This is a genomic window from Microbacterium sp. NPDC056003, from assembly GCF_042274785.1.
Taxonomy (GTDB): domain Bacteria; phylum Actinomycetota; class Actinomycetes; order Actinomycetales; family Microbacteriaceae; genus Microbacterium.
The window spans coordinates 112,741-167,741 of sequence record NZ_JBHJXQ010000004.1 but is presented as its reverse complement, the minus strand read 5'-3'; the positions used below and the strand labels follow the sequence as shown (position 1 = coordinate 167,741).

55 protein-coding genes and 2 tRNA genes (2 of these 57 only partly in view) are annotated in these 55,001 nt (G+C 70.4%); 13 read left to right on the top strand and 44 right to left on the bottom strand.

Going from position 1 to position 55,001, the window contains the following annotated elements:
* On the bottom strand, positions 1-393 hold the start of the coding sequence (gene thiL / locus ACFC1W_RS15545; RefSeq protein WP_375994409.1) for a thiamine-phosphate kinase. It extends 597 nt beyond the left edge of the window; 393 of the gene's 990 nt are visible here — the first part of the coding sequence; it begins with the start codon at positions 391-393; its stop codon lies beyond the left edge, outside the window.
* A gap of 22 nt (positions 394-415) precedes the next feature.
* Between thiL and ACFC1W_RS15540 the strand changes: the two genes are divergently transcribed.
* Positions 416-895 (top strand): DUF3515 family protein, encoded by a 480-nt coding sequence (locus ACFC1W_RS15540; RefSeq protein ID WP_375994406.1) that lies wholly within the window; start codon positions 416-418, stop codon positions 893-895.
* A 12-nt stretch (positions 896-907) separates the two neighbouring features.
* Here ACFC1W_RS15540 and ACFC1W_RS15535 read toward each other — a convergent pair whose 3' ends face one another.
* The 7 genes from ACFC1W_RS15535 to ACFC1W_RS15505 all read right to left on the bottom strand — a co-directional run bounded on the left by ACFC1W_RS15535 (position 908) and on the right by ACFC1W_RS15505 (position 8,600).
* Positions 908-1,999 carry a D-alanine--D-alanine ligase family protein gene (locus tag ACFC1W_RS15535; protein WP_375994403.1) on the bottom strand — a complete coding sequence of 364 codons (1,092 nt, stop codon included), beginning with the start codon at positions 1,997-1,999 and terminating at the stop codon, positions 908-910.
* Positions 1,899-3,035, bottom strand: coding sequence for an NAD(P)H-dependent glycerol-3-phosphate dehydrogenase (locus ACFC1W_RS15530; protein WP_375994400.1), 1,137 nt, complete (start codon positions 3,033-3,035; stop codon positions 1,899-1,901). The genes ACFC1W_RS15535 and ACFC1W_RS15530 overlap by 101 nt, the downstream gene beginning before the upstream one ends.
* Positions 3,025-3,771: a lysophospholipid acyltransferase family protein gene (locus ACFC1W_RS15525; RefSeq protein ID WP_375994578.1), complete on the bottom strand. Its 747-nt coding sequence runs from the start codon at positions 3,769-3,771 to the stop codon at positions 3,025-3,027. Before ACFC1W_RS15525 ends, ACFC1W_RS15530 begins: the two co-directional genes overlap by 11 nt.
* Positions 3,772-3,793: 22 nt before the next feature.
* Positions 3,794-5,161 (bottom strand): UDP-N-acetylglucosamine 1-carboxyvinyltransferase, encoded by a 1,368-nt coding sequence (murA, locus tag ACFC1W_RS15520; RefSeq protein WP_375994397.1) that lies wholly within the window; start codon positions 5,159-5,161, stop codon positions 3,794-3,796.
* A gap of 71 nt (positions 5,162-5,232) precedes the next feature.
* Positions 5,233-5,829: a 3-isopropylmalate dehydratase small subunit gene (gene leuD, locus ACFC1W_RS15515; protein ID WP_375994394.1), complete on the bottom strand. Its 597-nt coding sequence runs from the start codon at positions 5,827-5,829 to the stop codon at positions 5,233-5,235.
* A 1-nt stretch (position 5,830) separates the two neighbouring features.
* Positions 5,831-7,321, bottom strand: coding sequence for a 3-isopropylmalate dehydratase large subunit (gene leuC, locus ACFC1W_RS15510; RefSeq protein WP_375994392.1), 1,491 nt, complete (start codon positions 7,319-7,321; stop codon positions 5,831-5,833).
* Between the two features lie 208 nt (positions 7,322-7,529).
* On the bottom strand, positions 7,530-8,600 hold the full coding sequence (locus ACFC1W_RS15505) for a TerC family protein (protein ID WP_375994389.1): 1,071 nt from the start codon (positions 8,598-8,600) through the stop codon (positions 7,530-7,532).
* Between the two features lie 286 nt (positions 8,601-8,886).
* On the opposite strand from ACFC1W_RS15505, the gene ACFC1W_RS15500 reads away from it, so the two are divergent.
* Genes ACFC1W_RS15500 through ACFC1W_RS15485 form a run of 4 tightly spaced genes read left to right on the top strand, consistent with a single transcriptional unit; the run spans position 8,887 to position 12,062 of the window.
* On the top strand, positions 8,887-9,444 hold the full coding sequence (locus tag ACFC1W_RS15500; protein WP_375994386.1) for an RNA polymerase sigma factor: 558 nt from the start codon (positions 8,887-8,889) through the stop codon (positions 9,442-9,444).
* Positions 9,441-10,598 (top strand): DUF4349 domain-containing protein, encoded by a 1,158-nt coding sequence (locus ACFC1W_RS15495; RefSeq protein WP_375994384.1) that lies wholly within the window; start codon positions 9,441-9,443, stop codon positions 10,596-10,598. Before ACFC1W_RS15500 ends, ACFC1W_RS15495 begins: the two co-directional genes overlap by 4 nt.
* Before the next feature lie 28 nt (positions 10,599-10,626).
* A complete protein-coding gene (locus tag ACFC1W_RS15490) occupies positions 10,627-11,469 on the top strand; it encodes an endonuclease/exonuclease/phosphatase family protein (protein ID WP_375994381.1) in 843 nt (280 codons plus the stop codon).
* On the top strand, positions 11,466-12,062 hold the full coding sequence (locus ACFC1W_RS15485) for a hypothetical protein (protein WP_375994378.1): 597 nt from the start codon (positions 11,466-11,468) through the stop codon (positions 12,060-12,062). The genes ACFC1W_RS15490 and ACFC1W_RS15485 overlap by 4 nt, the downstream gene beginning before the upstream one ends.
* 43 nt (positions 12,063-12,105) lie before the next feature.
* Here ACFC1W_RS15485 and ACFC1W_RS15480 read toward each other — a convergent pair.
* Positions 12,106-12,181, bottom strand: a tRNA-Glu gene (locus tag ACFC1W_RS15480).
* Between the two features lie 141 nt (positions 12,182-12,322).
* Here ACFC1W_RS15480 and ACFC1W_RS15475 point away from each other — a divergent pair.
* A complete protein-coding gene (locus ACFC1W_RS15475) occupies positions 12,323-12,961 on the top strand; it encodes an MBL fold metallo-hydrolase (protein ID WP_375994375.1) in 639 nt (212 codons plus the stop codon).
* A gap of 96 nt (positions 12,962-13,057) precedes the next feature.
* On the opposite strand, the gene ACFC1W_RS15470 is transcribed toward ACFC1W_RS15475, so the two are convergent.
* The 4 genes from ACFC1W_RS15470 to ACFC1W_RS15455 are packed head-to-tail and all read right to left on the bottom strand — an operon-like array spanning position 13,058 to position 17,190.
* Complete coding sequence (locus ACFC1W_RS15470) at positions 13,058-13,327, bottom strand: HPr family phosphocarrier protein (RefSeq protein ID WP_191766768.1); 270 nt, start codon at positions 13,325-13,327, stop codon at positions 13,058-13,060.
* A 35-nt stretch (positions 13,328-13,362) separates the two neighbouring features.
* On the bottom strand, positions 13,363-15,429 hold the full coding sequence (locus ACFC1W_RS15465; RefSeq protein ID WP_375994371.1) for a fructose-specific PTS transporter subunit EIIC: 2,067 nt from the start codon (positions 15,427-15,429) through the stop codon (positions 13,363-13,365).
* A gap of 31 nt (positions 15,430-15,460) precedes the next feature.
* A complete protein-coding gene (pfkB, locus tag ACFC1W_RS15460; protein WP_375994368.1) occupies positions 15,461-16,414 on the bottom strand; it encodes a 1-phosphofructokinase in 954 nt (317 codons plus the stop codon).
* Positions 16,411-17,190, bottom strand: a complete 780-nt coding sequence (locus ACFC1W_RS15455; RefSeq protein ID WP_375994365.1) for a DeoR/GlpR family DNA-binding transcription regulator — start codon at positions 17,188-17,190, stop codon at positions 16,411-16,413. Before ACFC1W_RS15455 ends, pfkB begins: the two co-directional genes overlap by 4 nt.
* 84 nt (positions 17,191-17,274) lie before the next feature.
* Here ACFC1W_RS15455 and ACFC1W_RS15450 point away from each other — a divergent pair, with 84 nt between their 5' ends.
* On the top strand, positions 17,275-18,195 hold the full coding sequence (locus tag ACFC1W_RS15450; RefSeq protein ID WP_375994362.1) for a phosphotransferase: 921 nt from the start codon (positions 17,275-17,277) through the stop codon (positions 18,193-18,195).
* Here the strand turns inward: ACFC1W_RS15450 and ACFC1W_RS15445 are convergent.
* Positions 18,135-18,980 (bottom strand): hypothetical protein, encoded by an 846-nt coding sequence (locus ACFC1W_RS15445; RefSeq protein WP_375994359.1) that lies wholly within the window; start codon positions 18,978-18,980, stop codon positions 18,135-18,137. The genes ACFC1W_RS15450 and ACFC1W_RS15445 overlap by 61 nt on opposite strands.
* Positions 18,981-19,229: 249 nt before the next feature.
* On the opposite strand from ACFC1W_RS15445, the gene ACFC1W_RS15440 reads away from it, so the two are divergent.
* Entirely contained in the window at positions 19,230-19,715 is a 486-nt protein-coding gene (locus tag ACFC1W_RS15440; RefSeq protein WP_375994357.1) for a GyrI-like domain-containing protein, read from the top strand.
* On the opposite strand, the gene ACFC1W_RS15435 is transcribed toward ACFC1W_RS15440, so the two are convergent.
* Positions 19,712-19,903: a DUF1918 domain-containing protein gene (locus ACFC1W_RS15435; protein ID WP_375994354.1), complete on the bottom strand. Its 192-nt coding sequence runs from the start codon at positions 19,901-19,903 to the stop codon at positions 19,712-19,714. The two genes, ACFC1W_RS15440 and ACFC1W_RS15435, sit on opposite strands and share 4 nt — an antisense overlap.
* Before the next feature lie 527 nt (positions 19,904-20,430).
* Here ACFC1W_RS15435 and ACFC1W_RS15430 point away from each other — a divergent pair.
* Complete coding sequence (locus tag ACFC1W_RS15430) at positions 20,431-22,197, top strand: hypothetical protein (protein WP_375994351.1); 1,767 nt, start codon at positions 20,431-20,433, stop codon at positions 22,195-22,197.
* 115 nt (positions 22,198-22,312) lie between these two features.
* Here the strand turns inward: ACFC1W_RS15430 and ACFC1W_RS15425 are convergent.
* The 3 genes from ACFC1W_RS15425 to ACFC1W_RS15415 form a co-directional block, all read right to left on the bottom strand.
* Positions 22,313-22,387 (bottom strand) — tRNA-Gln (locus ACFC1W_RS15425).
* Between the two features lie 76 nt (positions 22,388-22,463).
* Complete coding sequence (gene gltX / locus ACFC1W_RS15420) at positions 22,464-23,978, bottom strand: glutamate--tRNA ligase (protein WP_375994349.1); 1,515 nt, start codon at positions 23,976-23,978, stop codon at positions 22,464-22,466.
* A 15-nt stretch (positions 23,979-23,993) separates the two neighbouring features.
* Positions 23,994-24,974, bottom strand: coding sequence for a LysR family transcriptional regulator (locus ACFC1W_RS15415; protein WP_375994346.1), 981 nt, complete (start codon positions 24,972-24,974; stop codon positions 23,994-23,996).
* Positions 24,975-25,055: 81 nt separating this feature from the next.
* On the opposite strand from ACFC1W_RS15415, the gene ACFC1W_RS15410 reads away from it, so the two are divergent.
* Positions 25,056-26,126 carry an aminotransferase class V-fold PLP-dependent enzyme gene (locus ACFC1W_RS15410; protein ID WP_375994344.1) on the top strand — a complete coding sequence of 357 codons (1,071 nt, stop codon included), beginning with the start codon at positions 25,056-25,058 and terminating at the stop codon, positions 26,124-26,126.
* A 24-nt stretch (positions 26,127-26,150) separates the two neighbouring features.
* Here the strand turns inward: ACFC1W_RS15410 and ACFC1W_RS15405 are convergent, their stop codons facing one another.
* The 8 genes from ACFC1W_RS15405 to ACFC1W_RS15370 all read right to left on the bottom strand — a co-directional run bounded on the left by ACFC1W_RS15405 (position 26,151) and on the right by ACFC1W_RS15370 (position 34,818).
* Complete coding sequence (locus tag ACFC1W_RS15405) at positions 26,151-26,990, bottom strand: DUF6999 family protein (protein ID WP_375994576.1); 840 nt, start codon at positions 26,988-26,990, stop codon at positions 26,151-26,153.
* Between the two features lie 13 nt (positions 26,991-27,003).
* A complete protein-coding gene (locus ACFC1W_RS15400) occupies positions 27,004-27,681 on the bottom strand; it encodes an iron-containing redox enzyme family protein (RefSeq protein WP_375994341.1) in 678 nt (225 codons plus the stop codon).
* Positions 27,678-28,820 (bottom strand): 3-oxoacyl-[acyl-carrier-protein] synthase III C-terminal domain-containing protein, encoded by a 1,143-nt coding sequence (locus tag ACFC1W_RS15395; RefSeq protein WP_375994339.1) that lies wholly within the window; start codon positions 28,818-28,820, stop codon positions 27,678-27,680. The genes ACFC1W_RS15400 and ACFC1W_RS15395 overlap by 4 nt, the downstream gene beginning before the upstream one ends.
* Before the next feature lie 107 nt (positions 28,821-28,927).
* Positions 28,928-30,184: an MFS transporter gene (locus ACFC1W_RS15390; RefSeq protein ID WP_375994336.1), complete on the bottom strand. Its 1,257-nt coding sequence runs from the start codon at positions 30,182-30,184 to the stop codon at positions 28,928-28,930.
* A gap of 17 nt (positions 30,185-30,201) precedes the next feature.
* A complete protein-coding gene (locus ACFC1W_RS15385; RefSeq protein ID WP_375994333.1) occupies positions 30,202-30,969 on the bottom strand; it encodes a fumarylacetoacetate hydrolase family protein in 768 nt (255 codons plus the stop codon).
* Positions 30,970-30,998: 29 nt separating this feature from the next.
* Complete coding sequence (locus tag ACFC1W_RS15380) at positions 30,999-32,105, bottom strand: branched-chain amino acid aminotransferase (protein ID WP_375994331.1); 1,107 nt, start codon at positions 32,103-32,105, stop codon at positions 30,999-31,001.
* 63 nt (positions 32,106-32,168) lie between these two features.
* The gene (locus ACFC1W_RS15375; protein ID WP_375994328.1) at positions 32,169-33,236 is read right to left on the bottom strand and encodes a 3-isopropylmalate dehydrogenase; all 1,068 of its coding nucleotides are present in this window, start codon (positions 33,234-33,236) and stop codon (positions 32,169-32,171) included.
* Between the two features lie 37 nt (positions 33,237-33,273).
* Entirely contained in the window at positions 33,274-34,818 is a 1,545-nt protein-coding gene (locus ACFC1W_RS15370) for an MFS transporter (protein WP_375994325.1), read from the bottom strand.
* Positions 34,819-34,893: 75 nt separating this feature from the next.
* On the opposite strand from ACFC1W_RS15370, the gene ACFC1W_RS15365 reads away from it, so the two are divergent.
* Positions 34,894-35,439, top strand: a complete 546-nt coding sequence (locus ACFC1W_RS15365) for a TetR/AcrR family transcriptional regulator (protein WP_375994322.1) — start codon at positions 34,894-34,896, stop codon at positions 35,437-35,439.
* Between the two features lie 33 nt (positions 35,440-35,472).
* Here the strand turns inward: ACFC1W_RS15365 and serA are convergent, their stop codons facing one another.
* From serA to ACFC1W_RS15315, 10 genes are all read right to left on the bottom strand, one after another.
* Positions 35,473-37,077 carry a phosphoglycerate dehydrogenase gene (serA, locus tag ACFC1W_RS15360; RefSeq protein ID WP_375994319.1) on the bottom strand — a complete coding sequence of 535 codons (1,605 nt, stop codon included), beginning with the start codon at positions 37,075-37,077 and terminating at the stop codon, positions 35,473-35,475.
* Positions 37,078-37,226: 149 nt separating this feature from the next.
* Positions 37,227-37,616, bottom strand: coding sequence for a bacitracin resistance protein (locus ACFC1W_RS15355; protein ID WP_375994317.1), 390 nt, complete (start codon positions 37,614-37,616; stop codon positions 37,227-37,229).
* Complete coding sequence (locus ACFC1W_RS15350) at positions 37,613-38,176, bottom strand: DNA polymerase III subunit gamma/tau (RefSeq protein ID WP_375994315.1); 564 nt, start codon at positions 38,174-38,176, stop codon at positions 37,613-37,615. Before ACFC1W_RS15350 ends, ACFC1W_RS15355 begins: the two co-directional genes overlap by 4 nt.
* Positions 38,177-38,347: 171 nt before the next feature.
* Positions 38,348-38,872: a hypothetical protein gene (locus ACFC1W_RS15345; protein ID WP_375994313.1), complete on the bottom strand. Its 525-nt coding sequence runs from the start codon at positions 38,870-38,872 to the stop codon at positions 38,348-38,350.
* Positions 38,873-39,098: 226 nt separating this feature from the next.
* Positions 39,099-40,124: a ketol-acid reductoisomerase gene (gene ilvC / locus ACFC1W_RS15340; protein ID WP_241110330.1), complete on the bottom strand. Its 1,026-nt coding sequence runs from the start codon at positions 40,122-40,124 to the stop codon at positions 39,099-39,101.
* A gap of 57 nt (positions 40,125-40,181) precedes the next feature.
* Positions 40,182-40,691 (bottom strand): acetolactate synthase small subunit, encoded by a 510-nt coding sequence (gene ilvN / locus ACFC1W_RS15335; protein ID WP_241110329.1) that lies wholly within the window; start codon positions 40,689-40,691, stop codon positions 40,182-40,184.
* A 3-nt stretch (positions 40,692-40,694) separates the two neighbouring features.
* Positions 40,695-42,497, bottom strand: coding sequence for an acetolactate synthase large subunit (locus tag ACFC1W_RS15330; RefSeq protein WP_375994309.1), 1,803 nt, complete (start codon positions 42,495-42,497; stop codon positions 40,695-40,697).
* Positions 42,498-42,542: 45 nt separating this feature from the next.
* The gene (ilvD, locus tag ACFC1W_RS15325; RefSeq protein ID WP_191766736.1) at positions 42,543-44,249 is read right to left on the bottom strand and encodes a dihydroxy-acid dehydratase; all 1,707 of its coding nucleotides are present in this window, start codon (positions 44,247-44,249) and stop codon (positions 42,543-42,545) included.
* Positions 44,250-44,259: 10 nt separating this feature from the next.
* A complete protein-coding gene (gene otsB, locus ACFC1W_RS15320) occupies positions 44,260-45,102 on the bottom strand; it encodes a trehalose-phosphatase (RefSeq protein ID WP_375994306.1) in 843 nt (280 codons plus the stop codon).
* The gene (locus ACFC1W_RS15315) at positions 45,099-46,565 is read right to left on the bottom strand and encodes a trehalose-6-phosphate synthase (RefSeq protein ID WP_375994304.1); all 1,467 of its coding nucleotides are present in this window, start codon (positions 46,563-46,565) and stop codon (positions 45,099-45,101) included. Before ACFC1W_RS15315 ends, otsB begins: the two co-directional genes overlap by 4 nt.
* Positions 46,566-46,668: 103 nt before the next feature.
* On the opposite strand from ACFC1W_RS15315, the gene ACFC1W_RS15310 reads away from it, so the two are divergent.
* The gene (locus ACFC1W_RS15310) at positions 46,669-46,932 is read left to right on the top strand and encodes a hypothetical protein (protein WP_375994301.1); all 264 of its coding nucleotides are present in this window, start codon (positions 46,669-46,671) and stop codon (positions 46,930-46,932) included.
* A gap of 2 nt (positions 46,933-46,934) precedes the next feature.
* On the opposite strand, the gene ACFC1W_RS15305 is transcribed toward ACFC1W_RS15310, so the two are convergent.
* The 4 genes from ACFC1W_RS15305 to ACFC1W_RS15290 all read right to left on the bottom strand — a co-directional run bounded on the left by ACFC1W_RS15305 (position 46,935) and on the right by ACFC1W_RS15290 (position 50,106).
* Complete coding sequence (locus ACFC1W_RS15305) at positions 46,935-47,402, bottom strand: GNAT family N-acetyltransferase (RefSeq protein WP_375994299.1); 468 nt, start codon at positions 47,400-47,402, stop codon at positions 46,935-46,937.
* A gap of 67 nt (positions 47,403-47,469) precedes the next feature.
* Positions 47,470-48,654, bottom strand: a complete 1,185-nt coding sequence (locus ACFC1W_RS15300) for an acetyl-CoA C-acetyltransferase (RefSeq protein WP_375994297.1) — start codon at positions 48,652-48,654, stop codon at positions 47,470-47,472.
* Positions 48,651-49,304, bottom strand: coding sequence for a CoA transferase subunit B (locus ACFC1W_RS15295; RefSeq protein ID WP_375994294.1), 654 nt, complete (start codon positions 49,302-49,304; stop codon positions 48,651-48,653). The genes ACFC1W_RS15300 and ACFC1W_RS15295 overlap by 4 nt, the downstream gene beginning before the upstream one ends.
* Position 49,305: 1 nt before the next feature.
* A complete protein-coding gene (locus ACFC1W_RS15290; RefSeq protein ID WP_375994292.1) occupies positions 49,306-50,106 on the bottom strand; it encodes a CoA transferase subunit A in 801 nt (266 codons plus the stop codon).
* A gap of 104 nt (positions 50,107-50,210) precedes the next feature.
* Between ACFC1W_RS15290 and ACFC1W_RS15285 the strand changes: the two genes are divergently transcribed.
* Positions 50,211-51,005: an IclR family transcriptional regulator gene (locus tag ACFC1W_RS15285; protein WP_375994289.1), complete on the top strand. Its 795-nt coding sequence runs from the start codon at positions 50,211-50,213 to the stop codon at positions 51,003-51,005.
* Between the two features lie 412 nt (positions 51,006-51,417).
* Here the strand turns inward: ACFC1W_RS15285 and ACFC1W_RS15280 are convergent, their stop codons facing one another.
* The 4 genes in view from ACFC1W_RS15280 to ACFC1W_RS15265 are tightly spaced (each overlapping or abutting the next) and all read right to left on the bottom strand, a layout consistent with a single transcriptional unit that may run on beyond the window.
* Complete coding sequence (locus ACFC1W_RS15280; protein WP_375994286.1) at positions 51,418-52,323, bottom strand: alpha/beta hydrolase; 906 nt, start codon at positions 52,321-52,323, stop codon at positions 51,418-51,420.
* Positions 52,320-53,072 (bottom strand): 3-hydroxybutyrate dehydrogenase, encoded by a 753-nt coding sequence (locus tag ACFC1W_RS15275; protein ID WP_241110318.1) that lies wholly within the window; start codon positions 53,070-53,072, stop codon positions 52,320-52,322. The genes ACFC1W_RS15280 and ACFC1W_RS15275 overlap by 4 nt, the downstream gene beginning before the upstream one ends.
* A complete protein-coding gene (locus tag ACFC1W_RS15270; protein WP_375994283.1) occupies positions 53,072-53,758 on the bottom strand; it encodes a TetR/AcrR family transcriptional regulator in 687 nt (228 codons plus the stop codon). The genes ACFC1W_RS15275 and ACFC1W_RS15270 overlap by 1 nt, the downstream gene beginning before the upstream one ends.
* A protein-coding gene (locus ACFC1W_RS15265) for a class I adenylate-forming enzyme family protein (protein ID WP_375994281.1) crosses the window boundary here: on the bottom strand, positions 53,755-55,001 show its 3' portion. The gene runs 343 nt beyond the window's last position; 1,247 of the gene's 1,590 nt are visible here — the last part of the coding sequence; its start codon lies off the right edge, out of view — the gene reads right to left on this strand; the stop codon is at positions 53,755-53,757. Before ACFC1W_RS15265 ends, ACFC1W_RS15270 begins: the two co-directional genes overlap by 4 nt.

Below are 55,001 nucleotides of genomic sequence, written 5' to 3'. Positions count from 1 at the left end.
GTCGCCGCCTTCGACGGCGCATCCGGGCGCGAGCGCGTCGCACGCCGCGCGGAGGCCGTCGGCGAGCCCCTCGACGAAGGACAGCCGGGTATCGTCGGGCATCGCGAGGGCGACGAGCAGTGCGGTGGGTCGTGCCCCCATAGCGGCGATGTCTGCGAGGTTGACCGCCGCCGACTTCCAGCCGAGGTCGTACGCGCTCGACCACGCGAGACGGAAGTCGGGTCCGTGCACGAGCGTGTCGACGGTGGCGACCACGCGCGCGTCGGGGACTGCGAGGAGCGCGGCGTCATCGCCGGGGCCGACCAGCGCGCCCGATGCCGGGAGCCGTTCGAGGATGCCGCGGAGGACCGCGCCCTCGGTCAGGTCGCCGACGCGCGGATCGGAGGCAGTCATCCCTCCAAGGTAGCCTGGGAGGGTGACCCGAGTGCGCCGCCTTCTCGCCGCTGTGCCGGCCCTCGCCGTCGCCGCCACGCTCGCCGGATGCGCGAGCACGGTGTCGATGCAGCCCGCCGACGGATCGAACGACCCGGCGTGCGCCGACGTCTCGGTCGCCCTCCCCGGCACGCTCGACGGACAGGCTCGCAGGTGGACCGACGCGCAGGCTACCGCGGCCTGGGGAGACCCCGCCGCCGTCCTTTTCACCTGCGGTCTCGAGCCGCTGGGACCCACGACGCTGCCCTGCCAGACGGTGAACGGCGTCGACTGGGTCATCGACGAGACCGACGCACCGAAGTACCGCGTGACGTCGTACGGCCGTGTTCCGGCCGTCGAGGTCTACCTCGACAACGACGTCGTCGCCAGCGCCGAAGTGCTCGACGCGCTGTCGATCGTCGTGTCACGCCTCCCCGCGGACGGCTCGACGTGCGTCTCCCGCGGCGACACCGACGACGCGTAGCGCGGCGGAGGACTACGCCGCGCGCTCGAGTGCGGTGTCGATGAGCTCGGAGATCAGCTCCGGGTAGGTGACGCCCGAGGCGATCCAGCACTTCGGGAACATCGAGATCGGCGTGAAGCCGGGCATCGTGTTGAGCTCGTTGACGTACAGCCCGTCGGCGGTGAGGAAGAAGTCGACGCGGGCGAGCCCCTGGCCGCCCACGGCCTCGAACGCGCGCACGCCGAGCTCCTGGATCGCCGCGATCTCGTCGGCGGTCAGATCGGCCGGGCACACGACCTCTGCGCCGTCTCCGCCGAGGTACTTGCCCTCGAAGTCGTAGAACTCGCGGGTCGTCAGGACGATCTCACCGGGGAGGGATGCGCGCGCACGCGCACCGGCGCGACCTTCGAGGATCGCGACCTCGACCTCGCGGCCGACGATCGCCGTCTCGATGAGCACCTTGTCGTCCTCGGCGAACGCGAGCTCGAGCGCGGCCGCGAGCTCGGACGCGTCGTGCACCTTCGAGACGCCGACGCTCGACCCGGCGCGCGCAGGCTTGACGAACGTGGGCTCGCCGAGGGCTGCGGCATCCGCTCGCACCCTCCCGGGGTCGAGATCCCACTGGCGGCGCGTGACCGTGATCGACGGCGACACCGGCACACCGGCCGCAGCCAGGACGATCTTCATGAAGTGCTTGTCCATGCACAGCGCCGAGTCGAGCACGCCGCCTCCGGCATACGGGATGCCGAGCGTGTCGAAGAAGCCCTGCACGGTTCCGTCTTCGCCGTGGACGCCGTGGAGGATCGGCAGCACCGCATCCACCTCGCCCAGCTCGTCGATCGACCCGTCGCCGCGGCGCACCCGCAGCGTGCGATCGCCGCCGCCCTCGGGCCACAGCACGCGCGTGCCGTTGTCGACCACCTCGGGGAGGCGCTCGGCGTCCAGCGCGAACTTGCCGGGATCGTCGTCCTCGAGGACGAACACGCCGTCGCGGGTGATGCCGACCGGGATCACCCGGTAGCGATCACGATCGATCGCCCGCAGAACTCCGCCCGCCGTTGCGGAACTGATCGAGTGCTCGCTGGATCGACCGCCAAAGAGCACCGCCACCGCCGGCCTGTCCATTCTGAGTCCTCTCGCCCTTGGGGGTGTCGTCGTCCGTCGTGAGATGCGGCGCGATGTCGCGCGGGTTCATCGTGCCATCGAGGACCATCTTGACCTGCTCGACGATCGGCATGTCGACGCCGACCTCTCGTGCGAGCTGGAGGATGGGCGCCACGGAGGCGAGCCCCTCGGCCGTCTGGTTCATCTGCTTCACGACGTCGTCGAAGCGATAGCCCTGTCCGAGCAGGCGCCCGGCGGTGTTGTTGCGGCTGAGGGGCGACTGGCATGTCGCGATGAGGTCGCCGAGTCCGGCGAGACCCTGAAGCGTCTCGGGGTGCGCGCCGAAGGCCACCGCGAAGTCGGTCATCTCGACGAGGCCGCGCGTGATGATCGACGCCTTGGTGTTCTCGCCGTAGCCCACGCCGTCCACGATGCCGATCGCGACGGCGATGAGGTTCTTCAGCACACCGCCGAACTCGGTGCCGATCACGTCGGTGTTCACGAACGTGCGGAAGTAGCCGTTGCGGGCGCGGCGGGCGACCGCGTCGGCCGTCTCCTGGCTCGTCGACGAGATGACGGCGGCCGTCGGCTGCTCGCGTGCGATCTCCAGGGCGAGGTTCGGCCCGGACGCCACCGCGATGCGCGCGGGGTCGCAGTGCAGCTCCTGTTCGATGACCTGGCTCATGCGCAGCCCGGTGCGCCGCTCCACGCCCTTCATGAGCGAGACGATCGGCACTTCGGTGCGCGACACGAGGGGGCGCACCGCCTTGAGGTTCTGGCGCACCGCCTGGCTCGGGATCGAGAGGTACACCTGATCCGCGCCGTCCAGGGCCTCCGACAGATGGTGCGTCGCCGTCATGGTCCGCGGCAGATTGATACCCGGCAGGTACTCGCTGTTGCGCTTGGCTTCCTGGATCTCGCTGGCAAGCTCGGGGCGACGCGCCCACATCGTGACGTGGGCCCCTCCGTCGGCGAGGATCTTGCCGAACGTCGTACCCCAGCTCCCCGCTCCGATCACGGTGACGCGCGGGCGCGCAGCATCCTGTCTACGGCTCAAGGCGACCCGTCTCCTTCTGACCGTGATCTGCGGGGTTCCAGCGCTCCGCGGGGGCGGACTCGCCGCGCAGCTGCGCGAGGAGATCGGCGATGTCGGCCATCACCTTGTCGGTCGCGCCCGTGAGGTTCGCCGGGCCCTCGCCCTGATACGCGGTCAGGTCGACCGGGTCGCCGAAGAGCACCCGCACGCGCCGTCGGAGCGGCCACAGCTTCAGCTTGCCGTACCTCGGCATGACCTGCTGCACGCCCCAGTGCGCCATCGGGATCACCGGGATGTCGTCGGCCAGCGCCAGCCGCACAGCGCCCGTCTTCCCGCGCATCGGCCAGAGATCGGGCTCACGGGTCAGGGTGCCTTCGGGATACACGATCACGCCGCGCCCGAGACGGACGAGCGTCTCGGAGGTCTCGAGCGTCTGCCGAGCGGATGCCGCGGACGATGACCGGGCGACCGGGACCATGCCCGTCGCGCGGAGGACCGCGCCGAGCACGGGCACCCGGAAGAGGCTCTCCTTCGCCATGAAGCGCGGCGCGCGGCCTGCCTTCCAGACGGCCAGCGCCACGGCCAGCGGATCCGCTTCCGAATAGTGATTCGGCGCGAGCACGTACGCGCCCTCGCGAGGGAGCTTCTCAGCTCCCTGTATCTCGAGCTTGAACATCAGCGCGATGAGCGGAGCGGCGATCGCGGCGAGCGGCCAGAAGACGCTCGGACGGGTCTTCTCGCGGGATGCCGGCGGCATCGGTGACGAGGGCGACAAGGGACTATCCGATGACGTCGAAGTCGGCGCCGAGGGTTTCGAGCTTCGTCAGGAACTTCTCGTAACCCCGGCGGATGATCCCGACGTTGCGGACGACGGACTCGCCCTCGGCCGCGAGGGCGGCGATGACGTAGCTGTAGCCGCCGCGGAGGTCGGGCACGACGACGTCGGCGCCGTGCAGCGGGGTCGGTCCGCTGATCACGGCGGCCTGCTCCAGCTCGCGGCGCGGCACGCGGCGGTGGGGTGCGTCGATGCCGTGCGGGTGGACGACGATGTCGGCGCCCATCTGCACGAGGGCCTGCGTGAAGCCGAGCCGGTTCTCGTACACGGTCTCGTGGACCGTCGAGACGCCTTCCGCCTGCGTGAGGGCGACGATGAGCGGCTGCTGCCAGTCGGTCATGAATCCGGGGTGCACGTCGGTCTCGACGACCACGGGCTTGAGAGCCCCGCCACGACGGAACTGGATCCCGTCCTCGTGCACGTCGAACCAGCCGCCGGCCTTGCGGAACACGTTGAGGAAGGTCAGCATTTCCTGCTGCTTGGCGCCGCCGACGAAGATGTCGCCGTCGGTCGCGAGAGCCGCACACGCCCACGACGCCGCCTCGTTGCGATCGAAGATCGCCCGGTGGTCGTAGCCGCGCAGCTCGTCGACCCCCTCGATGAGGATCACGCGGTTGGGCTCGTACGAGATGATCGCGCCCATCTTCTGCAGGACCGCGATCAGGTCCATGATCTCGGGCTCGATGGCGGCGTTCCGCAGCTCGGTCGTGCCCTTGGCCTTCACCGCGGTGAGCAGGACCTGCTCGGTCGCACCGACGCTCGGGTACGGCAGCTCGATGTCCGCCCCGTGGAGGCCGTCCGGTGCCGTGATCCGGATGCCCTCGTAGCTCTTGTCGACGACCGCGCCGAACGCGCGGAGCGCGTCCATGTGGAAGTTGATCGGACGGTCGCCGATGCGGCAGCCGCCGAGGTCGGGGATGAGCGCCTCGCCCAGCAGGTGCAGGAGCGGGCCGCAGAACAGGATCGGGATGCGGGATGCCCCGGCGTGCGCGTCGATCGCCTCGAAGTGCGCCGACACGGCGCCGCTCGGGTCGAAGTGGAGGGTGCCCTCCTCCTCGCCGTCCCAGACATGGACGCCGTGGACCTCGAGCAGCGAGCGGACGACCTGGACGTCGCTGATGTCGGGGACGTCGCGCAGCACGCTGTTCGTGCCGCCCAGGAGCGCCGCCACCATCGCCTTGGTGACGAGGTTCTTCGCGCCCTTCACCTCGACGCGTCCGGTCAGCGGACGCCCACCGCGGATCGCAAGGACCTCACCGGCTGGTTCCTCGCCTGCGGGGGTGGTGGGCGTAACGCTGAGAGCGGACTTCATCCGGTGGACCTCACTTGTGTCTTGGAGGGGGCGGAGCGGACCACGCGCCCGGGTGGGGCGCGTGCCCTGGCTTACGGAACGGGGAGCGTCCGCGGCCGCCATGCCTCGCGGCGAGCCTCGAACTGCGCGATCTTGTCTTCGTTGCGCAGCGTGAGCCCGATGTCGTCGAGCCCTTCGAGAAGCCGCCACCTAGTGTAATCGTCGATGTCGAAAGCAATCTGGAGATCGCCGATCGACGCGCGACGGGCCTCGAGATCGACCGTCATCGAGATGCCGGGCCGGGCTTCGATGGCGTTCCAGACGCGCTCGAGGTCCGCCTCGTCGATGACGCCGGCGACGAGGCCCTGCTTTCCGGCGTTGCCGCGGAAGATGTCGGCGAACCGAGGACTCAGCACGACCCGGAATCCGTAGTCGCGCAGCGCCCACACGGCGTGCTCGCGGCTGGAGCCGGTGCCGAAGTCAGGTCCGGCGACGAGCACGCTCGCGCCGTCGTACGCGGGCTGGTTGAGCACGAACTCGGGGTCCTGGCGCCAACTGGCGAACAGGGCGTCCTCGAAGCCCGTCTTGGTGACGCGCTTGAGATAGACGGCGGGGATGATCTGGTCGGTGTCGACCGCTGATCGGCGCAGCGGAGCGGCGACACCGGTGTGCGTGGTGAACTTCTCCATGTCAGGCCTCCGCTCCTGCCGTCGCCGGCGATCCGACCGCGGGCTCGTCCGGAACCGGATCAAGGTCGCTCGGGCTCGACAGCGTGCCCCGTACCGCCGTGGCGGCGGCGACGAGCGGCGACACCAGGTGCGTGCGGCCGCCCTTGCCCTGACGCCCTTCGAAGTTGCGGTTGCTCGTCGAGGCGCACCGCTCGCCCGGCGCCAGCTGGTCGGGGTTCATGCCGAGGCACATCGAGCAGCCGGCGAAGCGCCACTCGGCGCCGAAGTCGGTGAACACCTTGTCGAGGCCCTCAGCCTCGGCCTCGAGCCGCACGCGGGCCGAACCCGGAACCACCATCACCCGCACGCCCTCGGCCTTGGTGCGGCCGCGGACCACGGAGGCGAACGCGCGGAGGTCTTCGATGCGGCTGTTGGTGCACGACCCCATGAAGACGGCGTCGACGGCGACGTCCTTCATCGGTGTGCCCGGCGCGAGGTCCATGTACTCCAGTGCCCGTTCGGCGGCGGCGCGCTCGTTCGAATCGGCGATGTCAGACGGTGACGGCACAGCCCCGGAGAGCGAGACGCCCTGCCCCGGGTTGGTTCCCCAGGTGACGAACGGCTCGAGCTCGGTCGCGTCCAGGTAGACCTCGGCGTCGTAGACGGCGCCCTCGTCGCTGGGCAGAGTGCGCCAGTACGCGACGGCGTCTTCCCAGTCCTCGCCCTGCGGGGCGTGGGGGCGCCCCTTGACGTATTCGAAGGTGATCTCGTCGGGTGCGATCATGCCCGCGCGCGCGCCGGCCTCGATCGACATGTTGCACATCGTCATGCGCCCCTCCATCGAGAGTGAGCGGACCGCGCTGCCGCGGAACTCGAGCACGTAGCCCTGACCGCCGTTCGCGCCGATCTCGGCGATGATCGCCAGGATGATGTCCTTCGCGGTGACGCCCGGCTTCAGCTCGCCCTCGACGGTGATCGCCATCGTCTTGAAGGGCTTCAGCGGCAGTGTCTGGGTCGCCATGACGTGCTCGACCTCGCTGGTGCCGATGCCGAAGGCCATGGCCCCGAAGGCGCCGTGCGTGCTGGTGTGGCTGTCGCCGCACACGACCGTGATGCCGGGCATCGTCAGGCCGAGCTGAGGCCCGACGACGTGGACGATGCCCTGCTCCTTGTCGCCGAGGGAGTGCAGCCGCACGCCGAATTCCTCGGCGTTGCGGCGCAGCGTCTCGATCTGCGTGCGGCTGGTCAGGTCGGCGATCGGCTTGTCGATGTCGAGCGTCGGCGTGTTGTGGTCCTCGGTCGCGATCGTCAGGTCGAGACGGCGCACCGGCCGGCCCTCGGCGCGAAGGCCGTCGAACGCCTGCGGGCTGGTGACCTCGTGAACGAGGTGCAGGTCGATGTAGATGAGGTCGGGCTGTCCGTCCTCGCCCTTGACGACCAGGTGGTCGTCCCAGACCTTCTCGGCCAGGGTGCGAGGGCGATCGGGAATGCCGGATGCATCGGAAATGGTCATGCTCTGTTCTCCTCGGAAGGGACTGCGTCCGCTAAGGGGGCCCGCGGCGAACTCCGCGACGAGGGAGGCCTAGAACGAGGACTCGTCGCGGCCGCTAAGGAGAAGGCGAGCGATCCGCACGGGGCCCAGGCTACCACTCGCCCGGGCGCCGGCGCGCCGCGCTCGACGTCGTGTGACGCGAGCGCGGCGCGCGGGGACGGAGCTCGCGTCAGTGCCGATCGGTGTGCGGCTGCTCGACGGAGGGCGGAGTGCCCTTCTCCCCTGCGACGGCGGCGGCCGCAGCATCCGGAGTCGCTGCCTTCTTCTCGCGCGACGACGCGACGAGGCTCGCGATCGTCGCCACGGCCATCGCCACGACGATGACGCCGAGCGACATCCAGGTCGAGATCTCGGGCGCCCACTCGATGTGCTCGCCGTTGTTGATGAAGGGCAGCTCGTTGACATGCATCGCGTGGAACACGAGCTTCACCCCGATGAACGCGAGGATGAAGGCGATGCCGTAGTGGAGGTAGCGCAGGCGATCGAGCAGATCGCCCAGCAGGAAGTAGAGCTGCCGCAGGCCCATCAGGGCGAAGATGTTCGCGGTGAAGACGATGAAGGCGCTCTGGGTGATGCCGAAGATCGCGGGGATCGAGTCGATCGCGAACAGCAGGTCGGTGACGCCGATCGCCGCGAACACGATGATCATCGGAGTGAACATCTTCTTGCCGTCCACGACGGTGCGGATCTTCGGGCCGTCGTAGTGGTCGCTGATGTCGATCGCGCGCCGGAGCAGGCGCACGATGAAGTTCTCCTGCTTGACGTCGTCATCGTGGTCGCCGCCGGGGAACGCCTGGCGCCACGCCGTCCACACGAGGAACGCGCCGAAGAGGTAGAACACCCAGCTGAACTGCTCGATGATCGCGGCGCCGGCGAGGATGAACAGGCCGCGGAGCACGAGCGCGATGATGATGCCCACCATCAGCACCTCCTGCTGATAGCGGCGCGGCACGGCGAACTGGCTCATGATGAGCACGAAGACGAACAGGTTGTCGATCGACAGGCTGTACTCCGTTAGCCATCCGGCGACGAACTGCCCGGCGTACTCAGCGCCGGCGAACACCCACATCAGCCCGGCGAAGATCAGCGCCAGGGTCACGTAGAACACGACCCACAGCGTCGACTCGCGGGTCGAAGGGATGTGCGGCCGCTTGAGGATGAGCAGCAGGTCGGCGAGGAGGATCAGCGACAGGATCACGAGGGATCCGATTTCGAACCACAGCGGGAGTTCGAGGTCCATTGAGGCCTTTCGAGGGAGATACGGAGGGGTCGGCGGAAGGCCGAGAGTCTCTCCCCACGACATCGACGGCCGTGGCACGCGTCCGGGGCTGCATGATCGGAACCCGTGATGACGAACGCGCGCTGTCGGGATACTCCCTCTCGCCCGATCAGGATACAGGTTCGGGATGCCGCGCCGCCCGCGCGCGAGACGATCGGCCTCCCGCCGACACTGACACCGTGAGAGACAATGGTGCTCCGCGACGTCGCCTCCCCCGGCGGCGGCGCCGACGGGGCGAAGGATGGGAATGCCACAGGACACCGAGCGGGATGACGCTGCGCTCGTGGCGCAGGCGGCGGGAGGCAGCGAGCACGCCTTCCGCTCGCTCTACCGCGCCTACGTGCGACCCGTGTACTGGCTCGCCTACGGACTGCTGGGCAACGCGGCCGACGCCGAGGACGTCACCCAGGAGACGTTCCTCGTCGCGTGGCGCAAGCTGCCCGGCCTCGAACTGGCCGGCGAATCGCTCCTGCCGTGGCTGGCGACGGTGTGCCGCTTCCAGGCGGCCAACCGCATCCGCCGGCAGAAGCGGGATCGAGAGCACACGGCGGCTGCCGCGGACGAGACCCTTCCCGCGACGGTCGACGTCGAGGAGCAGGTGATCGGCGCGGACCTCGCCGATCGCATCCTGCAGGAGGTCGCCGGGCTCAGTCCCCTCGACCGCGACATCTTCCGCCTGTGCGCGGCTGAGGGGTACGCCTATCAGGCCGCCGCCGATCAACTCGGCGTCGCCCACGGGGTCGTGCGCAATCGTCTCTCCCGCATCCGGACGCGTCTCCGGACCGTTGTGAAGGAGAGCACATGAGCACCCAGCACCCCACGGGGGCGCCGGTGGCGCTTCCCGCACTGAGCGACGAGCGGATCGACGAGCTCGAAGACGCCCTGTTCGCCGACATCGCCCGCGCACGGTCGTCGACGCAGGCGCGCCGCGCCCGCCGCGGCCGGATCTGGCTGGCCGGAGGTGCCGCAGCCGCGATCGTGGCGGTCGCCGCGATCATCGCCCCGAATGTCGTCCCCCTCGTGGGGGGCGCGGGCGGCGGATCGGCCGATTACGCAGTCGCCCCCGACGCCCCCGTCCAGACCGACGGCGATGCGGGCGGCGCCAGCGAGGAGAGCGCCGCAGACGGCAGTGATCTCTCCAGCGAACCCGGCGCCGCGGTGATGGGCGACGACGCCACCGCCGACCGCGAGATCATCACGACCGCCTCCGCCACGGTCTCGGTCGACGACGTGACCGTCGCGGCGCGGGCCATCGGCAACGCCGCCGTCGCCCACGACGGCTACGTGGAGTCGATGAGCATCGGCACGAACGGCGTGTCGTACCCGGTGGACCCCGAGACCGGAATCGCGTACGACACGATGCCCTACCCGTACACCCCCGACGGCGCGTGGATCAGCATCCGCGTCCCGTCCGGTGAACTGCCCGCGGTCATCGAGGAGCTGTCCGACGTCGGCGAGGTGACGGCGTCGTCCATCAACCGGCAGGACGTCACCGAGCAGACCGTCGACCTGCGCGCGCGCATCGATGCGGCTCAGGCATCCGTCGACCGCCTCATCGACCTGATGGCCGAGGCGACGAACGTCGCCGACCTCATCGCCGCCGAGGCGGCGCTGTCCGAGCGGCAGGCGCTGCTGGAGTCGTACCAGCAGCAGCTCGAGATGCTCGAGGGCCAGGTCGCCATGTCGTCGCTCACCGTGACGCTCTCCCCTGTCGTCGAGCCGGTCGAGGCGGATCCTGCGGGCTTCGCCGACGGCCTGGTCGCCGGATGGAATGGCCTCGTCGCGACCCTCAACGGGATCGTGATCGCGCTCGGCTTCCTGATCCCGTGGCTCGCCGTCGTGGCGCTCGCCGGTCTGATCGTATGGGTGATCGTCCGAGCGGTGCGTGGCCGGCGGGCGAACGGGCGAGACCGCGGGCCCGTGTCAACCTCCTCGGAAGCCGCTCCGCCGTCGGACTAGCGTGGGTCCTCCCCGACGAGGAGACCACGTGAGCCGCTATGACCCCCTGATCGGGCCGGTGGACCCGCCCGGACTCCATGTGATGACGTTCAACGTGCGCCGCCGGATGGGTTCCGCCTCGTTCCCGCCGGCGGATCGGTGGAGCGCCCGGGCGTCGCGCGTGCGCACGCTCATGGGCACCGAGCGTCCGACGCTCGTCGGCCTGCAGGAGGCTCTCCCCGACCAGGCGTCGCTCGTGCGGGACGCGCTCGGTCGGGCGTTCCGGCTGGTCGGCCAGGGCCGCAGTGCCACCGGTCGCGGCGAAGGATGCCCGATCGTCTACGACGCCGAGCGTCTGGAGCTCGTGCGCTGGTCGCAGCAGGCGTTGTCCGATCGCCCCGACGTCGCCGGCTCGCGCACGTGGGGCAACCCGATCCCGCGGATCCTCGTCTCCGCCGTCTTCATGGATCGCTCGACGGCGCGCTCCTTCACGGCGCTCAATACGCACCTCGACCCGCTGTCACCCCGGTCGAGAGTGCGTTCAGCGGCCCGTATCCGCGACCGTGCCGCCGCCGCGGGGACGCCCGTGATCGTGACCGGTGATCTCAACAGCGGCGCCCTCTCTCCTCCCGTGCGGACGCTGACGGCGGACGGCGAGGCCCTCCGGGACGCCTGGGTCGCGGCATCCTCTCGTCTGACCCCGCAATGGGGGACGTACGCGCGATACCGTACGCCCAGGCTGAAGGGCGCCCGCATCGACTGGATCTTCGTGTCGCCCGGCGTGGCCGTCGACCGCAGCGCCATCAACGCGGGGCGGATCGACGGCGGCTGGCCATCGGACCACCTTCCCGTGCAGACGGTCGTGCGGATCACGGCAGAGGAGCGGGCATGAGGCGGGCGTTCCTGCGCCGGCCCCGCGGCTCCGCCGAGATCAGCGCCGACGCCGTGCGGATCCTCGCCGTGCTCAGTGTGCTCGCCGGCGCGGTCTGGTGGACGCCGACGGATGCCGGGATCCTGGCGTTCGCGCTGCCCGCCACGCTGCTCCCCCGATTCCTCGGCGTGCGACCGGCGTTCGACATCACCTACGGGGTCACGATCCTCGTCGCCGCCTGGAGCAACGTGCTCGGTCTCTACACATCGATCGCGTGGTGGGATCTCGCGGTGCACTTCCTCGCGACCGGCGTGGTGGCCGCGATGCTCTGCGTGCTGCTGAGCCGGTGGGGCGTCGTCCGGTGGCAGCCCGAGACCCGCTCGGCGCGACGTGTCCCGCTGCTCGTCGTGCCGGTGCTGGCGCTCGCGATCAGCGCGCTCTGGGAGATGGTCGAATGGTTCGGCCACGCCTTCATCAGCGACGACATCTTCGTCGCGTACGCCGACACGATCGGCGACATGGCGGTCGGCGGCCTCGGTGGTGTGGCCGCCGGGATCGTCATCGCCGCCGTGCCCGTGGGGGCGCGCGCGACGGTCTCGGCCGGCGACCGGTAGCAAAGCAGGAAGCCCGGTCCGATGGACCGGGCTTCCTGTGTGTTGGTGACCCCAGCGGGATTCGAACCCGCGTTACCGCCGTGAGAGGGCGGCGTACTAGGCCGCTATACGATGGGGCCGTTTTCGCAACCGTTCGATTATGCCATGGCGCTCATGCCCTCTCCAAATCCGCCGGATCGAGTGCGCTTGCGTGTATCGAAATCGAGGCGCGGACCGGCGCCGCGCTTGCTCGTGAGGGACCTGCGGAGTTGACTCGGAGCATGCGAGTGACCAAGTTCGAGCACGCCACCCTGACCCTCACCGAAGCCGGCCGGACCCTGGTGATCGACCCCGGATCGTTCACGACGCCGCTCACCGACCTCGAGGATCTCGTGGGGATCGTGCTCACCCACGAACACGTCGACCACTGGACCCCCGACCACCTCGACCGGCTGCTCAAGGCGTACCCGGGCACCCCGATCTACGGCCCCGAGGGCGTCGTCCAGGCTGCCGCGGGCTACGACGTCACCGCGGTCCACCCCGGCGACACCCTGGAACTCGGCCCCTTCCGCCTGGAGTTCTTCGGCGGCCGGCACGCGGTGATCCACGAGTCCATCCCGGTGATCGACAACGTGGGCGTGATGGTCAACGACGAGTTCTACTACCCGGGCGACTCCTATGCGGTCCCATCGGGCCGGGAGGTGCGCCTGCTGGCCGCCCCGCTCGGCGCCCCGTGGCTCAAGATCGGCGAGGCGATGGACTTCGTGCTGGCGGTTGCGCCGCGGCAGGCGTTCGGCACCCACGACATGACGCTCTCCGTGCTCGGCCGCGACATGCATCGCTCACGGCTGCGGTGGGCGGTCGAGCAGCACGGCGGAGAGTTCCTCCTCCTCGAGCCGGGCGACTCCACCGACCTGTAGGACGGTCACCGGACGCAGACGACGGATGCCGCGCGGCTTCACTTTCCGCGGCATCCGTCGTCTCGACCCGCTCGGGTCGCTCGGCGACCCGTTGCGCTACTCGGCGTCGAGGTCGGTCTCGAGCAGTTCGACCAGTTCGTCGAGAGCCTGCTCCGCTCCGTCCCCTTCGGCCTTGAGTGTCACGACGGTACCATGCGACGCGCCGAGCCCCATGAGGGAGAGGATGCTGCCCGCGTTGAGGTCGGGGCCGCCCTCCACCGCGATCGTCACGGGGACGCCCTTCTCCTGCACGGCCTGCACGAAGAGCTTCGCGGGGCGGGCGTGCAGTCCTGAGCTGCTCGCGATGGTGGCCTGACGTTCTGCCATTTCCTGTCTCCTTCGGTGGATGGTCGTTCGGTCGGTCACGCGGGGACGGCCTCGAATGGAGCCTCTGCCTGCTCGAGCTCCTTGCGGCCGACCCACTTCTTGAGGGCGATCACCACAAGCGCGGTCACGACCGTACCTGCCGCGATGGCGACCAGGAAGCCCCAGAACGGGCTGATCGCGAAGAACACGAACGCTCCGCCGTGCGGTGCCAGCGACTGGACGGCCAGGGCCATGCTGAGCCCGCCCGTCACCGCACCGCCGACGAGCGAGGCCGGAATGACGCGCAGCGGGTCGGCGGCCGCGAACGGGATGGCCCCCTCGCTGATGAAGGCGGCGCCGAGGAGCCAGGCGGCTTTGCCGTTCTCGCGCTCGACCGGCGGGAACAGGTCGCGTGCGAGCACCGTGGAGGCCAGCGCCATGGCGAGCGGCGGCACCATGCCGGCCGCCATGACCGCGGCCATGATCAGGTAGGGCGTGGGGTTCTCGGGCGAGCCTGCGGCGAGACCGGCGACGGCGAACGCGTAGGCCACCTTGTTGACGGGTCCACCGAGGTCGAAGCACATCATCAGTCCGAGGATCACGCCGACGACGACGATTCCCGCTGTTCCCGCGAGCTCGTTGAGCCAGACGGTCAGCCACTCCATGAGCGTCGCGATCGGCCGCCCGAGGAACAGCACCATCAATCCCGAGGCCACGATCGACGCCAGCAGGGGGATGATCGCGACGGGCATGAGACCACGCAGCCACCGGGGCACCCGCCACGTGCCGATCCACCAGGCCGTCACACCGGCGAGGAGTCCGCCGACGATGCCGCCGATGAAGCCGGCGTTCATGAGGACCGCTACGGCGCCCGCGACGAAGCCGGGCGCGATGCCCGGCCGGTCGGCGATCGCGAACGCGATGTATCCCGCGAGGGCCGAGACCAGGAAGCCCATCGATGCCGCGCCGATGGCGAAGGCCACGGAGCCCAGGTAGATGCCCAGTCCGCCTTCCGGCAGGTCCCACAGGGAATTCTCGACCACCACGGTGTTGGCGTTGCCCGGCGCGCTGTAGTCGCTGCCGAAGAACAGGAACCCGAGTGCGATGAGCAGGCCACCGCCGGCGACGAACGGGATCATGTAGCTGACACCCGTGAGGAGGATCCTCTGGATGCGCGCTCCCCATGACACCGAGTCCGCCGACGCGGTCGTGTTCGCCTCGCTCGCGGTGCCGGACACCCGCGTCGCGCCCGGGTCGTTCGCAGCGGCGACCGCCTCCGCGATCAACTCGCGCGGCTGCTCGATGCCGCGCTTCACGCCGGAGCGCACGACGGGCTTGCCCGCGAATCGCTGGAGCTCGCGCACGTCGACGTCGGTGGCGAAGATCACGGCGTCGGCGCCGTCGATCACCTCTCGGGGCAGCGCCTGATAGCCGCTGGAGCCCTGCGGCTCGACAGCGAGGTCGATGCCCGCCGCGCTTCCCGCCGCCGTCAGCGCATCTGCCGCCATGAAGGTGTGGGCGATGCCGGTCGCGCACGAGGTCACTGCGACGATGCGCGCGGGGCGCCCGTCGACGGTCAGGTCGTCGGGCGCGGCCGCAGCGGGTGCGACGACGGCCGGCGCAGCCGCAGGGGCCGCAGCCGCGGGTGGGGCGGGCGCAGGCGAGACATCTCCCTCTCCGATCGCGGCGCGCACGATGGCGACCACCTCGTCGTCGCTGGCGGCCGAGCGCAGACCGGCGGTGAAGTCCTCCTGCATGAGGCTGCGCGCGAGCTTCGACAGCACGGCGAGATGCGCCTCGGCCGCCCCTTCCGGCGCGGCGATCAGGAAGACGAGGTCGGCCGGGCCGTCGGGCGCGCCGAAGTCGACGCCCGGTGCGAGCCGCGCGAAGGCGAGCGACGGCTCTGTGACCGCCGCGCTCTTGGCGTGAGGGATCGCGATGCCGCCCGGCAGGCCGGTCTCATCCTTCTGCTCGCGCGCCCACGCATCGGCGAAGAGCGCCTCGGCGTCGGTGGCGCGACCCTGCGCGACGACACGGGCGGCGAGTGAGCGGATGACAGCTTCCTTGTCGGCGCCGAGGCCGACGTCGAGACTGACGAGGTCCGGAGTGATGGTGTCTGACACGGTGACCTCCAAAGGTCGGTGAGGACGGGATTCAGGCAGGCGAGAGGTGGGTGACGACCACGTCGCCGTCCGGCAGATCGGCAGGCGACGGGGCTTGGGTGCCGGGGAGGGAAGCGGCCGCCGCGCCGTAGCGCACGGCGTGACGCAGACGCTCCTCCGCCGGGGCGCCGAGCGAGTCCGCGAGGACGTAGCCGGCGAGCGAGCTGTCGCCGGCACCGACGGTGCTGGCCACGCGGATGGCGGGCGGAGCGGCCGACCACGCGCCCTCGGGCGTCACGAGCACGGCCCCTGCGGACCCCAGTGTGACGAGCGCGGCGGCGACGCGCGACGGGACGAGCGTGCGGGCGAGCTCGCCCGCGATGCTCGCGGGGTCGCCCGGGGGCAGGGCAGGCCGGCCGACGAGCTCGGCGAGCTCGTCGTCGTTGGGCTTGATGAGGTCGGGGCGCCCGCGCTCGACGACGGTCGCCAGCGCCGGCCCGGAGGTGTCGACCGCGATCTGCGGCGCGTTCGGGCCGTATGCTCGGCGCACCGCCGCGATGACGTCGACGTAGAAGTCGTCGCGGACTCCCGGCGGGAGCGAGCCGGCCAGCACGAGCCAGCGGGCGCCCTCCGAGGCCGTCACCACAGCCGCGACGACGGCCGCGGCATCCGCTTCGCTCAACGCGACTCCCGGGAGGTTGAGCTTCGTCGTCTCGCCGGAGGGGTCGGTGATGGTGACGTTCGCGCGAACGTGACCGTCGACCGCGACGGTGCGCGCGACGATCGATGACCGGCGCAGCACGGCGCCGAACGGGTCGTCCGCGGCGAGCGGCAGGACCGCGACCACGTCGACCCCGGCTGAGGAGACCGCCCGGGCGACGTTGATGCCCTTTCCGCCGGCATCCTCTCGAGCGGAGACCGCGCCCTGGACTCCCCCGGGGCGAAGGGGCTGGTCGAGCTCGATCGTGCGGTCGAGCGACGGGTTCACGGTGAGGGTGACGATCACGCGTGCCACACCTCCACGTCGGCGTCGGCGAGGGCGGCGGCCAGCTCGGCGTCGGGCTGGGCGTCGGTCACGAGGACGTCGATGTCGGACAGAGATGCGAAGCCGACGAGAAGCTCGGGCCCGAGCTTCTCGGCATCGGCGACCACGATCACACGACGAGCCGAGCGGACGATTGCCCGTTTGACCGCTGCTTCCTCGGGATCGGGTGTGCTGAGCCCGAAGCTCGCCGACACCCCGTTGACTCCGACGAAGGCGACGTCGGGACGCATGCCCTCGATCGCGCGGACGGTGTCGGCGCCGACGGCCGCGCCCGTCACACCGCGGACGCGCCCGCCCACGAGGGTCAGTCCCGCGCCGGGCGCCGCGCTCAGGATGTCGGCGAGGCTCAGGGCGTGGGTGACGACCTCGATCTGATCCGAGGAGAGGCGCGGCACGAGCTGGGACGCCACGGCCGCCGTGGTCGTTCCGGCATCGAAGTACACAGACCCGAGGAACCGCTCGCCCAGCACTGCGGCGGCCCGCCGGCCGATCGCGGCCTTCGCGACGCCGTGACGCTGCTGACGCTCTGAGAGGGGCGATTCGGCGGTGCTGCCGCGATCGCTGCTGACGGCGCCGCCGTGCACCCGGCGCAGTGCACCGGCCGCCTCGAGCTGGTCGAGGTCGCGGCGCACCGTCTCGGTCGTGACGTCGAACAGACCGGCCAGCTCGACGACGCTCACACGACCGTCGGTCTGCAGCAGTCGTTCGATCTGCTCCTGACGCTCCGTTGCGTACATCTGCGATCCTTCCTCGGAATTCCCACACATTACAACACATACCAACACAAAACAAGAGTCGAATCGTCCCGGTATCGTCGAACGGTGGCCCGTAAACCCCTCCCAGATGTGGTGATCGACGAGCCGCACGTGCGCCGTCTTCTGGTCGGGCAGGCACCGCCCGAGATGGCCGTGCTCCCCCTGCGTCGGGTCGCCAGCGGGTGGGACTGTGAGATCTGGCGCCTCGGCGACGAGCTCGCCGTGCGCCTCCCCCGCCGGGCCCTCGCCGCCCCACTCATCGTGCACGAGCAGCGCAGCCTCCCGCTCCTCGCGCCGGCCATCGAGGCGACCGGAGTGCGCGTGCCGACTCCCGTCGTGCTCGGCGTTCCCGGCGACGGGTTCCCGTGGTCATGGTCGGTCACGCCGTGGTTCGAGGGTGCACGCGGAATCGATGTGCCGCGCCGGGAGCGGACCGGGTGGGCCGCCCGGCTCGCCGGCGCCCTCGCCGCCCTGCATGTGGCCGCGCCGGCGGATCACCCGATCAACCCCGTGCGCGGCCGACCCCTCGCAACCCGTGCCGCCGCCTTCGAGGAGCGCGTGCACGGGCTCTCTGCGTCAGGACGGCTCGACGCCGCCGCAGCGTCAGCGCTCATGGACGTCTGGCTGCGGGGCGTCGCCGAGCGACCGTGGGATGCCCCAGCGGTCTGGGTGCACGGCGACCTCCACCCGGGCAACCTGGTGGCCGATGGCGCGCGTCTTGTGGCGATCATCGACTTCGGGGACGTGACCGCCGGCGATCCGGCCTATGATCTGGCGGTCGCCTGGCTCGCCTTCGACGCCGCCGGGAGATCCGCGTTCATCGAGGCGGCCGGCGACCGGTACGACCGCTCCACCTGGATCCGCGCGCACGCCTGGGCGGCGTCGATCGCCGTGGTGCTGCTCGCCCACAGCGACGACAACCCGGACTACGCGCGGCTGGGCGCCGACGCGGCCGACGAGATATCGACCGAGGCATCCCCCGCCTGAGGGCCTCCCGGCGCGCTCACCCAAACGTCCACGTGGCCGCTTCGTCCCACGAAACGGATCACCGTGCCGATCGGGAGTGGTTCGTCGAACTCGAGCGACATGCCGTCGTACACCGTGAAGTCGAGCACAGGATCGAGACCGCCGCCGCTGCAGGTGGCACTGAGGAACCCGCCGTCATGCGACAGCAGCACGCAGCGTGACTCGTCGACCGCACGGGCGGTCCACACCTGGATCACGTCGAACTGCTCGTGCGGCACGACGCTGCCGGGGTCGACACCCCAGTAGTTGAGGTTCTCGGTGAATCCCGCGCCCCGCTCGCCGCCGCCCGGCGCGACGTCCAGCGTCAGGTCCGGTGGCGGCTCGGAGTCGGTGGGCCACGTCAGGCCCGCGGCGAGCCCGACGGCGATCCCCGCAACGGCGGTCACCGCCCACAGCGGGACGCGCTGCCACCATCTCCGTGCGGTTGCCGGCGCCGCCGCCTCGGGCGTATCGGCTGCTCCCCCGTCGACAGCACCGGGATCCGATTCGAGGGCGACGGATGCCTGCGCCCCGCTGCTTTCGCCGGCGGCAGCGTCGTCGGGGTCCGAACCCCGCCGATGGCCCTCACGGAGGCGATCGGGGCGTGACGGCGGCTCGGACGCCGAGGGGCGGGCCAGCTCCTCGAGCTCGTGAAGCCGGCGCTGCGCGGCCGGGTCCGAGTCGATGTCGGCATTCGGGCCGTACGCGCGACGGCGCAGGTCGGCGAGCTCCCTCGATCGGGCCGCAGTCAGCGATGACGCGTCCATGGGGACATTATCCGCCTGGCCGCGGCTCGCGTCTGCCGTCCCCGAGCGACATTTCACCGGGTTGATCAGCAGGAGCTTCACGACGAGCGCGATCGGGTATCCCCCGGTGGTCGAGATCTCCGACGCGATCACGGGACCAACGACCCGTCTGCGAGGGGCTGTCCTACGCAGGCTGATGGCACGACACGACATTCGCGCACGAACGTGCCTGGCCGGCGGATGCCGGGATGACATGGTGAGGAGTAGGAGATGTCCACCGACATCCAAGTCACGAACCGCGGAGACACGCCCACGGCGGGCGTGCGCGGGACGGTGTCGATGGAGGGACTGACGGAGTTCTTCTCCCACGCGTTCTCAGAGACGATGCGCGTCCTCGCGGCACAGGGAGTTCAGCCCTCCGGACCACCGTTCGGCAAGTACTACGGGATGCCGGGGGCGACCGTCGACGTCGAGGCCGGATTCCCCGTCCTCACGCCTGTGACGCCCGATGGTGAGGTGGCGCCGGGAGTGCTGCCGGGCGGTCAGGTCGTGGAGGCCGTTCACGTCGGACCCTACGACACGCTGACTCAGACGTACGCCCTCGTCGAGCAGTTCTTCGCCGCGACCGGCCGGACGGCGGGTGAGGTCATGTGGGAGAGCTACCTGAGCGATCCGGCCGAGGAACCGGACCCCGCGACGTGGCGCACGCTGATCTCGTGGCCGTCCGTCGGCGGCGAGATGGCGAGATCGACCTAGCGTCCGGGGTGCTCGATGTGCGCGTCGACTCCGGGGAACACCAGGGTGGTCCGGCCGTCCTCCTCCCACTTGACGGTGTAGGGAGGTGAGCCGTCCTCGCCATGGACCTCCTCGATGAATCCGACTCTGGGCGGCTGCTCGAGGTGACTCGACGCGATGATCAAGAAGTCCCCTGGATTCGCCCTCATCACAGTGCACCCTTCACGCTGAGGTCTCGCTCGAGAGCCGCCGCGTGACGCGACGGCCGCCCTTCGACGTGACGAACACGGTACGCATCGGTATGGCGTCCAGGCGGGACCAAAGCCCTTCCCACGCTCGCCCTGTGGCCATCGTCCCGCGGGCAGGGCGTGAGTCCCGCGAGCCCGGTGCTCACCACGGGACGAAAGTCCCGTGTTCGTGAAGACCACAGCCGTTGGCACGGTCACGGGGACATCGTCCCCCTGGCCGCGGCATTCGGCTCGGAACGCCTTTGTCGATCCTCTACAAGAAATTCAGTCTCAGTGATCGTGGTACTTGGTTCCAGCCGGAATGCTGGCCCGAAACCGCTCTCCCGGCTGTTACGTTCACTCCGCTTCACCACGGTGAGCACACCGACGCACCAAAGGCGGTGCGGCGGACGATCGACCATCCGGAGATCCACCGACGGCCGGCGACAGCATGCCGGCCGTCGTCCACACGCCTGCTCACAGGCGCGACCACCACCAGGAGTCCCTCAGTGACGAGAACGACAGTCCACGCGCACGGCCTCGGTATGCGCATAGCCGTCATCGTGCTCAGCGTGCTGCTTGCCGCGATGATCTTCCTCTACTTCGCCACGACCTCGAAGATCGCCGCCGGTGCACAGCAGCTCGCCGATGGCACGTCGCGGGCCGAGTCGGGATCGACGGAACTCGCCGCGGGAGCGGTCACGCTGTCCGACGGCGCCGCCGAGCTGAGCGCCGGCGCGGGGCAGGTCGACGACGGCGCCGCGACGGCGGCGGCGGGTGCAGAGAAGCTGGCGGCCGGTGCGACCTCAGCGGATGCGGGCGCGGCACGACTATCGGACGGCGCGCTGGAGCTCTCCTCCGGCGCCGTCGCGCTCGTGGAGGGAACGGTGAAGAACCGCAACGGCGTCGCGCGCCTCGACGCCGGCGCGTCCGAGGCGGCCGTCGGAGCGAGGGATCTCGCCTCCGGCAACGCGAGGCTGTCCGAGGGCATCGATCTCGCTGCGGCAGGTATCAGCAAGCTGGAGAGCGGCGCCGGCAAGGTGTCGAACGGACTCGGCTCGGCGTCGACCGGCGGTGCTCAACTCACCGCCGCCCTCGTGCAGGTCGACCAGGGCACAGCATCGCTCGCGGCCGCGCTCACCGCCGCCAAGAACGGCTCCGCGCAGGTCGCGGGCGGCGCGAAGCAGGTCGAAGCCGCCGCTGCCACGCTGGCCGGGGGCGCGGCGCAGATCGCCGGAGGGACCGGTCAGGCGCACGACGGCTCGACCTCGCTCGCGGCGGGAGCGGAGAGCCTCGCCGCCGGAGCCGGCCAGACCGCCGCAGGCGCCGGTCAGGTCCGCGACGGGCTCGCCACCCTCGTGGCGCAGCTGAAGGCCGCCGGTGCAGACGAGACGCTGATCGCGCAGCTCGATCAGCTCGCGGCTGCCGCGGCGTCCGTCGCGGGCGGGGCGGAGGACGTGAAAGCGGGAGCCGACACGGTCAGCGCGGGTGCGACCTCGCTGCAGGGCAGCCTCGGCCAACTGTCCGCCGGCGCCACAGGGCTCTCGACAGGCGCGGGGCAACTGGCGGCAGCCACCACGCAGGTGGCGGGCGGCACCGCGACCGTCGCCGCGGGCACGGCGCAGATCTCTGCGGCGACAGACACCCTCGCCGGCGGTGTCACCGTGATCTCCGGGAAGTCCGCCGAGCTCGCCGCAGGACTGGGTCAGCTGAGCGCGGGCGCGGCCGAGCTCTCAGGTGGTCTCGCGACGCTCGAGACGAAGTCCGCCGAGCTGGTCAGGGGTGGCGAACGTGCCGCCGCCGGCGCCGCCGAGCTGTCCGCCGGCAACACGCGCATCGCGTCGGGCACGCACGAGCTCGCCGACGGCTCGATCCGCCTCGAGGCGGGCGCGGAGAGGCTCGCCTCGGGTGCCGGCACGCTCTCCGCAGGCGCCGCGACGCTGGCGGACGGCACGTCGGACCTGTCCGACGGCGCAGCGGACCTGTCCAGCGGTCTGGGCGAGCTCTCCGCAGGAACCTCGACGCTGGCCGACGGCAGTGGCACACTCGCCGACGGGACGGTGGAGCTCGCCGCCGGCGCGGCGACGCTCAGCGACGGGAGCACCAAGATCGCAGGAGGCTCCGACGAGCTGGCAGCCGGAGCCGCCGGCGCCACGCCGATGGTGCTGCCGTGGCTGCTTCTCGCGGCGCTCGCGGGCCTCGTGGCCATCGGTTTCTGGGTCGGCCACCGCGTGAATCACCGCAGCCGCGTGGTGGGGGCGCCCGCCACCGCGTAACCGAGAAGGCGCGGGCGGAGGCATCCCTCCCCCGCGCCTTCTCAACGCCCGTTGCGCGAGCGGACGATGTGTCATGGGAAACGAAAAACCCCCGCTCAGCGGGGGTTATCTCGTTTGGCTGGGGTACCTGGACTCGAACCAAGAACAACTGAACCAGAATCAGCCGTGTTGCCAATTACACCATACCCCAAGGCGTTTCGACCGAAGTCGTGCCGAGGATCAAGTCTAGACGACCGCGGCACGTGAGCCAAACCGAGCGGCGTGACTCAGCCCTGATGCTCGACGAGGGCGCCCAACCGGCGGATCGTCTCGGACTTGCCGAGCAGCTCCATCGACTCGAACAGCGGCGGCGACACGCGGCGCCCGCTGAGGGCGACGCGCAGCGGACCGTAGGCGACGCGGGGCTTGAGCCCGAGCCCGTCGATGAGGGCGCTCGACAGCGCCTCCTGGATCGCCGCGGCCGTGAACCCGCCCTCGGGGAGGACCTCGAGCGCGTCGACCGATGCGACGAGCACCTCGCCCGCGTTCGCCGGCAGGCTCGACAGCGCGTCTTCGTCATACGCGACGTGGTCGCGCAGCAGGAACCCGAGCAGTCCGGGCGCCTCCCCCAGGAGCTGCATGCGCTCCTGCACGAGCGGTGCCGCGGACTCGATGACGGACTGCTGCTGCGCCGTCGGCGGTTCGCTGACCAGCCCCGCGGTCGCGAGGTACGGGACCAGCCGGCCGGCGAAGTCGGCGGGCTCCAGCATCCGGATGTGATCTCCGTTGATGGACTCCGCCTTCTTCTGGTCGAAGCGGGCGGGATTGGGATTCACGTCGACGATGTCGAACGCCTCGACGAGCTCCCCTAGCGAGAACACATCGCGATCCGGCGCGATCGACCAGCCGAGAAGCGAGAGGTAGTTGAGCAGGCCCTCGTGGATGAAGCCCTTCTCGCGCTGGAGGAAGAGATCCGCCTTCGGGTCGCGCTTGGAGAGCTTCTTGTTGCCGACCTCGCCGAGCACGAGCGGCATGTGGGCGAAGCGCGGGATGAACGTGGTCACGCCCGCGTCGACGAGCGCGCGGTAAAGCGCGAGCTGACGCGCGGTCGACGGCATGAGGTCTTCGCCGCGGATGACGTGCGTGATGCCCATGAGCGCGTCGTCGACCGGGTTCACGAATGGGTAGAGCGGCACGCCGCCCGCGCGAACGAGCACGAAGTCGGGGAAAGATCCGGCCGGGAAGGTGACCTCGCCGCGGATGAGGTCGACGTAGGTGAGGTCTTCGTCGGGCACGCGCAGGCGCCAGGCCGGCTCGCGACCCTCCGCGCGGAAGGCAGCCTTCTGCTCATCGGTCAGGTCGCGGTCGTGATTGTCGTACCCGAGCTGCTTCGCGCGGCCGTTGGCCTCGTTGCGCGCGTCGATCTCCTCCGCGGTGGAGTAGCTCTCGTAGACAGCTCCGGCGTCGACGAGCTTTTCGAGCACCTCGCGGTAGATGTCGTGGCGCTGCGACTGGCGGTACGGCGCGTGGGGTCCCCCGACCTCGACGCCCTCGTCCCAGTCGATCTCGAGCCACCGCAGCGCGTCCAGGAGCTGCTGGTAGCTCTCCTCGCTGTCGCGCGCGGCGTCGGTGTCTTCGATGCGGAAGACCAGCTTGCCGCCGTTGTGCCGCGCGTACGCCCAGTTGAACAGGACGGTGCGGATGAGACCGACGTGCGGAAGGCCGGTCGGCGACGGGCAGAAGCGCACGCGCACGTCGGCCCCGGTCGCGGTGGTGGTGCGGGGATCGGGTGAGGAAGACATCGCCTCCGAGTTTAGTCAGCCGATGTCGGCGCCACCGGCCGCCCCCCGCGACGCGGCCGCCTCGCCGGAGTGGTCGAGCAGGCGGGTGATCGATGCGAGCGTCATCCGAATGGCGGGCACGCGCTCGGCACCGTGCGCCGTGACGACGTGGATCGTCCGGGACTCCGTCGGCGGAAGCGGCAGCGTCACCACTCCCGGGAACTGGGGGAAGGATGCCACGGCCATGCGCGGCAGTGTCGCGACGCCGATCCCCTGCGCCACGAGGCCCTCGACCGCGACGAAGTTGTCGGTCTCGAACGCGATGTGCGGTTCGAATCCGGCGCGGGCGCAGAGCTCGAGGAGGTGTCCACGGCACCGAGGGCACCCGGCGATCCAGTTCTCCCCCGCGAGACCGGCGACGTCGACCACCGCGCTCGTGGCCGCGCGGTGGCCCGCCGGCAGCACCGCCAGGAGGTCGTCGGTGCCCACGGTGCGCACCGAGAGGCCACGAGCGCTCGGTCCGTGAGGATCGTCGCGGTCGCCCGGGTAGCTGAAGGTCAGCGCGATGTCGGCGCGGTCCTCACGTACCGCCTCGACCGCCTCCGGCGGCTCCGCCTCGAGGTACGTGACGGTGACGCCGGTGTGGCGCTCCTCGAGCTCGGCGAGCAGGCGCGGCACGACGGTGGGCGACGCGGACGGGAAGCCCACCAGTCGCACCCGCCCCGCGCGCAAACCCCGCAGTTCGGCGAGTTCGCCGGCCGCGGCATCCAGCGCCGTCGTCACCGCCGGCGCGTGACGCGCCAGGATCCGACCGGCCTCGGTCAGGCGCACGCTGCGGCCCACGCGCTCGACGAGTGGAACCCCGAGCCTCAGTTCGAGGCGCTTGAGCTGCTGGCTGATGGCGGGCTGGCTGTAGCCGAGCGCGGCAGCCGCTCCCGTGATCGAACCCTCGTCGGCGATCGCCTTCACGACGCGCAGAGCGTGAGGGTCGATGTCGACGTCATCGAACACGGTCATGCGCGAAGCATAACCTGACATCATGATTCGCATCCATCACCTCCCGTAGACGAATACGTCGCGGAGGATCACCCTGGAGTCATGCCCACTCTCGCCGCATCCTCGCACCCGACGCTCACCGCTGCACGGGCGCAGTTCGCCGGAGGCCGCGGCTATCTCGCCGCATGCACCGTCGGTCTTCCGACTCGCGCGAGTCGCGCGGCGATCATTGCAGATCTGGATGCCGCGGCCGCCGGGCGCCCGGACCCGATGGCCTACTCCGCCGCCGTGGAGCGCAGCCGGTCGCACTTCGCGACCCTCGTCGGGATCGGCGCCGATCGCGTGGCGATCGGCTCGCAGGCCTCCGTCGCGGCCGCGCTCGTGGCTGCGTCACTCCCCCACGGAGCCGAGGTGCTCATCGCCGACGGCGACTTCTCGTCGATCGTGCTCCCGTTCGTCCACTCCGGCCGCGGCCTGCGGGTGCGGACCGCGGCGCTCGACGATCTTGCCGGGGCGGTCGCTCCCGACACGTCGCTCGTGGTCTTCTCCCTCGTCCAGTCCGCGACGGGCGAGGTCGCCGACGTGGATGCGATCCTCGCCGCAGCCGCCGCACACGGCGCGCGAACGCTGTGCGATGCCACCCAGGCCGTCGGGTGGCTGCCGGTCGACGCATCGCGCTTCGACGCCCTGATCTGCCACGCGTACAAGTGGCTGTGCGCACCACGAGGCGTCTCGTTCCTCACCGTCTCACCGGCGCTGCAGCGCGACATGCCGGCCCTCTTCGCCGGCTGGTATGCCGGACCGGACCCGTGGACCTCGTGCTACGGCGCAGTGGAGCTCGCAGCCGACGCGACGCGCTACGACGTGTCACCCGCCTGGCAGGCGTTCGTCGGAGCGGAGCACGCGCTCGCGCTGTTCGCCTCACTCGACGCGCGAGCGGCGCACGAGCACACGACGGGCCTGGCGCGACGCTTCCGCCGAGGGATGGGCCTCGATGTCCCGGAGCGCGGGAGTGCGATCGTGACGTGGGCGGATGCCGACGGCACCGACCTTGCGGCGCTCACCGCGGCGGGCGTGGTCGCGTCCGGTCGCGCCGGACGCGCACGCGTCGCCTTCCACGTCTTCAACGACGAGGACGACGTGGACCTCGCGCTGCGTGCGCTCGACCGCTGAGCCCGGACCGCTCCCCTCCGCGCCTCAGTCGAAGTCCGCCGGGGTCTGGCGGGGATAGGCGCCGCCGGCGAGCTTCACCAGGCGGGCGTGCGCGTACTCGCACACCAGCGCGTGCCGGTAGACCATCTGCGGCACATCGACGTTCGAGTCCATCCAGAGGCTGAGCCCGCCGACCTTCCAGTGCCGGAAGGTGTCGTCGTCGCACACGAGGGCGAGGATCTCGAGGAACGAGTCGTCGAAGCGGATCGAGTGCACCGCCCGGCGGTACTCCTCGACGGTGAGAGCCATCGAGAACGGAATGTTCATGAAGCACAGCGCCGTCTGGATGTCGAGCCGCAGCACACGTCGGCGATACCGCTCGGCGTCGAGGGGAGGGATGTCGAGCTGGGTGAAGTCGAGACGGTCCGGTCGCGTCAGCGGTACCGGATCGAGCGCGATCAGCAGGTCGTAGACGTTGACGTCGTGCTCGACCACCGCGTTGTCCCCGAGACCCGCGAGCGTCTCGGGGCGCAGTGTCACCGGCTCCATGTCGATCGGGGTGTTGCGGATGATGAAGTTCACGAGATTCGTCTCGACGACGAAGTGGCGGATGAGTAGGTCGACGGCGTCGGGCGAGACGAAGTGCCGCAGGAACCACACGCAGAGGAAATCCATCGTCGAGAGCGGCATCCACCGGAACGGCAGCACGCGCTTGACGATCGAGATCAGTGCGACGACGAGGCGCGAGAAGAGGCGCGCCACAGGGTACAGCCATCGCCGCGACGGCCGCCGCTGGTCGTCGATGATCTGCCGGACGAGCGCACGGTCGAGCGGGATCGAAGGGTCGGCGTACACCGCCTCCCACATGCTCGGATCAGATCGCACGAACTCCGGCACGTCAGCGGTCCAGTTCCTCGAGCTGGAGGGCGTAGAGCCGCGCCACCACTTCGGCGCAGCGGACGATCTCATCGGCGGCCGCCTGGTCGATCGCCCCCGAGTTCAGGATGGCCTCGAGGTTGCCGGTGTGCTCGGCGTCGGCATCCTGGTGGTACTTCATGAAATGCACCTGGCTGTCGGCCAGCCCGAGGACCTCCTGGAACCGCGTGGCCCAGCCGGCGGCTCGCCGCGCCCCCAGCCCCTCGATGATGAACATGGCGCCGAGCAGCCCGACCGGATTCGGCCGGTCGGCGTAATGGAACATGTATCCCGACAGCGCCTCGGAGCCCAGATTCTTCCGGCCGGCACGCAGCTCGGCGAGCGAGCCTCCGACGGCGACGTAGTCCCGTTCGATCATGAGGTAGTCGCGGTGCTCCTCCTCCGCGTGGCGGATCGCCGCCGAGCGCAGATCGAAGTGCGCGATGTCGAAGGAAGCGGCCGCGCGCGAGATCCACGGCGAACCGTCCACCACTTGCTGGCGCAGGTTGAACAGCAGACGTCGATAGTCGTCGATGGTGACGGTGCCGTCGGCGAGTCGCTGCAGGATCGGCACCCCGTCGAGGCGGGTCTCGAAGTCGTCCCACACCGCGGCGAGCCGTTCGGCGAGCGTCGCGGGAGCGGTGATCGTGTCGGTCGTCATGTCGAGGCTCCTTGCTTTTCGGTCGGGGCGACCACGGTCAGATGGGCGAAGGCGAAGGCGAACCGGCCCGACTCCGGGACGGCCAGCAGGATGGTCTCGCCGGGCGAGAAGCGCCCGCTGCGCCACGCCTCTTCGAGCGCGATGAAGATGCTCGCGGCGCCGGTGTTGCCGCAGGTCTCGAGGTTCGAGAACCACCGCGAGGTGTCGAGCGTCGGGATGCGTCGGCGCAGCCCGTCGAAGGCGAGGTCGCGGAACATGTTGGTGCTGTAGTGGCACAGCACATGGTCGAGGTGGTGCACATCGACCAGGCCGATGTCGACGAGCTCCTCGAACTGGGCCAGCCCCGCCCCCGCGAGGTCGTCGAGCACGCTGACGTCCTGGCGGAGCACGAACATGCCGGCCGCTTCGGCCTCGTCGACCGGGACGTCCTGCCAGGTCTGCCCCACGACCGGGTCGATGCCGTCCATGCCTGCCCGCATGCAGACGTCGTGCTCGTGTGCGAGCGAGACGTGGCGCACCCAGTCCACGCGCAGCGACGGACGACTCGGGTGAGGCTGGAACTCGACCACGACCGCACCGGCACCGTCCGACAGCATCCAGCGCAGGAAGTGCGAATCCATGCCGGCACGGATGCCGTCGAACCGCGTCTGCCGCAGGCTGCGGCTCGCGAGCTCCGAGCCCACGACGGCGACCCGCGGATGGTCCCCGAGGCGCACCTTGCTGACTGCGGCGTCGAGCGCGGCGAGGCTCGACGCGCACACGCCCGACGCGGAGAGCAGCTGCATGGGCCCGCCGCCCAAGCGCCCGTGCACCATCGACGCGAACCCGGGGACGAGCACGTCGCCCATCGTCGTCGCGGTCGCGAGCATGCGCAGGTCTGCGGCATCCATCCCCCGGTCGTCGAGAGCGGCGCGCAGCGCCTTGACGGCCAGCTCTTCGTTCAGCTCGGTCGGCTCGCCGTCGTCGTCGAGCGCGTAGTGCCGCGTGCGGATGCCGTTCGCGTCGAGCACGCGGCGACGGATGCGCTCGGTGACCGCGTCGTCTCCGCCGAGCCGTGCCACGATCCCCGCGTTGTCGACCGGCTCGCCGGGAAGATACCGGCCGAAGCCGGTGAGATACGCAGATGCCGTCGTGCCCATGGAGCGACGCTAGGCCATGCCCGGCCGCGCGCCGCGGAACGTTGTGGCCAGGTCACAAAACTGCATTCCCGGTCGCGAATATAGCGCCGGCACGGTCGTGGCCGATGTCACTCGGCTCCCCCCGCGGACACCGGCGTGCGGCGGCCGAAGGGCGCCAGCAGCACCGTCGCGATGACGGCGACGCCGACGGCAAGCGCGAGCCCGCCGTATCCGATCCACGACAGCACCAGCCCGGCGAGGATCGCACCGCCCGCGCCGACCAGGCTCATGGTCAGGTCGCTCAGGCCCTGCCGCCGGGTGCGCTGACCTTCCGCCGACGCCTCGGTCAGCAGCGTCGATCCCGACACCGTCGTGGCGCTCCAGCCGAGACCGAGCAGCACGAGGGCGACCGTCACCGAGACGGTGGACTCCTGCCCGAAGGACGCGGTGACGAGGGATGCCGCGAGCAGACCCTGGCCGATCAGGATCGTCGGCACGCGGCCGAGCCTGTCGGCGAGGATGCCGAAGACCGGGGAGAGGGCGAACATGCCGGCGATGTGCAGGCTGATCGTGAGCCCGATGATCGACAGCGACGCCCCGTGATGGAGGAGGTGGACGGGTGTCATGGCCATGACCGACACCATCACGCCGTGCGCCGCCGCGACCGCGAAGATCGCATACCGCGCCACGACCGGCTGGTCGGGCTTGGCGATCGCCTCGCGCGCGGTGTCCTTCGCGGCCACGATCCGGTACGCCAGCAGCAGCGGGTCGGGGCGGAGCGCTGAGAGGTAGACCGCGATGGCGAGCAGCTGCGCGACGACCGTGATGAGATACGGACCGGTGAGTGCCGGCATCCCCACCGCCTGACCGAGCGCCTCGCCGGGACCGGTCAGGTTCGGGCCGAGCACCGCGCCGATCGTCGTCGCCCACACCACGATCGACAGGTCGCGTCCGCGCGTCGCGTCGGTGGCGAGGTCGGCTGCCGCGAAGCGCGTCTGCAGGTTCGCGGCCTGGCCCGCGCCGACGAGCCCGAACGCCAAGAGCAGGAGCGGGAAGAGCTGCACCGCCGCCGCCACGACGACGAGCACGACACCGACGAGTGCGACCGCCATGCCCATCGCGAGCGACGGCCGGCGACCGCGGCGGCTCGCGAATGCGGCGAGCGGCACGGCGACGGCGGCCGTGCCCAGGGTGACGGCGGCGGCCGCGAGTCCGGAGAACGCGTCATCGCCCGAGAGCTCAGCCGCCAGCACGGCGCCGAGAGAGACCGTGGCGCCGAAGGCGAGGCCGCCGAGGATCTGGCCGAGCGAGAGCACCCAGACCGTGCGTCGCTGCACGGCCGCGACGGCCGCAGGCTGAAGGGCCGCGGCATCCGCCTCGGTCATGGGTCGATCATCAGGAGTCACGCGTCACGCGCGGTGTTGCGCAGGATGCCGAGCCCGCTGATCTCGACCTCGACGGTGTCTCCCGCCGAGATCTGCCCCACTCCGGCCGGCGTGCCGGTGAGGATGACGTCGCCCGGAAGGAGCGTGAACGCGGCCGAGGCGTAGGCGATCACGTCGGCGAGCGAGAAGATCATGTCGGAGATCGGACCCTGCTGGCGCACCTCGCCGTTCAGGCGCGTGGTGATCACCGCCGGCCCGTGGATGTCGAACTCGGTCTCGATGGCGGGGCCGAGCGGGCATGACGTGTCGAAGCCCTTGGCCCGCGCCCACTGCCCGTCGGACTTCTGCCAGTCGCGCGCGGTGAGGTCGTTGCCGATCGTGTAGCCGAAGACGTAGTCGAGGGCGTTCTCGGCGGAGACGTTCTTGGCGATGCGGCCGATCACGGCGGCCAGCTCGCCCTCGAAGCTGATGAAATCGGAGCCCTTCGGCAGCACCACGGCGTCGCCGGGGCCGATCACCGACGTGTTCGGCTTGAAGAACAGCATCGGGGCGGACGGCACGTCGTTGCCCATCTCGGCGGCGTGGTCGCGGTAGTTGCGGCCGACGCACACGAGCTTGGACCGCGGGATCACCGGCGCCAGCAGTGCCACGTCGGCGAGCGGCACGCGCTCCCCCGTCGTGTCGTACCCCGCGAACATCGGGTCGCCCGCGAGGACGACCAGCTCTCCCTGGTCGACGATTCCGAACCTGATGGCGTCGTTGTGGCTGAAGCGCGCGATCCTCACCGGATCAGCCTAGCCACCCCGCCCGACTGTCAGGCGTCGAGGCGCAGCAGCCAGCCGTGCTTGTCCTCGCGCCGGCCGTACTGGATGTCGGTCAGCTCCTCGCGCAGCGAGAGCGCGAGCTCGCCGATGGGCTGCTCGTCGACGAAGTCGCGCCCCTTGAGCAGGCCGATCGGCGTGACGACGGCGGCCGTGCCGCAGGCGAACACCTCGACGATGTCGCCGGATGCCACGCCCTGGCGCCACTCCTCGAACGAGACCGCCCGGCCCTCGACCTTGTGGCCGCGATCCATTGCGAGCTGCAGGATCGAGTCGCGCGTGATGCCCTCGAGAATCGAGTCCGACTGCGGGGTCACGATCGTGCCGTCCTTGTAGACGAACACCACGTTCATGCCGCCGAGCTCCTCGACGTTGCGGTCCTGGTCGAGGAAGACGACCTGGTCGCACTCGTTCTCGTACGCCTCGGACTGCGGGAGCAGGGACGCGGCGTAGTTGCCGCCGGTCTTGGCCGCCCCGGTGCCGCCCTTGCCGGCTCGGGCGTAGTCCTCGCTGAGCCAGATCGACACGGGCCGCACGCCGCCGGTGAAGTACGCGCCCGCCGGCGATGCGATCACGTAATAGCCGACCTTGTGCGCGGGGCGCACGCCGAGGAACGCCTCCTTGGCGAACATGAACGGGCGCAGGTAGAGGCTCTGGTCGGCGCCCGACGGCACCCAGTCGCCATCCACGGCGATGAGCTCGCGGAGCGACTGGATGAAGTACGACACCGGCAGCTCGGGCAGCGCGAGTCGGCGCGCCGATCGCTGCAGACGACGGCCGTTCTGGTCGGGGCGGAAGGTGTGGATCGACCCGTCCGCGTGACGGTAGGCCTTGATGCCCTCGAAGATCTCCTGCCCGTAGTGCAGCACCGCGGCGGCCGGGTCGAGCGAGAGCGGGCCGTAGGGCTGCACGCGCGGGCGGTGCCAGCCGCCGCCGGTCGACCAGCAGATGTCGACCATGTGGTCGGTGAAGCTGGTGCCGAAGCCGGGGTTGGCGAGGATCTCGGCGCGCTGCTCTGCGGACTTCGCCTGCAGATTGCGGTTGACGGTGAACTCGAGCGGGGTGAGTCCGGTGTCGGGGTCGGAGTCGATGAGCGTCATGACGGGCCTTGCTTTCCTGCGGAGCGTTCCGCTGAGTGTGTGGTGGCGCCTGCCGGTCCCAGGTTACGCCTGGAGGCGGGCGGCGATGGAGTCGCCGATCTGCGCCGTGGTGCGGGCGGCGGTGCCCCGGTCGGCGATGTCGGCCTCGACCGCGCGGGTGACGGCCTCGGACTCGGCCCACAGCCCGAGATGATCGAGCAGCAGGGCGGTCGACAGGATCGCGGCCGTGGGGTCGGCCTTCTGCTGACCCGCGATGTCGGGCGCCGAACCGTGCACGGGCTCGAACATCGAGGGGAACGCGCCGTCGGGGTTGATGTTGCCCGATGCGGCGAGACCGATGCCACCGGTGACGGCGCCGGCCAGGTCCGTGAGGATGTCGCCGAAGAGGTTGTCGGTGACGATCACATCGAAACGGCCGGGGTTCGTGACCAGGAAGATAGTGGCCGCGTCGACGTGCAGGTAGTCTACGGCCACCTCCGGGTGCTCCGCCGACACCGCGTCGACGATGCGCTTCCAGATGCCGCCGGCGTGCACGAGCACGTTCGTCTTGTGGACGAGCGTCACCTTCTTCGAGCGGCGCTCGGCCAGGTCGAAGGCGTACCGCACGACCCGCTCCACGCCGAAGGCGGTGTTGACGGATGTCTCGTTCGCGACCTCGTGCGGCGTGCCGCGTCGGATCGAGCCGCCGTTGCCCACGTACGGCCCCTCGGTGCCCTCGCGCACGACGACGAAGTCGATGTCGCCGGGCTCGGCGAGCGGGCCGGGAACCCCCGGGTAGAGCTTGGACGGCCGCAGGTTGACGTAATGGTCGAGCTCGAAGCGCAGCTTCAGCAGCAGGCCGCGCTCGATGTTCGCGTCCTTCAGACGCGGGTCGCCGGGCACTCCGCCGACGGCGCCGAGCAGGATCGCGTCGTGCTCCTTGATCGCGTCGAGGTCGGCGTCGGTGAGCGTGTCGCCGGTGTCGAGGAACCGCGCGGCACCCAGCGAGAACCGGGTCTTCTCGAATCGGATGCCGCTGCCCGCCGTCGCCGCGTCGAGCACCTTCTCGGCCTCGGCGATGACCTCCGGGCCGATCCCGTCGCCCGGGATGACGGCCAGCTTCACGACACCTGGATCCTGCACGCGCGGCATTGCTCTCCTCGCCTGGGCGTCCGGCGGGCTCCCGGGCTCAGTGCTCGGACGCGGACGCGGTCCTCTCCAGGGTAGTGGCCGCGATGACGGCCGCCAGCACGATGAGAGCGGCGCCGATGAGCGCGGTCACGCCGACGCCGGCGTCGAAGGCGCGGGCCGCGGCATCCCGCAACTGCTCCGCCAGTCCCGGCTCGAGGCCGCGTCCGGCGGCGATCGCTCCGGCGAGCGTCTCACGCGCTGCTTCGGCGGCCTCGGCGGGAAGGCCGTCGGGCAGCACGAGGCTGCCACGATAGAGCGCGGTCAGCAGACCTCCGAGCACCGCGGTGCCGAGCACCGCGCCCAGCTCGTACGCCGTCTCCGACACGGCGCTGGCGGCGCCGGCCTTCTCCGGCGGTGCGCTCGAGAGGATCAGCTCGTTCGAGACGGTCTCGGCCATCCCGATGCCGACGCCCAGCGCCACGAACGCGAGGGCGAGCACCCACACCTCGCCGTCCTGCGCGGTCACGGCGATCGTCACGTAGGCCAGCACCGACACCGCCAGCCCCGCGGGCACGATGATCCGCGAGGAGAAGCGCTTCGCGAGCGGCACCACGATCAGACCTGCCGCGATCATGGCGACGAGCCCGGGGACGAGCGCGAGGCCGGCCTCCATGGGCGACAGGCCGACCACGAGCTGCAGGTGCTGCGCCACGAAGAACAGGAAGCCGACCAGGGCGATGACGCTCAGCAGGTTGACGAGGATCGCCCCGCTGAAGGAGCCGCGCCGGAACAGCGCCATGTCGAGCATGGGGGTCTCGAGGCGAAGCTGCCGACGTACGAAGAGGACGGCGAACAGCGCGCCGACGGCGAAGAGGACCGGCGCGGTCCCGGTGATGCCGTGCACCGCGAGCTCCTTGATCGCATACACGATCGGCACGAGCGCGGCCATCGAGAGGACGATGCTCACCGGATCGATGCGGCCGGGGCGCGGATCGCGCGACTCGGGCACGAGCAGCGGCACGAAGACGAGGAGCGGTACGAGCACCGGCACGGCCATGAGGAACACCGAGCCCCAGGAGAAGTGCTCGAGCAGGATGCCGCCCACCACGGGCCCGAGTGCGGCACCGGCCGAGAACCCGGCGGCCCAGATCGCGATCGCGAGGCGGCGCTGGTCGCGGTTCGCGAACACGGTGCGCAGCAGCGACAGCGTGGAGGGCATCAGCATCGCGCCGAAGACGCCCATGCCCGCGCGCGCCGCGATGAGCAGGGCGGCCGTGGGCGCGAACGCTGCGAGCGCCGAGACGATGCCGAACCCGGTCGCGCCGATGAGCAGCATCCGTCGCCGTCCGAAACGATCGCCCAGCACGCCCATCGTGACGAGCAGTCCGGCCAGCACGAGAGGGTACGCGTCGATGATCCACAGTTGCTGCGCGCTCGTGGGCTCGAGATCGAGCGCGATCGCGGGCAGCGCGAAGCTCAGCACGGTGTTGTCGACCGAGACGAGCAGCACGGGCAGCATCAGCACCACGAGCGCGAGCCAGCCGCGCCAGCCGACGCGCTGTCCGGCGTCGACGGGGCGTTCGGCGATGGTCGCGGTGGTCATGTCATCCTCAGTTTCTATACCGTCCGGTCGGTATAGTAACAGGATGCCGGGACATCCGTCGATAGCATCGACGACATGAGTCGCCCTCCCCTCGCCCGAGACAAGGTGCTCGACGCCTTCGAGGCGATCCTCATCGAGGAGGGCGAGCGCGCGGCCACGATGGAGGCCACCGCACGCGCCGCCGGGGTCTCGAAGGGCGGCCTGCTGTATCACTTCGGCTCGAAGGATGCGCTCGAGTCCGCGCTCCTCGAGCGGCTGCACGCCCTCGTCGAGGAGGACGTCGCGGCGATGGCCGCCTCGCCCGAAGGACCGATCGCCTACTTCCTGCGCACCTCGGTCATGGAGAACGACAGCATCGACCGGGCGATCCTCGCCACGTCGCGCCTCGCACAGGGCGGCAGCGCGCGCGCCCGCGTCGCTCTGCGCGGCATCCGCGACCAGTGGGCGGACGTCCTGCGCACGCACACCAAGGACGCCACCGCGCTCGACCTCGTCATGCTCGTCAGCGATGGGCTGTACTTCAACAACGCCCTGGAGGGCGGGTCGATCCCCGGGCCCGTCCCCCGGGGCGCGGCGCTGGACGCGCTCATCGCGATGGTTGAGCGCGCCGCGAAGGCGTGATGCCGGTCAGAGACGCCGAGTTGAGGCGCCGGGTCAGGACTCGGTGATCTCGATCTGGCGGAAGAGGTCGGCCTGGATGTCGGACCGCACCTCTTCGAGCAGGTCATCGGGCACCGGCGAGTCCACGGTGAGCACCGACAGCGCCTGACCGCCGGCCTCGCTGCGCGCGATCTGCATGCCCGCGATGTTGATGCCGGCGTCGCCGAACTTCTGACCGTAGACCGCGACGATGCCGGGGCGGTCGGTGTAGAGCATCACCACATGGTGCTTCTCGATCGGCAGCTCGATCGCGTAGTCGTTGATGCCGACGAGCTTCTCGATCTGCTTCGTTCCCGTGAGCGTGCCCGACACCGCCAGCTGCGAGCCGTCGGAGAGCGCTCCGCGGAGCGTGATGATGTTGCGGTACTCGGGGCTGTCGTCGTCGACGAGCAGGCGCACCTCGACGCCGCGCTGCTCGGCGAGCAGCGGCGCGTTCACGTACGACACCGATTCGCTGACGATGTTCGTGAAGACGCCCTTGAGCGCGGCGAGCTTCAGCACGCTGACGTCGTAGTCGTTGAGCTCGCCGTGCACCTCGACGTCGAGGCTCGTGAGCGGCGACCGCGCGAGGGCCGCGAAGATCTGGCCGAGCTTCTCGACGAGCGGAATCCCGGGGCGCACGTACGGGTCGATGACGCCACCCGCGACGTTGACGGCGTCCGGCACGAGCTCGCCGCCGAGCGCCAGGCGCACCGAGCGTGCGACCGAGACACCGGCCTTCTCCTGCGCCTCGTCGGTCGAGGCGCCGAGGTGCGGCGTCACGACGACGTTGGGGAGGTCGAGGAGCGCACGCGCCGGGCCGCCCTCGACCGGGGGCTCGGAGGTGAAGACGTCGAGGCCCGCACCGGCGATCTCGCCTGTCGTGAGGGCCGTGTACAGCGCCTCCTCATCGATGAGTCCGCCGCGCGCGACATTGACGACGAACGCGGAGGGCTTCATGAGCGCGAACTGCTCGGCGCCGATCATGCCCGTGGTCTCGGGGGTCTTCGGCATGTGGATGGTGACGAAGTCGCTCTGCTCGAGCAGCTCGTCGAGGCTCAGCAGCTGCACGCCGAGCTGCTGCGCGCGTGCGCTCGTGACGTAGGGGTCGTAGGCGACCACACGCATGTCGAAGCCCTGCAGGCGGGCGGCGATGAGTGCGCCGATGCGGCCGAGACCGATGATCCCGACCGTCTTCTCGAAGAGCTCCGTGCCGGTGTACGAACTGCGCTTCCACTGGCCATCGGCGAGCGACGCGTGGGCGGCGGGGATGCGGCGCGCGAGGCTCAGGATGTGGCCGACCGTGAGCTCGGCCGCCGAGATGATGTTCGAGGTCGGTGCATTGACGACCATGACACCCGCCGTGGTGGCGGTCTTGATGTCCACGTTGTCGAGTCCGACGCCGGCGCGGGCGACGACCTTGAGCACGGGGGCGGCCGCAATGGCCTCGGCGTCGATCCTGGTCGCCGAGCGGATCAGCACGGCGTTCGCCTCCGCGAGGGCCGAGAGCAGCGCCGGGCGGTCGGTGCCGTCGACGTTGCGCACGTCGAAGTCAGGACCCAGGGCGTCGATCGTGGCGGGAGAGAGTTCTTCGGCGATCAGAACGACAGGCTTCGTCACGGGATGGTTCCTTTGGGGCTGTGCGCGACGGGCAGAGGCCGTCCGTCAGTGCAGGGCAGAGCGGATGCCGCGCCGCACGCCAGCGGGGGCGAGGCCTGTCTCAGCCTAGCGCGGCCAGGTCGGGTCGACCGACCGTGTGACGCACCGCGTCAGCCGAGCAGCGACGCGCCGTAGACCGCCGCATACGCGATCACATTCAGCCAGAACACCGCGACCACGCACAGCCCGGTGAACAGCACGAGCGCGAACTGCCACGCTGGGCGTCGCCACGCCAGGGCGAACGCCGCACCGAAGACGCCCAGCGGGAACACGACCGCCAGCAGCAGGACGAACCAGCCGTAGCCGTTGAGCCCGAGCGGACCGCTCGCCTGCGCGATGAGGAAGGCCAGGGCGTTCCACAGCGCGTACGCGTAGAACAGCCCGAAGACGACCGAGATCGCGACGACGACCCAGACGGGAGTCCGCTTCGCGGCGGGGGTGTCGGATGCCGCGCCCGCGCCGTCTGGAGAGGGCGTGGGGACCGCCATCGAATCCGTCATCGTCCGATCGCCCCCACCATGATGAACGGCCACGGCACGAGCAGCACCACGCCCGCTGCCAGCCATGCGAACCTCAGCCACGTCTTGGAGCCGGCGGTGAGGAGGAACACCGCCGCGAACCAGACGAGCGGCGCGAGGACCGCGAGCCAGAGGCTGATCTGATACGCCACGGGTGCGACCAGGAACTGGGCGGTTCCCTGCAGCCGAAGCGCGCCGATCAGCCAACCGATCGCGTACAGCGCGGAGAACCCGCCGATCACGCCGAGCGTGATCAGCTCGGCGTTGCCCATCGGCTCGCGCACCGGGGCACCTTGCGCCTCGGACTCCATCGACCCGCGCGCGTCCACCGGGCCGTCGTCCAGGTCGGCGTCGTCGTCCGCGTCGGCGTCCGCCCCGGCGGTGACGGCCTCACTCCCCCGCCCGACCGCGCTCCAGCCTTCGGGCAGAGAAGCGGGCTGGGCGGTGGGCGTCACCGCGTGGGGTTCCGCGGCGCCGACGTCGAGAGTCGGGTCGTCGTCACCGCCCCACGAGAGGGCGTCGTCGTCGCGTCCGGGAGTCACGCCCTCAGCGTAGCGGTGCACCGGGTGAGCGCGTGGACCGCGCTTCCCCGCGTCGTCGCCGCCCCGGCGCACACGCTGAGGCTCCCGTCGCTTCGTACGGGAGCCTCAGAGCGTGATCCGCGGCGGTTGTCGTCCATCGGGGTGGTCGGCGACCACGGACGCATCCTGCGGTCACTCATGCGTGGGGACGCGGTCGGCCAGCACTCGGACCTCCGTGACCTCGGCCACCTGTGTGTCGACCCGGTCGGCCAGCACTCGGACCTGGGTGGTCCCGCGGTTCCGCTCGGGCCTGACGAGCACGTGCGAGACGCCGCTCCGGGTCTCGACCCGGTCTGCGAGGACCCGCACCGAGGTGTCGGCCTGCTGTGTGCGACCCGCCCAGTACCCGGCGAGACCTTCGTACCGCGACTGCGACGCGTCGGCGGCGCGGCTGGCGCTCTGCTGCGTCTCGGCGCGGAGCGTGTCGGCGCGCTGCGCGCGCAGCTGCCAGTACTCGGCCAGGCCTTCGTACCGTGACTGCGCCGCTACGGCCGAGCGTTCGGCCTGCTGAGCGGACTGCGGTGCGTCCTGTGCGTTCGTCCGGTTCAGGTCGGCGACCCCGGTCTGGCATCCCGCCAGTCCCAGTCCGACGACCGCGAGGATCGTTGCGGTGATGGCGGCCTTCCGGCCGCGACCTCCGCGTGTGATGGTGTTCATTTGGGGGCTCTCCCTTGGTTCCGCCGGACGGGCTTCCGGCTGCCATGAGAGAGCGGTGCGCGGGCGGGGATGATACCAAATGATCGGCCCGAGCGGGCGATTCGAATGAGACGGGCCGTCCCCTCGTGGGGGACGGCCCGAACCGCGGCGCCGGAGTACCGAGCGCGCGGAAGTCGAGGGACCGCCCCGCCTCGATCAGACGGTGCGACCCCTCGAAGTTGTCAGGTCAGCGCGCCGCGCTGCCCTCGACGTAGTCCTCGTCCTGCTGCTTCCAGGCGAACAGACCGCGCAGGTCGCGGCCGACCTCCTCGATCGGGTGCTGAGCGCCCTTGGCGCGCAGCTCCTGGAACTCGACGGCGCCGTTGTCCTGGTCGTCGATGAAGCGCTTCGCGAACGCGCCCGACTGGATGTCGGCGAGCACGGCCTGCATGTTCTCCTTGACGTGCGGGTCGATGACGCGCGGACCCGAGACGTAGTCGCCGTACTCGGCCGTGTCGGACACCGACCAGCGCTGCTTGGCGATGCCGCCCTCCCACATGAGGTCCACGATGAGCTTGAGCTCGTGCAGCACCTCGAAGTAGGCGATCTGCGGCTGGTAGCCGGCCTCGGTCAGGGTCTCGAACCCGTACTGGACGAGCTGTGAGACACCGCCGCACAGCACGGCCTGCTCGCCGAACAGGTCGGTCTCGGTCTCCTCGGTGAACGTCGTCTTGATGACGCCGGCGCGCGTCCCGCCGATCGCCTTCGCGTACGACTTGGCGAGGTCCCACGCGCTGCCCGAGGCATCCTGCTCCACAGCGATGATGTCCGGGATGCCGCGACCGGCGACGTACTCGCGACGCACGGTGTGGCCCGGCGCCTTGGGGGCGACGAGGATGACGTCCACGCCCTCGGGCGCCTGGATGTAGCCGAAGCGGATGTTGAACCCGTGCGCGAACGCGAGGGTCTTGCCCGGGACGAGCTTGTCCTTGATCGAGTCGTTGAAGATGCCGCGCTGGTGCTGATCCGGCGCCAGGATCATGATGACGTCCGCCCACTCGGCGGCGTCGGCGACCGTCTTGACCTCGAAGCCCTCGTCCTGGGCCTTCTCGGTGGACTTCGAGCCCTCCTTGAGGGCGATGACGACCTCGACGCCCGAGTCGCGGAGGTTCAGCGCATGGGCGTGTCCCTGCGAGCCGTAGCCGACGATCGCGACCTTCTTGCTCTGGATGAGCGACAGGTCGGCGTCGGCGTCGTAGAAGAGTTCGGCCATGGGGGTGTGTCTCCTTGTGTGAATGGTTCGTGTGGTCTGGGAAGCGGATGCCGCGGCTCAGCCGCGCAGCACGCGCTCGGTGATGCTCTTGCCGCCGCGGCCGATGGCCAGCAGACCCGACTGTGCGAGCTCCTTGATGCCGAAGGGCTCGAGGGCGCGCAGGAATGCTTCGACCTTGGCCTTGTCGCCCGTCACCTCGACGACGAGCGCATCGGTGGCGTAGTCGACGATCGACGCGCGGAAGAGGCTGACGACCTCCAGCACGTTCGACCGCGTCTGGTTATCGGCGCGCACCTTGATGAGCATGTGCTCACGCTGCACGGAGGCCGCGGCATCCAGTTCGACGATCTTGATGACGTTCACCAGCTTGTTGAGCTGCTTGGTGACCTGCTCGAGGGGCAGCTCGTCGACGTCGACCACGACGGTGATGCGCGAGAGTCCCGGGACCTCGGTCACGCCCACCGCGAGCGACTCGATGTTGAAACCGCGACGGGCGAACAGCCCCGCGACTCGGGTCAGCAGACCCGGCTTGTCCTCGACGAGGAGGCTCAGCACGTGCGTCGTCATGGCTCAGTCCTCCTGCTCGAAAGCGGGCGCGTGGTCGCGGGCGTACTGGACGTAGCTGTTGCTGACGCCCTGCGGCACCATCGGCCACACCATCGCGTCCGCACTCACCACGAAGTCGATGACGACGGGGCGATCGTTCGTCTCGAGGGCGGTCTGGATCGCGGCATCCACGTCCTCCTCCTTCTCGACGCGGATCGCAAGGCAGCCGTACGCCTCCGCCAGCTTCACGAAGTCGGGGATGCGGACGGTGTCGTGACCGGTGTTGAGATCGGTGTGCGAGTAGCGGCCGTCGTAGAACAGCGTCTGCCACTGGCGCACCATGCCGAGCGACGAGTTGTTGATGATCGCGACCTTGATCGGGATGTTGTTGATGGCGCAGGTCGCGAGCTCCTGATTGGTCATCTGGAAGCAGCCGTCGCCGTCGATCGCCCACACGTGACGGTCGGGCTCGGCGACCTTGGCGCCCATGGCCGCGGGGACGGAGTAGCCCATCGTGCCCGCACCGCCGGAATTGAGCCACGAGTTGGGGCGCTCGTACCTGATGAACTGGGCGGCCCACATCTGGTGCTGACCGACACCGGCGGCGAAGACGCCCTCCGGCCCGGTCAGCTCGCCGATGCGCGAGATGACGTACTGCGGCGACATCAGTCCGTCCGAGGGGGCCGTGTAGCCGAGCGGGAACTCGTCGCGCAGGCCGTCGAGGAAGGACCACCACTCGGTGATGTCGGGCTGGACCCCGTCGGACACCGCGCGGAATGCGACATCGAGGTCGACGAGCACGTCCTTGAGATCGCCCACGATCGGCACATCGGCGGTGCGGATCTTCGAGATCTCGGCCGGGTCGATGTCGACGTGCACCACCTGCGCGTGGGGAGCGAACAGCGCCGCCTTGCCGGTGACGCGGTCGTCGAACCGCGCGCCGAGGGACACGATCAGGTCGGCCTCCTGAAGCGCGAGCACCGCAGGCACCGTCCCGTGCATACCGGGCATGCCCAGGTGCTGCTGGTGCGAGTCGGGGAATGCACCGCGTGCCATGAGCGTCGTCACGACCGGTGCGCCGGTGGTCTCCGCGAGCGTGCGCAGCTCGGCGGCCGCCTGCGCGCGGATGACTCCGCCGCCGACGTACAGCACCGGCTTCTTGGCCTCGGCGATCAGCTGGGCCGCCGCCTGGATCTGCTTGCCGTGGGCCTTGGTCACCGGACGGTAGCCCGGCAGGTCGATCCTGGGCGGCCACACGAACGGCACCTCGGCCTGCTGCGCGTCCTTCGTGATGTCGACGAGCACCGGACCGGGACGCCCCGTGCCGGCGATCTCGAACGCCGCGGCGATGGCGCCCGGGATCTCGGACGCGTCCTTCACGAGAAAGGAGTGCTTCGTGATGGGCATCGTGATGCCGACGATGTCGGCCTCCTGGAAGGCATCCGTCCCCATGAGGTTCGAGAACACCTGGCCGGTGATGCACACGATCGGCACCGAGTCCATGTACGCGTCGGCGATAGCCGTCACGAGGTTGGTCGCGCCCGGACCCGACGTGGCGATGGCGACGCCGACCTTGTTCGACGCCGCGGCGTAGCCCTCGGCGGCGTGTCCTGCGCCCTGCTCGTGGCGGACGAGGATGTGGCGCAGGTCGCTCGAGTCCATGAGCGGGTCGTACACGGGGAGGATGGCGCCGCCCGGCAGCCCGAAGACGTCGGTGACGCCGAGCAGCTCGAGCGAGCGGACGACCGCCTGGGCGCCCGTGAGCACGGGCGCGGTGGCGGTGCGAGCGGGTGGCCGGGGAACGGCCGCAGCGGTTTCGGCGGGCATGGTGAGGATCCTCGATCGGTCGAAGGGACGTGTCGGTGGCCGAACTCAGCCGGTCGTCGCGCCCTCTGCTGCAGAGCGCACGAGACGGGAGTACTTGGCAAGGACGCCACGGGTATAGCGCGGAGGAAGCGGCTCCCAGCCAGAGCGGCGGGAGTCGAGCTCTGCATCGTCGACGAGTAGGTCGAGAGTGCGAGCCGCGATATCGACCCGTATCAGATCACCATCGCGCACGAAGGCGATGGGACCTGCGTCCACCGCTTCGGGTGCTATGTGGCCGATGCACAGGCCGGTTGTGCCGCCTGAGAATCTGCCGTCCGTCAAGAGTAGTACATCTTTTCCGAGGCCAGCGCCCTTGATGGCGGCCGTGATCGCGAGCATCTCGCGCATGCCGGGACCGCCCTTGGGGCCCTCGTAGCGGATGACGACGACGTCGCCCTTGTCGATCGCGCCGGCCTCCAGCGCGTCCATCGCGGCGCGCTCGCGCTCGAACACCCGGGCGGGGCCCTCGAACACGGCGGCGTCGAACCCTGCCGTCTTCACGACCGCGCCCTCGGGCGCCATCGAGCCGTGGAGGATCGTGATGCCGCCGGTGGCGTGGATCGGGTCGTCGAACGTGTGGATGACCGTGCCGTCGATCGGGTCGGGGTCGAGCTCGGCGAGGTTCTCGGCGAGCGTCTTGCCGGTCACGGTGAGCGCGTCGCCGTGCAGCAGGCCCTCGTCGAGCATGGCCTTCATGATGACCGGGATGCCGCCGTGGCGGTCGACGTCGTTCATGACGTACTGGCCGAAGGGCTTCATGTCGGCCACGTGCGGCACCTTGTCGCCGATGCGGTTGAAGTCGTGCAGGCTCAGTTCGACGTCGGCCTCGCGGGCGATCGCGAGCAGGTGCAGGACGACGTTGGTCGAGCCGCCGAGCGCCATCGCGAGGGCGATCGCGTTCTCGAAGGCCTCCTTGGTGAGGATGTCGCGGGTCGTGATGCCCTGGCGCAGCAGGTTGACCACCGCTTCGCCCGAGCGGTGGGCGAAGTAGTCGCGGCGGCGGTCGGCCGACGGCGGGGCAGCCGAGCCGGGGAGGCTCAGCCCGAGCGCCTCGGCGACCGAGGCCATGGTGTTCGCGGTGTACATGCCGCCGCACGCGCCCTCGCCCGGGGCGATCGCGCATTCGATGCGCTTGAGGTCGGCCTCGCTCATCTTGCCCGCGAGACACGCACCCACGGCCTCGAACGAGTCGATGATCGTGACGTCCTTCTCGGTTCCGTCGGACAGCTTCACCCAGCCGGGGGCGATCGATCCGGCGTAGAGGAAAACGCTCGACAGGTCGAGGCGGGCCGACGCCATGAGCATGCCGGGGATCGACTTGTCGCAGCCCGCGAGCAGAACGGACCCATCGAGACGCTCGGCCATCATCACCGTCTCGACGGAGTCGGCGATGACCTCGCGCGACACGAGCGAGAAGTGCATGCCCTCGTGACCCATCGAGATGCCGTCCGATACGGAGATCGTGCCGAACTGCAGCGGGTAGCCGCCGCCGGCGTGCACGCCCTCCTTGGCGCCCTGCGCGAGCCGGTCGAGGCTCAGGTTGCACGGCGTGATCTCGTTCCAGCTTGACGCGATGCCGATCTGGGGCTTGTCCCAGTCCTCGTCACCCATGCCGACCGCGCGGAGCATGCCGCGTGAGGTGGTCGCTTCGATGCCGTCGGTGACGACCCGGCTGCGGGGCTTGATGTCGATGGAGTTGTCAGGCTGAGGCATAACCCAGAGTCTATTGCCGCGCGGCGGGTCGCTCCCCGGAGGGGTTCTCTTCCCGCGCGGCGGATCGCTCGGCCGCGATGACGGCCAGCAGCTCGGCCATCGCCGGGATGTCGGCGACCGTGAGGGTGGCCGCCGTCGGCCGGCTGCCGACGTGCACGCCCAGGTCGGTCGCGCCCAGGCTCTTCAGCGCGTCCTCGTCGGTGACGTCGTCGCCCGCGAACAGGACGGCTGAGGCTCCGGTGCGCGCGCGCAGCTCCGCGACGGCGGAGTCCTTGCCCTCGTGACGGAACGCGTACTCCACGATGTTGTGCCCGGTCCGGCGGCGCCAGTGCGGCGCCTCCGCCGAGACCAGCGCGTCGACACGGAGGTTCGCCTCCGCCGCGTCGGCGGCGGTGGACTTGCGCGTGTGCACGCCGAAGCCGAACCGCTTGGGCTCGATCCACACGCCGTCGAGGTCGGCGGTCGCCTGCTCGGCGTGGGTGCGCAGCTCGTCGCGCAGGGCGGCATCAGCGGGGTCCTCGTCGTGGGTGACCACGCCCTCCCCCGGGATCCAGAATTCGGCTCCGTGCGACCCTGCCAGCAGCAGCGGCGAGTCGTCGCGGTGCTCCGCGATGACCCGCAGGTCGGACAGGCTGCGGCCCGATACCAGCGCGACGACGGTGTCAGGCGCGCCGACGGCGGCCTCGACCGCCTCGCGCGCCGCCGGGAGCATGCGGGCATCCATCGGCTCGTCCTCGAGCGGAGCCAGGGTGCCGTCGAAGTCGAGCGCGATGAGAAGGCGATCGGATGCCACGGCCCCGGCGATCGCGGAGCGGAGGCCGTCGTGGGGATCGGTGTTCGTCTCGGTGCTCATGCGGTCCTCCGGATTGCGCGGTTCGCCGTGCCCGCGGCCTCGAGCGCCGCCAGGAACGACTCCGACCACTTGGCGACATCGTTCTCGAGCACCTTGCGACGAAGGGCGCGCATGCGGCGGCCCTGCTCGGCGGGGGGCATCTCGATTGCGCGCATGATGGCGTCCTTCATCCCGTCGATGTCGTGGGGGTTGATGCGCACGGCGCTCGACAGCTCGTCGGCGGCCCCGGCGAACTCGCTCAGCAGCAGCACGCCGCGGTTGTCGGTGCGGGTGGCCACATACTCCTTGGCCACGAGGTTCATGCCGTCGCGCAGAGCCGTGACGAGCATGACGTCGGCGGCCAGGAACAGCGCCACCATCTCCTCGCGGGGGTACGCCTGGTGCAGGTAGCGGATCGCGGTGTGGCCCATCGTGTCGAAGTCGCCGTTGATGCGGCCCACCTTCAGCTCGATCTCATCGCGCAGCTGGACATACGCCTCGACGCGCTCCCTGCTGGGGCTCGCGACCTGCACGAGCGTGACGTCCTCGACCGAGATCTTGCCATCCTCGAGCAGTTCGCCGAAGGCCTTCAGGCGGTGCCTGATGCCCTTGGTGTAGTCGAGCCGGTCGACGCCCAGCAGGATCTTCTTCGGGTTGCCGAGCTCCTCGCGGATCTCGGCGGCGCGGGCACGGATCTCCGGTCGGTGCGAGAGCTCGACGTAGGACGACGCGTCGATCGAGATCGGGAAGGCCTTCGCCAGCACATTGCGGGTCGTGCCGTCGTCGTCGGGCACCGCGATGCCGGAGGCCTTGGTCGGATAGCGCAGCACGCGCCGGACCGCGCGGGCGAAGTTGCCGGCGTCGGCGACACGCTGGAACCCGACGACGTCGGCGCCGAGCAGACCCTCGAGCACCTGGCGGCGCCACGGGAGCTGGGAGTAGAGGCCATATGCCGGGAACGGGATGTGGTGGAAGTAGCCGATGATGAGGTCGGGCCGGGATTCGCGCAGCATGCGCGGAACGAGCTGCAGCTGGTAGTCCTGCACCCAGACCGTCGCGCCGGGCGCAGCGACCTCGGCGGCGGCCTCGGCGAAGCGCCGATTTACCTTCACGTAGGCGTCCCACCACACTCGGCGATAGCGCGGCTCGGCGATCACGTCGTGGTACAGCGGCCAGAACGTGTCGTTCGACATTCCTTCGTAGTAGAGCTCGATCTCGTCGGCGCTGAGCGCCACGGGCACGAGGTGGGTGCCTTCGAACTCGAAGGGCTCGAGCTGGATGCCGGGCTTGCCCGGCCAGCCGACCCACGCTCCGTCAGCGCGCCGCATCACCGGTTCGAGCGCGGTAACGAGCCCTCCTGGGGAACGGCGCCACGACTGCTCCCCCGAGCCGTCGGCCACGTGGTCGACGGGGAGGCGGTTGGCGACGACGACGAGTTCGGCCTGGGTCACTCGGGCTCCTGACGGTGGCTGGGGACGAGGCATCCTCAGGCTATCGCGCCCGTCACGACCGCCTTCCCCGCTTGACGTACGCGGCGATGGCTGTCAAGGGGCGACTGCGGACAGTTCGCCGCGATAGCGTGGGCGCATGCGCAAGTACCTCTTCGGCACGGGCCTCATGACCGCCATCACCGGAGGCCTGACGCTGCTGAGGGGAATGCGCGAGGACGCGCCCTTCACGTGGCGCACAGCCCTCGGGTGGCTCAGCTGGGCGATCTCGGTGGCCCTCGTGATCGGAGCGATCGTCGACGTCCGTCGCGCGTCGCGCGGCGAGGTCATCGACCCCGACTCACCGGTGCACGGCCAGGAGAAGAAGCTCCAGCAGAACCGCCTCAAGCGCGAGCGCCGCTAGGCTCAGGCCCCGCCCGCCGCTGATCCCGGGGCGAGTGCGATCTCGTAGTGCACGAAACCGGTCGAGACGGCGACCCTGTCGTACAGCGCGCGCGCTGCGGCGTTGTGGCTCTGCGTCAGCCAGTAGACCTTGTCTGCGCCATGCTGCGCGGCCCACTCGCGCACGTGCTCGATGAGGGCACGGCCGGTGCCGCTCCCCCGTGCCTCGGGATCGACGAAGAGGTCCTCGAGATAGCAGTAGACGCCGGTCGACCAGGTCGCCGCGTGGGTGAGCCAGTGCACCAGCCCGATCGCGCGGCCCGAGGCATCCCGCGCGATCGCTCCGTGCAGCTCGTCGTCGGCGACGACGCGCGCGAAGGTCGAGTCGGAGACGTGCGCGGGCACATCGGACTCGTAGAACGTGATGTACGCCCGCCAGAGCGCGTCCCACTCGGCGCGGTCGGCGGGGGTCGGTCGGGAGATCGTGGTCACGTCGTGACGCTATCGCCCGCCGACCCGCCGCCGCATCCTCCGCGCGTGCGGATCAGCCGCGCGCGCCTCAGCGCGTGATGATGAGGGCGTCCCCCTGTCCGCCGCCGCCGCAGAGCGCGACGGCGGCCGTGCCGCCGCCGCGGCGGATCAGCTCGTGCACGGCGTGGACGACCAGGCGGTTCCCCGACGCGCCGATGGGGTGACCGATGGCGATGCCGCCACCGTGCGGGTTCACGACGTCGTCCGACAGCCCGAGCTCAGCCTGCGACCGCACCACGACTGCGGCGAACGCCTCGTTGATCTCGACCAGGTCGAGGTCGGAGACGGCGATCCCCTGCTTGGCGACCGCCTTCTCGATCGCGCGGGCGGGCTGCGAGTGCAGCGAGTTGTCGGGACCCGCGACCTGCCCCGACGCGCCGATCACGGCGAGCACCGGCCAGCCGTTCTCGTCGGCGTGCGACCGGCTGGTCAGGATGACGGCCGAGGCGCCGTCCGAGATCTGCGACGAGTTGCCGGCCGTGATCGAGCCGCCCTCCGCGAAGGCCGGGCGAAGCCGGGCGAGCGTGTCGACGGTGGTCTCGGGCCGCACGCCCTCATCCTTCGTGACGACGATCGGGTCGCCCTTGCGCTGCGGGATCTCGACGGGGACGATCTCGGCGTCGAACAGCCCGTCCGCGTAGGCGGCGGCCGCCCGCTGGTGCGAGCGCGCCGCGACGGCATCCTGCGCCTCGCGCGTGACCTCGAGGCGGCCGTTGTGACGCTCGGTCGACGCTCCCATGCTCTCCCGGTCGTACGCATCCGTCAGACCGTCGTACGCCATGTGGTCGATCACCTCGATCGAGCCGTAGGCCCAGCCGTCGCGCGATCCCATGAGCAGGTGAGGCGCGCGGGTCATGGACTCCATGCCCGCGGCGACGACGACCTTCGCGTCGCCGACCGCGATCATGCGGGCGCCGTCGATGATGGCGGTGAGGCCCGAGAGGCAGACCTTGTTCACCGACCCGGAGTGGACGTCCCACCCGATGCCGGCGCCGACGGCGGCCTGGCGGGCGGGGTTCTGGCCCGAGCCTGCGGGGAGCACCTGACCGACGAGCACCGCATCGACGGCGGAAGCGGGGATGCCGCCCTTCTCGAGCGCGCCCCGGATGGCCGCGCTGCCGAGCTGCACCGCGGTGAGCGGGGCGAGCTGGCCCTTCAGCCGCCCCTGGGGCGTGCGGGCGGCGGCGACGATGACGACGTCGTCGTGGGTCATGATTCCTCCGTGAGTTCGTCGGCGATGAGGAGCGCCGGCTCAGTGGCGGCGATGACCTCGTCGACCGTGACGCCGGGCGCGAGCTCGACGAGCACGAGTCCATCCTCCGTCACGTCGATCACGGCGAGGTCGGTGATGATGCGGTCGACGACGCCGCGGCCGGTGAGAGGCAGCGAGCACTCGTTCACGATCTTGGCGGAGCCGTCGCGCGCGACGTGCTCCATCAGGACGATGACCGTGCCCGCGCCGTGGACCAGATCCATGGCGCCGCCCGGGCCCTTGACCATCTTCCCCGGGATCATCCAGTTCGCGAGGTCACCGGTGGCTGACACCTGCATGGCGCCGAGGATGGCGGCGTCGATCTTGCCACCGCGGATCATGCCGAAGCTCGTCGCGGAATCGAAGAAGGCCGCGCCCGCCAGGGTCGTGACGGTCTCCTTGCCCGCATTGATGAGGTCGGGGTCGACCGCGTCCTCGGTCGGGTAGGGGCCCACGCCGAGGATGCCGTTCTCGGACTGCAGGACGACGGTGACGTCATCGGGCACGTAGTTGGGGACGAGCGTCGGGAGGCCGATGCCGAGGTTGACATAGGCGCCGTCGGACAGCTCCTGGGCGGCGCGCGCGGCCATCTCGTTACGGGTGAGTGCCATGTCAGGCTCCTTCGGGGATGTCGCGGCTCAGCGCCTCGCTGACCGATACGGTGCGGCGCTCGATGCGCTTCTCGATGGCGCCGCCGACCTCGACGATGCGGTGCACGTAGATGCCGGGGAGATGGATGCCGTCGGGGTCGAGCTCGCCGGGCTCGACGAGCTCCTCCACCTGCGCGATGCACACGCGCCCGGCCATCGCCGCGAGCGGGTTGAAGTTGCGGGCCGCCTTGTTGAAGATCAGGTTGCCGTGCCGGTCGCCCTTGAGCGCGTGCACGAGGGCGAAGTCCGTGACGATGGCCTCTTCGAGCACGAAGTCGCGCGGCTCGCCCGCGATGGCGAAGCTGCGCACGTCCTTGACCGGCGAGGCCACGGCGATGCCGCCTGTGCCGTCGTACCTTCGCGGCAGCCCGCCCTCGGCGACCTGCGTCCCGACGCCCGTCTGCGTGTAGAACGCAGCAATGCCCGAGCCCCCGGCGCGCAGCTTCTCGGCCAGCGTGCCCTGCGGCGTGAGCTCCAGCTCGAGCTCGCCCGAGAGGAACTGGCGCTCGAACTCCTTGTTCTCGCCGACGTAGGACGAGGTCATCTTGCGGATGCGCTTCGCATTCAGCAGGATGCCGAGGCCCCAGTCGTCCACGCCGCAGTTGTTGCTGACGATGCTCAGTTCGCTGGTGCCCTGCGCCAGCAGGGCCTCGATGAGGGCGATGGGGTTGCCCGAGAGGCCGAACCCTCCGACGGCGAGCGATGCCCCGTCGGGGATGTCGGCGACCGCCTCGGCGGCAGACCCCCACGTCTTGTCGATCACGTGCTACTCCTTCGTTGCCGGACGACTCCATCCTGCGTCCGTCACGCGCACCCAGACGCACCGAGGTTTGCCATGTGGAAGACCACGGGCGTAGTGTCCACATCGTGGACAACTCGACGAAGAACGCGCGCTCGATCCCGGGCGCGCAGTCCGTCGCGCGGGCGGCGCAGCTGCTGCGTCTGGTCACGTCGGCGGGCGCCGAGGGCATGTCGGTGGTCGACCTCGCGCGTCACGCCGAGCTCACCCGTCCCACTGCGCACCGCCTGCTCACCGCACTGCGCCACGAGGGCCTCGTCGACCAGGACGATCGCACGGGCCGGTGGATGCCCGGACCCGAGCTCTACCTCATGGGGTCGGTCGCGGCATCCCGCTACGACATCACCGGCATCGCCCGCGACATCGTGCGGTCGCTCGCGGTGCGCACCGAAGAGAGCGCCTTCCTCTCGGTGCGGCGCGGGGACGAGACGGTGTGCCTTCTGCGCGAGGAGGGCAGCTTCCCCATCCGCTCGTTCGTGCTGTCGGAGGGCGTGCGGTTCCCGCTCGGTGTCGCCTCGGCCGGACTCGCGATCCTCGCGTTCCTGCCGCCCCACGATGTGGACGCCTACCTGGAGCGGCATCCGGAGCTCTCCCGCCGGTGGGGCGCGTCGCACGGTGAGAAGCGCCTGCGCGCGCGGCTGCGCGACACCCACGAGCGCGGCTACGCGGTCAACCCGGGCCTGATCGTCGAGGGCAGCTGGGGTCTCGGCGCGGCGGTGTTCACGCGGGAGGGCCATCCGCAGTGGGCGCTGAGCCTCACGGGCGTCGAGTTCCGCTTCGGCCCCGAGCGACTGCCGGAGCTCGGACGCACCCTCCTGGCCCACGCGCATCAGCTGACGACGCGCATCGCCGCCGCGCGCTGAGCCGCGACCCGCAGCCCGGTTCCCGTCGCCCCTATCCCGCCACCGTTTCCGCCGCCACCCCGTGGCTCACCTGTCACGACGCGCCGCGGCGGGCGGCGATACGTGACAGGCGAGCATCGGGGTCGAGCGCACCCCTCGACTCACCTGTCACGACCCGCCGCGGCGGGCGGCAATACGTGACAGGCGAACATCGAGGTCGAGCACACCCCTCGACTCAGCTGTCACGACCCGCCGCGGCGGGCGGCACTTCGTGACAGGCGAGCATCGAGGTCGAGCACACCCCTCGACTCACCTGTCACGATGTGCCGCGGCGGGCGGCGATACGTGACAGGCGAGCATCGAGGTCGAGCGCACCCCTCGAGTCACCTGTCACGATGTGCCGCGGCGGGCGGCGATACGTGACAGGCGAGCATCAGAGGGTCGGGGCCGCGGCCAACTCCTCGCGCACGGCGGCGGCGACGACATCCGCGCCGCCCGGCGACATCACGATCGTGTAGTGGTTGAATCCCTCGACCCGCTCGTGCCGCACAGACGGGTTCGCGGCGAGCACCCGTTCGAGGTGCGCCGGCGCGTAGAGGCCGGGAGGCTCGTTCTGAAGCCCGCGCGGGACGGTGATCAGGCGAGTCGGATGCCGCAGCCCGGCCAATGCGTCGGGCAGCGCGGTCCCGGTGTTCATGTCGACGGTGTCATCCGCCGTCGTCGCGTAGCTCGTGGCCGGGCGATGCGCCCCCGCTCCGTCGTCCACGAGGTCGTAGGCGAGGTAGCGCTCGAGCTCGGGCGTCCACGCGTCGGTGAACGCAGGGTGCCGGCGCCAGAAGTCGAGGTACTCCCCCGTGTCGGCGAACGTCATCGACAGGCGTGCGGCGGTCGGACCGAGGATCCCCGCGACGAGGGCGTCTGTGTCCATCCCCGCGGGCACGTCGAGCGGCAGCCCGCCGTCGACGAGGACGAGGCGCGAGACCCGCTCGGGGTGACGGGCGGCGAGCACGATCGACACGAACGCCCCCATGGAGTGGCCGACGACGACCGTGCGCTCGATGTCGAGCGCATCGAGCAGCGCGGCGAGATCGTCGGCGTGAGCAGCCATGCCCGCAGAGCCCGCGATGCCGTTGCTGCGACCACGGCCGCGGAGGTCGGGCGCCACCACGCGCACGCCCGGTAGCCGCTCGGCGACGAACGGCCACGCCAGGTGGGACGCCGTGACGCCGTGCACCGCGAGCACCGAGGGCGCGTCGGCCGCGGCATCCGTCTCCCACACCCCCGCGTGGAGCAGGCCGCCGTCGACGGGGACGTCGAGCTGCCGGTACGTGTGACTCACCGCGCGGTCCATCCGCCGTCCATCGTGTAGGACGCGCCGGTGACCATGCCCGACTTGTCCGACACGAGCCAGCCGGCGAGGGAGGCGACCTCGTCGGCCTCGACGAGACGCTTCACAGCGGTCTCGGTGAGCATGATCTTCTCGACGACCTCGCTCTCGGGGATGCCGTGCACCTTCGCCTGGTCGGTGATCTGCTTCTCGACGAGCGGCGTGCGCACGTACGCCGGGTTGATGCAGTTGCTCGTCACGCCGTGGGAGGCGCCCTCGAGCGCCGTGACCTTCGAGAGTCCCTCGAGGCCGTGCTTGGCGGCGACGTAGGCCGACTTGAACGCGCTCGCCCGCAGACCGTGCGCGCTCGAGATGTTGATGACGCGCCCCCAGCCCTTCTCGTACATGCCGGGGAGCGCCGCGCGCACCAGCAGGAAGGGCGACTCGAGCATCAGGCGCAGGAGCAGCCGGAACGCGTCGGGGTCGAACTCTGTGATCGGGCTGACCCGCTGGATGCCGGCGTTGTTGACGAGGATGTCGACATCGAGGGTCAGATCATCGAGCGCGGCCGTGTCGGAGAGGTCGACCACCCATGCCTCGCCGCCGACCTCCGCCGCCGCGGCGGCCGCGGCATCCGCATTCAGGTCCGCGATGATCACGTGCGCACCGCGCCCCGCGAACTCATGGGCGCACGCGAGCCCGATGCCGCTCGCTCCGCCGGTGACGAGGGCGCGTTTGCCCGCCAGGTCCTGCTCGGCCATCACTTCGGTCCTTCCGGCTGCGTCGTCCTCGGCGCCAGCGCGTTGTCGATGAGTCGGGTCATCCCGTCGAACACGACGGGGTCGAGCTGGGCGGGCGGCCGGCCGTCGGCGTCGCGCTCCCACAGCAGGAAGCGCATGCCGATGAGCTCGCCCATGCCCATGAGCGCCCATGCGGTGGTCTCGGGGTCGAGGGCGCGATCCACGTCGCCCACGTCCTGCGCCGCGCGCAGGCCGGCTTCGTATCCCTCGACGATCCGCGTGTAGTGCAGGCGCAGCACGTCGGGCGAGACGAACTCCGCCTCGCGCACCACCCGGTAGAGCGCGGGATGCTCCGCCGTGAAGCGGAAGAACCCCGCGAAGCCCGCGCGCTCGGCATCGAGGCGCGACGTCGCGCCTTCCATGGCCTCCGACATCGAGTGGCGCACGCGGCGGTTCAGGTCGATGACCAGCGCCTCGAAGATCGACTGCTTGCTGTCGAAGTACAGGTAGAACGTGCCGAGGCCGATTCCGGCGCGCTCGGTGATCTTGACGATGGATGCCTCGTGGTAGCCCTGCTCGGCGAACACGACCTCGGCGGCCTCGAGCAGACGTCGCCGAGTCGCCTCGCCCCGCTTGGTGAGCGGTCGGCCCGTCGCGGGAGAGACGAGCTCGGCGTCGTCCTCGATCATTCCTTCGGGAAGCGTCATGACCCCACCCCTTCCGTCTCATGATCGGGCGTCGCCGCCCGATCCCCCTCGATGAGCCGTCGTGCCCGTTCGCGCAGCCGCGAGCGGGCGAGCTTCTCGATCGTCGCGCGCGGCAGCGCGTCGACGAACTCCACGCGCGTCGGCACCTTGAACCCCGCGAGATTGCGCCGCGCGTGCGCGATCACCTCGTCGGTCGACAATGCCGCGCCGGGGGCCGTCACCACGAACGCCACGCCCCGCTCGCCCCATACCGGATCGGGCACGCCGACGACGGCGGCCACCTCGATGAGGGGATGCAGCGTCAGCGCGTGCTCGACCTCGGCGGGAGCGACGTTCTCGCCGCCCGAGATGAAGATGTCCTTGATCCGATCGACGATGCGGAACACCCCGTCGGCGTCGCGGTGCACGAGGTCACCCGTGCGCAGCCACTCGCCGCTCATCGTGCGCGCCGTCGCCGCGTCGTCGCCGAGGTAGCCCGCGAACACGCTGGGTCCGCGCACCCACAGCTCGCCGGTGGCCTCGCCGTCGAGCGGCAACCCGCTCTCGGGGTCGACGACCCGCACGGAGACGTGCGGGTACGGGCGCCCGACCGCGCCCCGGTGAGCCGGAGCCTCGTCCGCGGGAAGGTGCAGCACGTTCGGAGCGGCCTCGGTCAGCCCGTAGCCCTGGGTGAGCACCACTCCCCGGTGCGTCCACTGCTCCTGCAGCGGGGCCGGCATCGTGGCGCCTCCCACGAGCGCGAGCCGGAGGGACGAGACATCCGTCGTCTTCCACTCCTTGGTGCCCGCGAGGAGGGCATACTGCGTCGGCACGCCCATCATCGCCGTCACCCCGCGCTCGGCGATGAGCTGCAGGACCCGTGCGGGCTGGAACGAGCGCTCCAGCACGACGGTCGCACCGACCCACCACGCGAGCAGCGGCTGGCAGTTCCATGCCGCGACGTGGAACTGCGGCAGCATCGCGAGCACGACGTCGTCTTGCGTCAGGGGCAGTGCCTGAGCGAGCGCGAGGTTGTTCCAGAAGCAGTTGGCGTGCGTGAGCACGACCCCCTTCGGCGCCGCCTCGCTGCCCGAGGTGAAGACCACCAGGAGGGGGTCGTCGTCCCGCACGGGCCGCCACGGCTTCGGCGAGCCGGTCGCGCCGACCGCGGCCTCGACGCCGGTGGTGCCGAGGAGGGCGACGGGAAGCGCCCGGCCGAGCCCGCGCAGCGCCTCGCCCGCAAGCGCCGCGTGCTCGTCCTCGA

What these genes read in the sequence shown, in the direction of transcription:
- ACFC1W_RS15355 (WP_375994317.1), bottom strand. Translation starts at nt 37,616, where the DNA reads ATGACGGATTCGATGGCGGTCCCCACGCCCTCTCCAGACGGCGCGGGC.
- ACFC1W_RS15270 (WP_375994283.1), bottom strand. Translation starts at nt 53,758, where the DNA reads ATGACGCTTCCCGAAGGAATGATCGAGGACGACGCCGAGCTCGTCTCT.
- ACFC1W_RS15415 (WP_375994346.1), bottom strand. Translation starts at nt 24,974, where the DNA reads ATGACCGTGTTCGATGACGTCGACATCGACCCTCACGCTCTGCGCGTC.
- ACFC1W_RS15330 (WP_375994309.1), bottom strand. Translation starts at nt 42,497, where the DNA reads ATGCCCGCCGAAACCGCTGCGGCCGTTCCCCGGCCACCCGCTCGCACC.
- leuC (WP_375994392.1), bottom strand. Translation starts at nt 7,321, where the DNA reads ATGACCATTTCCGATGCATCCGGCATTCCCGATCGCCCTCGCACCCTG.
- otsB (WP_375994306.1), bottom strand. Translation starts at nt 45,102, where the DNA reads ATGAGCACCGAGACGAACACCGATCCCCACGACGGCCTCCGCTCCGCG.
- ACFC1W_RS15535 (WP_375994403.1), bottom strand. Translation starts at nt 1,999, where the DNA reads ATGGACAGGCCGGCGGTGGCGGTGCTCTTTGGCGGTCGATCCAGCGAG.
- ACFC1W_RS15315 (WP_375994304.1), bottom strand. Translation starts at nt 46,565, where the DNA reads ATGCCTCGTCCCCAGCCACCGTCAGGAGCCCGAGTGACCCAGGCCGAA.
- ilvN (WP_241110329.1), bottom strand. Translation starts at nt 40,691, where the DNA reads ATGACGACGCACGTGCTGAGCCTCCTCGTCGAGGACAAGCCGGGTCTG.
- ACFC1W_RS15470 (WP_191766768.1), bottom strand. Translation starts at nt 13,327, where the DNA reads ATGGCAGAACGTCAGGCCACCATCGCGAGCAGCTCAGGACTGCACGCC.
- ACFC1W_RS15500 (WP_375994386.1), top strand. Translation starts at nt 8,887, where the DNA reads ATGCCACAGGACACCGAGCGGGATGACGCTGCGCTCGTGGCGCAGGCG.
- ACFC1W_RS15435 (WP_375994354.1), bottom strand. Translation starts at nt 19,903, where the DNA reads ATGAGGGCGAATCCAGGGGACTTCTTGATCATCGCGTCGAGTCACCTC.
- ACFC1W_RS15395 (WP_375994339.1), bottom strand. Translation starts at nt 28,820, where the DNA reads ATGGGCACGACGGCATCTGCGTATCTCACCGGCTTCGGCCGGTATCTT.
- ACFC1W_RS15365 (WP_375994322.1), top strand. Translation starts at nt 34,894, where the DNA reads ATGAGTCGCCCTCCCCTCGCCCGAGACAAGGTGCTCGACGCCTTCGAG.
- ACFC1W_RS15400 (WP_375994341.1), bottom strand. Translation starts at nt 27,681, where the DNA reads ATGACGACCGACACGATCACCGCTCCCGCGACGCTCGCCGAACGGCTC.
- ACFC1W_RS15380 (WP_375994331.1), bottom strand. Translation starts at nt 32,105, where the DNA reads ATGACGCTCATCGACTCCGACCCCGACACCGGACTCACCCCGCTCGAG.
- ACFC1W_RS15485 (WP_375994378.1), top strand. Translation starts at nt 11,466, where the DNA reads ATGAGGCGGGCGTTCCTGCGCCGGCCCCGCGGCTCCGCCGAGATCAGC.
- gltX (WP_375994349.1), bottom strand. Translation starts at nt 23,978, where the DNA reads ATGTCTTCCTCACCCGATCCCCGCACCACCACCGCGACCGGGGCCGAC.
- ACFC1W_RS15275 (WP_241110318.1), bottom strand. Translation starts at nt 53,072, where the DNA reads ATGGCCGAGCAGGACCTGGCGGGCAAACGCGCCCTCGTCACCGGCGGA.
- ilvC (WP_241110330.1), bottom strand. Translation starts at nt 40,124, where the DNA reads ATGGCCGAACTCTTCTACGACGCCGACGCCGACCTGTCGCTCATCCAG.
- ACFC1W_RS15390 (WP_375994336.1), bottom strand. Translation starts at nt 30,184, where the DNA reads ATGACCGAGGCGGATGCCGCGGCCCTTCAGCCTGCGGCCGTCGCGGCC.
- ACFC1W_RS15495 (WP_375994384.1), top strand. Translation starts at nt 9,441, where the DNA reads ATGAGCACCCAGCACCCCACGGGGGCGCCGGTGGCGCTTCCCGCACTG.
- murA (WP_375994397.1), bottom strand. Translation starts at nt 5,161, where the DNA reads ATGAAGTCCGCTCTCAGCGTTACGCCCACCACCCCCGCAGGCGAGGAA.
- ACFC1W_RS15445 (WP_375994359.1), bottom strand. Translation starts at nt 18,980, where the DNA reads ATGGACGCGTCATCGCTGACTGCGGCCCGATCGAGGGAGCTCGCCGAC.
- ACFC1W_RS15440 (WP_375994357.1), top strand. Translation starts at nt 19,230, where the DNA reads ATGTCCACCGACATCCAAGTCACGAACCGCGGAGACACGCCCACGGCG.
- ACFC1W_RS15475 (WP_375994375.1), top strand. Translation starts at nt 12,323, where the DNA reads ATGCGAGTGACCAAGTTCGAGCACGCCACCCTGACCCTCACCGAAGCC.
- ACFC1W_RS15505 (WP_375994389.1), bottom strand. Translation starts at nt 8,600, where the DNA reads ATGGACCTCGAACTCCCGCTGTGGTTCGAAATCGGATCCCTCGTGATC.
- ACFC1W_RS15525 (WP_375994578.1), bottom strand. Translation starts at nt 3,771, where the DNA reads ATGCCGCCGGCATCCCGCGAGAAGACCCGTCCGAGCGTCTTCTGGCCG.
- ACFC1W_RS15300 (WP_375994297.1), bottom strand. Translation starts at nt 48,654, where the DNA reads ATGACCCACGACGACGTCGTCATCGTCGCCGCCGCCCGCACGCCCCAG.
- ACFC1W_RS15295 (WP_375994294.1), bottom strand. Translation starts at nt 49,304, where the DNA reads ATGGCACTCACCCGTAACGAGATGGCCGCGCGCGCCGCCCAGGAGCTG.
- ACFC1W_RS15370 (WP_375994325.1), bottom strand. Translation starts at nt 34,818, where the DNA reads ATGACCACCGCGACCATCGCCGAACGCCCCGTCGACGCCGGACAGCGC.
- ACFC1W_RS15345 (WP_375994313.1), bottom strand. Translation starts at nt 38,872, where the DNA reads ATGAACACCATCACACGCGGAGGTCGCGGCCGGAAGGCCGCCATCACC.
- ilvD (WP_191766736.1), bottom strand. Translation starts at nt 44,249, where the DNA reads ATGCCTCAGCCTGACAACTCCATCGACATCAAGCCCCGCAGCCGGGTC.
- ACFC1W_RS15375 (WP_375994328.1), bottom strand. Translation starts at nt 33,236, where the DNA reads ATGCCGCGCGTGCAGGATCCAGGTGTCGTGAAGCTGGCCGTCATCCCG.
- ACFC1W_RS15410 (WP_375994344.1), top strand. Translation starts at nt 25,056, where the DNA reads ATGCCCACTCTCGCCGCATCCTCGCACCCGACGCTCACCGCTGCACGG.
- leuD (WP_375994394.1), bottom strand. Translation starts at nt 5,829, where the DNA reads ATGGAGAAGTTCACCACGCACACCGGTGTCGCCGCTCCGCTGCGCCGA.
- ACFC1W_RS15455 (WP_375994365.1), bottom strand. Translation starts at nt 17,190, where the DNA reads ATGTACGCAACGGAGCGTCAGGAGCAGATCGAACGACTGCTGCAGACC.
- ACFC1W_RS15310 (WP_375994301.1), top strand. Translation starts at nt 46,669, where the DNA reads ATGCGCAAGTACCTCTTCGGCACGGGCCTCATGACCGCCATCACCGGA.